The sequence below is a fragment of the Okeania sp. SIO2F5 genome (assembly GCF_010692685.1).
GTDB lineage: Bacteria > Cyanobacteriota > Cyanobacteriia > Cyanobacteriales > Microcoleaceae > Okeania > Okeania hirsuta.
Genome location: NZ_JAAHGU010000056.1, coordinates 1 through 41603 on the forward strand (window position 1 = coordinate 1; position 41603 = coordinate 41603).

Annotated in this window: 35 protein-coding genes and 1 pseudogene; 14 read left to right on the forward strand and 22 right to left on the reverse strand. The window is 36.6% G+C overall.

The features are described from left to right. Positions 1-1131 precede the first annotated feature (1131 nt). The 3 genes from F6K27_RS17845 to F6K27_RS17855 form a co-directional block, all read right to left on the reverse strand. Positions 1132-2880, reverse strand: coding sequence for a hypothetical protein (locus tag F6K27_RS17845; protein WP_287275431.1), 1749 nt, complete (start codon positions 2878-2880; stop codon positions 1132-1134). A gap of 346 nt (positions 2881-3226) precedes the next feature. Then, positions 3227-4426, reverse strand: a complete 1200-nt coding sequence (locus F6K27_RS17850; RefSeq protein WP_287275429.1) for an RNA-guided endonuclease TnpB family protein — start codon at positions 4424-4426, stop codon at positions 3227-3229. Between the two features lie 495 nt (positions 4427-4921). Beyond that, positions 4922-5107 (reverse strand): hypothetical protein, encoded by a 186-nt coding sequence (locus tag F6K27_RS17855; protein WP_287275427.1) that lies wholly within the window; start codon positions 5105-5107, stop codon positions 4922-4924. A 427-nt stretch (positions 5108-5534) separates the two neighbouring features. On the opposite strand from F6K27_RS17855, the gene F6K27_RS17860 reads away from it, so the two are divergent. The 6 genes from F6K27_RS17860 (at position 5535) to F6K27_RS17885 (ending at position 11834) form a co-directional block, all read left to right on the forward strand. Next, the gene (locus F6K27_RS17860; protein WP_287275426.1) at positions 5535-7241 is read left to right on the forward strand and encodes a hypothetical protein; all 1707 of its coding nucleotides are present in this window, start codon (positions 5535-5537) and stop codon (positions 7239-7241) included. 9 nt (positions 7242-7250) lie between these two features. Continuing rightward, positions 7251-8978: an ABC transporter ATP-binding protein/permease gene (locus F6K27_RS17865; RefSeq protein ID WP_287275424.1), complete on the forward strand. Its 1728-nt coding sequence runs from the start codon at positions 7251-7253 to the stop codon at positions 8976-8978. Positions 8979-9163: 185 nt separating this feature from the next. Then, positions 9164-9298, forward strand: a complete 135-nt coding sequence (locus F6K27_RS17870) for a hypothetical protein (RefSeq protein ID WP_287275422.1) — start codon at positions 9164-9166, stop codon at positions 9296-9298. A 354-nt stretch (positions 9299-9652) separates the two neighbouring features. Continuing rightward, entirely contained in the window at positions 9653-10468 is an 816-nt protein-coding gene (locus F6K27_RS17875) for an alpha/beta fold hydrolase (protein WP_287275420.1), read from the forward strand. 31 nt (positions 10469-10499) lie between these two features. Further along, entirely contained in the window at positions 10500-10955 is a 456-nt protein-coding gene (locus tag F6K27_RS17880) for a DUF29 domain-containing protein (protein WP_124147008.1), read from the forward strand. Between the two features lie 66 nt (positions 10956-11021). Further along, a complete protein-coding gene (locus F6K27_RS17885) occupies positions 11022-11834 on the forward strand; it encodes an alpha/beta fold hydrolase (RefSeq protein WP_287275419.1) in 813 nt (270 codons plus the stop codon). Between the two features lie 28 nt (positions 11835-11862). Here the strand turns inward: F6K27_RS17885 and F6K27_RS17890 are convergent, their stop codons facing one another. Beyond that, positions 11863-12420 (reverse strand): DUF4437 domain-containing protein, encoded by a 558-nt coding sequence (locus tag F6K27_RS17890; protein WP_353736009.1) that lies wholly within the window; start codon positions 12418-12420, stop codon positions 11863-11865. Beyond that, positions 12380-12760 carry a DUF4437 domain-containing protein gene (locus F6K27_RS17895; RefSeq protein ID WP_287275418.1) on the reverse strand — a complete coding sequence of 127 codons (381 nt, stop codon included), beginning with the start codon at positions 12758-12760 and terminating at the stop codon, positions 12380-12382. Before F6K27_RS17895 ends, F6K27_RS17890 begins: the two co-directional genes overlap by 41 nt. A 256-nt stretch (positions 12761-13016) precedes the next feature. Between F6K27_RS17895 and F6K27_RS17900 the strand changes: the two genes are divergently transcribed. Beyond that, positions 13017-13799, forward strand: a complete 783-nt coding sequence (locus tag F6K27_RS17900; protein ID WP_287275416.1) for an SDR family NAD(P)-dependent oxidoreductase — start codon at positions 13017-13019, stop codon at positions 13797-13799. A gap of 331 nt (positions 13800-14130) precedes the next feature. Here the strand turns inward: F6K27_RS17900 and F6K27_RS17905 are convergent, their stop codons facing one another. The 3 genes from F6K27_RS17905 to F6K27_RS17915 all read right to left on the reverse strand — a co-directional run bounded on the left by F6K27_RS17905 (position 14131) and on the right by F6K27_RS17915 (position 16446). Further along, entirely contained in the window at positions 14131-14586 is a 456-nt protein-coding gene (locus F6K27_RS17905; protein WP_205127517.1) for a DUF29 domain-containing protein, read from the reverse strand. A 280-nt stretch (positions 14587-14866) separates the two neighbouring features. Next, the gene (locus tag F6K27_RS17910; protein WP_287275414.1) at positions 14867-15841 is read right to left on the reverse strand and encodes an NADPH:quinone oxidoreductase family protein; all 975 of its coding nucleotides are present in this window, start codon (positions 15839-15841) and stop codon (positions 14867-14869) included. 155 nt (positions 15842-15996) lie between these two features. Next, complete coding sequence (locus tag F6K27_RS17915; RefSeq protein ID WP_124147012.1) at positions 15997-16446, reverse strand: DUF3598 family protein; 450 nt, start codon at positions 16444-16446, stop codon at positions 15997-15999. A gap of 430 nt (positions 16447-16876) precedes the next feature. On the opposite strand from F6K27_RS17915, the gene F6K27_RS17920 reads away from it, so the two are divergent. From F6K27_RS17920 to F6K27_RS17945, 5 genes and pseudogenes are all read left to right on the forward strand, one after another. Next, positions 16877-17053: a hypothetical protein gene (locus F6K27_RS17920; RefSeq protein ID WP_287275412.1), complete on the forward strand. Its 177-nt coding sequence runs from the start codon at positions 16877-16879 to the stop codon at positions 17051-17053. Between the two features lie 7 nt (positions 17054-17060). Continuing rightward, positions 17061-17696, forward strand: a pseudogene (locus tag F6K27_RS17925) (hypothetical protein). Between the two features lie 555 nt (positions 17697-18251). Further along, the gene (locus tag F6K27_RS17935; RefSeq protein WP_287275406.1) at positions 18252-18509 is read left to right on the forward strand and encodes a hypothetical protein; all 258 of its coding nucleotides are present in this window, start codon (positions 18252-18254) and stop codon (positions 18507-18509) included. 35 nt (positions 18510-18544) lie between these two features. Continuing rightward, positions 18545-18778 carry a hypothetical protein gene (locus tag F6K27_RS17940; RefSeq protein ID WP_124146579.1) on the forward strand — a complete coding sequence of 78 codons (234 nt, stop codon included), beginning with the start codon at positions 18545-18547 and terminating at the stop codon, positions 18776-18778. Further along, a complete protein-coding gene (locus F6K27_RS17945; protein ID WP_124146580.1) occupies positions 18775-19191 on the forward strand; it encodes a putative toxin-antitoxin system toxin component, PIN family in 417 nt (138 codons plus the stop codon). Before F6K27_RS17940 ends, F6K27_RS17945 begins: the two co-directional genes overlap by 4 nt. 485 nt (positions 19192-19676) lie before the next feature. On the opposite strand, the gene F6K27_RS17950 is transcribed toward F6K27_RS17945, so the two are convergent. The 7 genes from F6K27_RS17950 to F6K27_RS17980 form a co-directional block, all read right to left on the reverse strand. After that, positions 19677-21194, reverse strand: a complete 1518-nt coding sequence (locus tag F6K27_RS17950; protein WP_287275404.1) for a GMC oxidoreductase — start codon at positions 21192-21194, stop codon at positions 19677-19679. Positions 21195-21755: 561 nt separating this feature from the next. After that, positions 21756-22370 carry a heme-copper oxidase subunit III gene (locus F6K27_RS17955; protein WP_287275403.1) on the reverse strand — a complete coding sequence of 205 codons (615 nt, stop codon included), beginning with the start codon at positions 22368-22370 and terminating at the stop codon, positions 21756-21758. Positions 22371-22618: 248 nt separating this feature from the next. Next, a complete protein-coding gene (gene ctaD, locus F6K27_RS17960) occupies positions 22619-24313 on the reverse strand; it encodes a cytochrome c oxidase subunit I (protein WP_287275401.1) in 1695 nt (564 codons plus the stop codon). A 36-nt stretch (positions 24314-24349) separates the two neighbouring features. Next, positions 24350-26026 carry an AMP-binding protein gene (locus F6K27_RS17965; protein WP_287275399.1) on the reverse strand — a complete coding sequence of 559 codons (1677 nt, stop codon included), beginning with the start codon at positions 26024-26026 and terminating at the stop codon, positions 24350-24352. A 35-nt stretch (positions 26027-26061) separates the two neighbouring features. After that, positions 26062-26967, reverse strand: coding sequence for a cytochrome c oxidase subunit II (locus F6K27_RS17970; RefSeq protein ID WP_287275398.1), 906 nt, complete (start codon positions 26965-26967; stop codon positions 26062-26064). A gap of 374 nt (positions 26968-27341) precedes the next feature. Beyond that, positions 27342-28007 (reverse strand): DUF2231 domain-containing protein, encoded by a 666-nt coding sequence (locus tag F6K27_RS17975; RefSeq protein ID WP_287275396.1) that lies wholly within the window; start codon positions 28005-28007, stop codon positions 27342-27344. Further along, positions 27944-28444, reverse strand: coding sequence for a DUF2231 domain-containing protein (locus F6K27_RS17980; RefSeq protein ID WP_287275394.1), 501 nt, complete (start codon positions 28442-28444; stop codon positions 27944-27946). Before F6K27_RS17980 ends, F6K27_RS17975 begins: the two co-directional genes overlap by 64 nt. Positions 28445-29206: 762 nt before the next feature. Here F6K27_RS17980 and F6K27_RS17985 point away from each other — a divergent pair. Then, positions 29207-29836: a DUF4347 domain-containing protein gene (locus tag F6K27_RS17985; RefSeq protein WP_287275392.1), complete on the forward strand. Its 630-nt coding sequence runs from the start codon at positions 29207-29209 to the stop codon at positions 29834-29836. 374 nt (positions 29837-30210) lie between these two features. After that, positions 30211-30441, forward strand: a complete 231-nt coding sequence (locus F6K27_RS17990; RefSeq protein WP_287284190.1) for a hypothetical protein — start codon at positions 30211-30213, stop codon at positions 30439-30441. Between the two features lie 291 nt (positions 30442-30732). On the opposite strand, the gene F6K27_RS17995 is transcribed toward F6K27_RS17990, so the two are convergent. From F6K27_RS17995 to F6K27_RS18025, 7 genes are all read right to left on the reverse strand, one after another. Next, positions 30733-31806 (reverse strand): YheT family hydrolase, encoded by a 1074-nt coding sequence (locus F6K27_RS17995; protein ID WP_287275388.1) that lies wholly within the window; start codon positions 31804-31806, stop codon positions 30733-30735. 732 nt (positions 31807-32538) lie between these two features. Next, the gene (gene opgC / locus F6K27_RS18000) at positions 32539-33174 is read right to left on the reverse strand and encodes an OpgC domain-containing protein (RefSeq protein ID WP_287284187.1); all 636 of its coding nucleotides are present in this window, start codon (positions 33172-33174) and stop codon (positions 32539-32541) included. 86 nt (positions 33175-33260) lie between these two features. Beyond that, positions 33261-33584 carry a hypothetical protein gene (locus tag F6K27_RS18005; RefSeq protein ID WP_287242208.1) on the reverse strand — a complete coding sequence of 108 codons (324 nt, stop codon included), beginning with the start codon at positions 33582-33584 and terminating at the stop codon, positions 33261-33263. 511 nt (positions 33585-34095) lie between these two features. Continuing rightward, complete coding sequence (locus tag F6K27_RS18010; RefSeq protein WP_353736008.1) at positions 34096-34353, reverse strand: hypothetical protein; 258 nt, start codon at positions 34351-34353, stop codon at positions 34096-34098. Positions 34354-34650: 297 nt separating this feature from the next. Then, entirely contained in the window at positions 34651-35352 is a 702-nt protein-coding gene (locus F6K27_RS18015; protein ID WP_124143022.1) for a hypothetical protein, read from the reverse strand. Positions 35353-36299: 947 nt separating this feature from the next. Beyond that, on the reverse strand, positions 36300-39188 hold the full coding sequence (locus tag F6K27_RS18020; protein ID WP_287275386.1) for an AAA-like domain-containing protein: 2889 nt from the start codon (positions 39186-39188) through the stop codon (positions 36300-36302). A 1315-nt stretch (positions 39189-40503) separates the two neighbouring features. Then, positions 40504-41325, reverse strand: a complete 822-nt coding sequence (locus tag F6K27_RS18025) for a tetratricopeptide repeat protein (RefSeq protein WP_287275385.1) — start codon at positions 41323-41325, stop codon at positions 40504-40506. Between the last annotated feature and the right edge of the window lie 278 nt (positions 41326-41603).

Sequence of the window (41603 nt, forward strand, 5' to 3'; positions counted from 1 at the left end):
GTAAACAATTTCAAGCTATAAACTGTAAATTATCAATACCATTACAGACATCCTTAAAACTTTAAGGTTTAGCGATCGCCTAATTTATGAAAAATACAGCTCATACAGTTACTTTTATATTACATTGCAAATATCTATGTAACATGTAAAGATGCCAGCGCTCATTGCTATAGTGGTACTTATATGAAATATAAAAAAGAATGCTACGAATAATTTCCCTGGTTAAAAGACTTTACTTAGGAATATCGATTTGACTAAAAACAGAGTTTTACTCTACTATAACGGCCGTTTGCTGGCGCACAACTATCGTTAACGTCCGTACAGGAGTCAGCAGAGTAGGTAGAAAGAAGTTTTTCGGTGATTAAATAGGAAGAAATGGGTATAATTTGCACTATTTTTTTGCTGAAAATTTACCCAAAAAATTTGAATTTCATACCTCAAATCAGCAACGCCAAGGATTTATACCTTTTTGAGGCAAAACTCTATGCTTGTATATATTTGAAGCTATTTTATGATTCTATTTTGTGTAAGTCTTATTAGTGGATCTTTGAAGTTGGGAGTGGTTTCGGCATCATCCCTAATGCGGACTTTACAGGGTGGGAAGAGTCTGAGTACGTTGTCGAATGAGACATAATTTTTTTTGTCAAGTTATAGCGCTGCCCACAGGCAACAGGCAACAGCGGTGCGACCCCGCGACGACGACAGTCGCAAGCGGTCGGACCCCGCGACGACGCCAGTCGCAAGGGAATGCCGACCAAGAGAGGGAATGCGCACCAAGAGAGGCAATAGGCAATAGGGGGAATAAATTGCTGATCATATAGAACCCATTTGAGATCTATATAATTATGGTAGTCAAGTCTTTTCGCGCATTAATTTTGAGGAAAATTCAGTTGAAGGAGTGTTGAATTTTTTGTATTATCTCTCCCCAAATCTTCCCTCTTAACCTTTTCTCTCTTACCTTCTGTCTCCTGTCTCCAGTATAGCTGTCTCCTAGTCAAAAAAACTTGATATTTATATGAAGATACGGTTAGGGGTTCTATAAGACTTTTAGCTATTGGACACCTCCTGCAATTTGTAAATATGCCAGCGCACATTGCTATAGAAAGAATTTCATTTTGATCGTACTAAATTTTACCGACAATTATATAGTTCATAACTATAATTAACTTTGGGTAAAATATCGGGATTCTCCCAACAGTTGAATTTCTCTAAATCATTTTCATTTACTTCTAAATTCACTGCCCATAAATCTAGAGGTATGGTTTTTTCTTTCAAGATTTGAGCAATTGTTGAATCTGGTAATAATGGTGATTTTTCTGTTTTTTTTGCCAGAATAAATTCTAAGGTTGGTGTTGGTAAATTAGTCTTTTTTTCGAGATGTTGAAAAGATAAACCAATAGCCATTAAAGCACGAATTTCTGAGTGAGTTTTATAACTCATGGCAATCAAGATTGGGGCTTGAGATTTTGTTTGAATGACTTGGGCTAATAAATCGGCTTGTCGTGATTTTTGATAGGCATAATTTGTAACTACGCTTAATGCTCCACATAATCCCATTATTAATATTATGACAACTACTTTTTTTCCTGTTGCTCTGAAAAAAGTCGGAATAATTTTAAACAGTTTGCTTCTTTGTTTTTTCTCTGCAATATTATTTTGCCAACAACTCGCCATAATTGACCCCAACAACAATAAAACTACAGGAAAATAAACAAAGCTATAACGAGCGACCAAAGATATATCTTTTCCTAAACCATAAATTACAAATAAAAATAGGAAGATGGCAAAGCCTAAAAACCATCCTAATATCTGAAGAGAAAGACCTGCTAATGGAGAGGCAATCTCTACTTTCCACCCTTGCCATAAACTAGGAAAAACCCAGACTAATACTAACAACATTGTCACGCCAGAAACAATGCTAATAAAAGTATTTGTTCCCTCCACTGGCAACATAAATATCATTGTTATTCCCCATACAAATAAACGCAGGATAGGTTGCCAGATTTCATCTAGGTCATAACTGGTATCGATCCAACTCGTCAAGTCATTGCCCGAAATACCTGTCACTGCTGGCAACCAGACTAAACAACCGAGCAAACTTCCCAACCCAACTGCATATATGCGCCACCAATAACGTTGAGAAAATTGTTTGATATCCCTTAGGAAAAACCCACCCATAACTAAGCCTTCCGCAGCTAGGGTTAATGCAAAAAAGTAGTGGGTGGCGATGCCTAAACTATTAATTATTACCCACAAACATCCTAACCATAAAGGTAATATTTTTTGCTGCTGAATACAGCGTATTGCTTCGATGAGACAAGCTAGAGAAATGATTATCCAGAGGATAGTTAGGGTGTAATGACGCGCTTCTTGGGCAATGTAGATGCCGAAAGGAGACACCGCCATCAGTGCAGCAGCTATTTGCCCCACTATCTGAGAGCGAAAGGCAAAGCAACCAAGGGCAAATATTGCCGGAATAGCTAATACACCAAACAAAGCACTGAGCGATCGCCCTACTGCTAATGATACTATTTCTCCATCTGAGGTAAATATTTTTAGCCAAAAATGAGTCAGCAGAAAATATAGAGGGGGATGAGTGCTTTCGGTCATTAGGTTGTGAATGACGTCGCTGTAGGGAGTTGTTGTGTCTAAGCATAAAGGTGAGAGGAGTTGTTGCCAAGTGATGACTTTATCTAGGGGAATCTCAAGAAAGTTATGACCGAGACTGTAACCTAAAGTGGATATTTCTATAGAGTCAGCGGGTTTGTCTGCCGAAAAATTGTAGCGGAGAATAGTACCTATTAGAATTGAGATGCTTAGTAGGAAATAGTTGAAGTTATTTGTTTTTAGACTTTTTCTGGTGTTAATTACGATTGCCAATTTAGTAGTGACCTCTTAATCTATTTGATACAGAAGATTCCACCAGGTGTGAGGTACACCCATAGCGTGCAAGATGCTATAGCGGGCAAAAGACCCGCACTGGGAACATTTAATTGTTAATATCTGTACTTTAGGCGTTGGTAATTAGTAAGATGATTTTCTAGCAGGGGTGATACTCATTACTTGCTCTGGTTAAAAATTTAGAGTGAGTCAGAAGGGGATTAGTCTGAAAGTTTCATCTCTTGATTTACCAACGCCGTACTTTATATACTTGGAATCTGCTGTATCTTTTTCATTTAACTTTTTGAATTTGACATCCTCCCCGGCCTAAAAGGCGCGGGGATTCCTACCGAGCCGTAGCCCCTCGGCGGGTTGACATTTCATAGGCTGCTGCCTCCTTGACGGTGGTCTTACGCTTGCCTCCACGTCCATTTAAAGTCTCGGATTGCCCACCCGCGAATATATTGATGGCTGCATTTTCATCTCGGTCATGTTTAGCACCACAGTTGAGGCATTCCCACTCCCTAATTGAAAGGTCTAGTTTCCCACCCTTAAATCCACAGCAAGAGCAGATTTGAGATGTTGCCAGCCATCTATCAATTACTCTAAATCCACGACCATATTTTAGAGCTTTTCCTTCTAGGAATGTTCGGAATTGTCGCCATCCCAAATCTGAAATCGCTCTAGATAATTTCCGGTTTTTAACCATTCCGGAAACGTTTAAATCCTCTAAAATAACTGTTTGGTTATCACGAATTATTTCAGTGGATAATTTATGTAGAAAATCAGTCCTTGTATCTTTCAGTTTGGCATGAAATTTTGCTATTCTCAACCGTGCCTTATCATACCTTTTAGACCCTATAGTTTTTTTAGATAATGATTTACTTAACTTCCTGTATTTATTGATTCGTTTCTTTAATGGTTTTGGAGCATCAATTTTCTCACCATTGCTCAAAGTTGCAAAAGTTTTAATTCCTAAATCTATACCTACTGAATTATCAGTTTGAGGCAAGATTTCCGGTTGTATTTCTACTACAAAACTTAGAAAATATCTATTGGCAGAATCTTTAATTACTGTTACTGACGACGGGGCAGCAGGTAGCTCTCTAGACCAAACTATCTTTAACTTACCAATTTTAGCTAAATAGACTTTATCTTGATGTAGTTTAAATCCCCTCAAGGTGAATCTCGCAGTTTGCTTAGACTTTCTAGTTTTTAACTTAGGGGGCCTTACAGGTTTACCCTTTCTTTTGCCTTTGGTTGAAGTAAAAAAGTTTTGATAAGCCTGGTTTAAATCGTTTAATGACTGCTGCAATGGTACAACTGAAACATCCGATAACCATTCTCTCTCTTCAGTTTTTTTTGCAGATGTAATAAACTGTTTTTGTCGTTCAGAATTAGTCGGTTTCTTCTCTCCTAATCTATACTTTTGTTGAGAGAAAGCCAGACTATCATTCCAGACAACACGAACACAGCCAAATAGTTTTGCTAATTTGTGTTTTTGTCCCGGTGTTGGATAGATACGATACTTATACCTAGCTTTCATAATTGCATTTTTAAACTAACAATATTCTAGCAGATTTCTCAACAAAAAACAACTAAAAAGTCGCCCTAAAAGGGCGAGGCTTCAAACCCAATTTTTCGGTGAAAATTTTAATTATCGCCATATCATATAATTATTTTTGATTTTATATTATATCATGTCTGGATAATTAGTTATAAAAAAACTTTCTCCTTCTCGTCTTCTTTCTTCTCTTTCTCGTCCTCTTTCTTCTTCTTTCTTCCCTCCTGACTCCTATACTTCGACAATCCGACACCTACCCTACCTAACTCATTGATCGTTTATTTATAACTGTTCAACGGGACATGATATTACTCATCAGGTGTTTATAGACAATAACAATAGTTTAATTATAGAATGTATTCTGTGTTATCTTAGTTTTTGTTGTCGCAACCAAGTATCTGCCAAAATCACATCATCTTCTAATAGACATCTGGTAAAAATCCAAAATAAAATCAATTATTATCCATAAATTATCAATTATTCCCCTCCCAGGAGGGGTTCGGGGTGGGTTCCCTGTTGCCTTCCGGAGCTGTTGCCTGTTGCCTCTTTTCTGGAGATGTCTAATAATTCTGGTACTTGAATTGCTTGCTGACCTTTGTTTAAGGTTTCGCAATTATAAAGAGTATCGCCAGCAAATAAGTTGAATCTTTGGTTTTCTGGCAATTTATAATTAGCTCTAGCAATCTCAATTGCTAAGTAAAATGAGTTTATTAGAACAACAAGAAGGGAAAGAAAATGCGGAATGTTAAAAGATTTCCCTTTGTTGAGCGTTGCTGAAATGTAATGGTAAGTAGCTGAAGGTAAAATTGAAAAACTTATGTTTTGCGTTGATACTTAATTTAAAAATCATTACCATTCAGAAACGCCTCATGTCCGTTGAATAGCGCGATCAAACTCCGTTCCTCTTTTCTACACAATGCTACGCAAACGCGATCAAAAACTTTCTTCTCCTCTCCCTTCTTCTTTCCTCCTGACTCCTGACTTCTCCAAAGTTATTTATAACTATTCAACCGGACATGATATAAATATTGTATTTCTGCTCAAGAAAGGTTTAAACTTAATTCAATGCCTTACCTTATAAATAGACAGAATGAAAAACATCAAACTTTTTTCCATGCTTCCCAAAGTTTTTGAGCAATTAGGTAAACTATTTAACAAAAGTTATATCAAACTAGGGGCGATATTAGCCCTGATTACTCTGATTGGTCTTTCGACTGTAAATCATCATGGGATATCGGTTGACGAGCATCTATATCTTAAAATTGTTCAATGGAATTGGGAATTCATTCAGGAAGGAAAAACAATACCATCAGATTTGAAATTTTATGGAATTGTTTTTGATAAGGTGGCTGAAATCATTTTTCAAGTTAAGCATTGGCTCGAAACTCATTTATTTTCTCGTCCTCCCTTAGAACCATACCTATCAGCAGTTGATTCAGAAATTCTGGTTCTCGATCGCTTTTTAACTAAGCACGTTTTTACCTTTTGTGTTTCTCTAATTAGCTACCTATCTGTCGCTGGAGGTATTACACTCCTTTATGGAAAAAAATGGGCTTGGTTAGCTCCTCTAATGCTCGCCCTTTTTCCTCGATTTTGGGGACATAGTTTTTTTAATCCTAGAGATATTCCTTTTGCTGCTTTATTTAGCCTTTGTATTTATCTAGGAGCATATATTGTTGAAGAAATCAAACAAAACTCAAATTCACCATTTTTTTTGGGAATTCAGCGCACTAGCATTAGAGCGATAGGCTATGGTATTTTAGTAGGGTTGCTCAGTGGTATTCGGACTGGTGGGTTTATGATGTTGGGATTTGTAGGGTTGGTATCTTTAATATTAATTCCCCGAAACAATATAGGAAAATTTCTCAAATTTTACCTAGTTAATTATGTTTTAATGACGGTCAGTTGGGCGATCGCTCTTTTCTGTGTTACCCCCTCTTCTTGGTCAAACCCTTTTCGTTGGTTTTGGGATGCCATCAGCTATTTTTCCCAACATGAATGGCCTGGATCGGTTTTATTTAAAGGAGAATTTATTAAAGGTTCGGAACTACCCTGGGATTATCTTCCTACCTGGTTTCTGATTACGACTCCTTCAATATTTCTATTTTACTTTTTGTTAGGTTTAATCGGTCTAACTAGAAAATATCATCAATTTAGCGATCGCCAAAAAGCCTATATTCTTCTGGTGATTTTGCAAATCTTTCTGTTGCCGATGATTGCCATTATCAAAAGTTCTACTATTTATGATGGGTTAAGACACTTTTTGTTTGTAATTCCGGGAATGGCGATCGTCACAACGATTGGCTTCATTTGGAGCTACCAACAGATTTCTCAACCCAGGTTTAAGCGTTGGTTAGTAGGGGTCACTTTACTAGGAGTTCTGATTATTCTGTTTGATATGGTAACAATACATCCTTATGAGTATATTTATTTTAATCGAGTTTTTGGAGGATTACAAGCTGCCCATCGGCAATATGAAACTGATTATTGGGCATTAAGCATGAGAAATGGTATAGAATGGATTAATCAGAATGGTAAAAAAGGAGCGATCATAGCTGTTCCAAGATGGTGGAGTTTATACTCCGCAAAACCATTTGCGACATCTGATTTTACTGTCATCGATCAAAACGAGTTAAAAAAAATGAAATTAGAACAACCTGATTATTATTTATATTTTTATCGTTTCAAGTATGAAGAAAATTTTCCCAGTTGCGATCCTGTTTATTCTGTCACTCGTAAAGGTGTTCCTTTAACAACAGTCAAAGACTGTACAGCTAACACAGATGAATCATATTAAATACACAGAATGAAAAATATAAAACTTAATTTCAGCATTTTCCAGAGGTTTTGGGCAATTGGTAAACTATATTGGTGGGAATCTCCAGAGAAATGGCGAGCAATTGGTTTATTTATATTGCTGCTTTGTCTTCTCAGTTTAGATTCAACTATAGGACTTAATCAACTCAAACAACAAGGAGAATTAATCTCTGCTTTAGTTGATGGGGACTCTGAGAGATTCTGGAAATCTGCATTTTTCTATATTGGTGCTTCTATTGTGTTAGCTATTACTGTTGCTACTTGGCAGTATTTAGAAGATAAAATTCGTTTGTATTCCCGAGAGTGGTTAACTAAATTTTATTTAGATAAGTATTTCCAAAATGATTGCTTCTATAAAATCAATACCCTCTATCGAGAAATTGATAACCCCGATCAGCGAATTGCAGAAGATATTGCATCATTTTGTCATCGTTCTGTAACTCTATTTAGGCAGTTTGCCTTAGCAATTTTTAACTTGTTTGCATTTGGAATTCTACTTTGGGAAAAATCAAAATTATTGGTTCTGATTTTAGTCATATATTCTGTAGGAGGTATGCTAATTACAACTATAGGTTTTGGTAAAATTTTGATTCCAATTAAAAAAGAACAACTGAAACGAGAGGCAAATTTTCGATTTGGTTTAGTGAGAATTCGAGAGAATGCTGAATCAATTGCTTTTTATAATGGAGGCGATAGAGAATTTAGCTACATTAAGCAGGTATTTGCTCCGGTTTTAAGTATTTATAATAAAGTAATTACTTGGGAGAGAAACTTAGATATTTTTCAAAACATATACAATTATATTACCTGGATGTTACCTGCTTTAATTATTGGTCCGAGAATTTTGGCAGGGGAACCAGGGTTGGAAGTGGGAGCAATACAAGAAGCTAATGGAGCTTTTGGAAGGGTCTTTAGGTCTTTGAATATCATAGTTAGGATGTTTGAATTTCTCACCAGTTTTATTGCAGGAATTGAACGTTTAGAGAGTTTTGTTAAAGTTCTAGAAGAACCAAAAGCATCACCAGTCGAGGGTAGTACAATAATTGATACTGTTGAAGATTCCCGTTTAAGTTTACAGCATCTTACTTTGCAAACTCCTAACTATCAAAGAACTTTAGTTAAAAATGTATCTATAGAATTACAACCGGGAGAAGGACTTTTAATTGTGGGGGTGAGTGGTAGTGGGAAGAGTTCTATTTTGCGAGCGATCGCTGGTTTGTGGAATTCTGGAACTGGGACAATTTACCGACCGAAACTAGAAGAGATTCTGTTCTTACCACAACATCCTTATATGATTTTAGGTTCTCTACGAGATCAACTGCTATATCCACGCACTGACTTAAATATCTCTGATGAAATAATTTATCGAGTGCTTAACCAAGTTAATTTGCCAAAATTAGCAGAAATATTCGGTGGTTTAGATACCGTTGAAGATTGGGAGAATATGTTGTCAATGGGAGAACAACAGCGGGTTGCTTTTGCTCGTTTGTTGTTGACTCAACCCCGTTATGCAATTTTAGACGAAGCAACGAGCGCTCTGGATGTGCAAAATGAACAAAGTCTTTACCAACATTTGCAAAGTTTATCGACTACTTATGTTAGTGTCGGACACCGACCAACTTTGTTACAATATCACCACCAAGTTTTGGAAGTTATGGGTGATGAAACTTGGCGAGTGACTTCTGCACAAGATTATAAGTTTATGCCAATTCATTAAAATAGGGAGATGGGAGATGGGAGATGGGAGATGGGAGTAGGGAGTGTGGGGAGATGGGAAGTATGGGAAAAAATTAAAAAATGTGGTAGTGGTACATTGTAATGGTATAGGCAGTGGGAGCATCTTGCTCCCATTCTAAGTTTTCCTGATCTCCACCTACCATTACGCGAGCAGGACTACCAAAAATGGCGTTGGTAAAGCGCGTGTATGATATTAATCTTAATTACTTAGGAGTCAACCCACCCCTCGCCCCTCCCCCTCCCAGGAGGGGAACAGGAGTCAGGAGTCAGGAGGTAAGAAATAAGAAGAAAGAGGAATAGAAGGAGAAAGTTTTTCGGGAAGCGTAAAGGTCGCGGAGTTTTATAGCGCTCTTATCCGGAGATAATATCATACCTCAAATTACCAACGCCCCAAAAATATATATCTTCACCATTACTATGCAGGACTACCAGATTTTTTTATACCGAATTAAGCGAATTTGATATAATTGATAATTTATGGATAAGAATTGATTTTATTTTGGATTTTTGGAGGTGTATATTAATATTTACAGCATTTTCCTAAAAATAGGGAGTAGGGAATAGGGTGTCGAAAAACAATTCGACCTCAGTAACTTGAGAAACGCTATATAATTAGAACTTACGCAATCAAACATAATTTAAGGGAAAAAAGATATGAAAAAAACAATTAAAAAAGCCTTTTTAGACACAGAAGACGGACAAATTTTTTACCGAATAGGAGGAGAAGGAGAACCTCTGGTTTTACTTCACATGACTCCTCGAAGTAGCGATGAATTTAAAGAGTTAATGGCAATTTTAGCCCCTAAATATCGTGTTATTGCTATGGACTTAATGGGGTTAGGAAATTCGGATCAACCTCCTAGAGAATATTCTATTGCAGACTATGCTAAAACTGTTATTTTATTGTTAGATGAATTAGGGATTCAAAAATGTAGCATTTTGGGCAGTTTAACAGGGGGTTATATTGCTGGAGAAGTTGCCGTATCTTATAGCGATCGCCTGAATAAATTAATTCTTTGTAATGTTCATGGTTTTGATGCAGAAGAAGCAGAAAAAATTGGCGAAAGGTATAGGCAAGGATTTACCATAAAAGAAGATGGTTCTCACCTCATGGAAAGATGGTTAACGCGGAGTAACTATCTGGAAGCAGAATTAAATCACCGTTGTCTTATTGATGATTTAAAAACTTTTGGTAGACCTATTTATACTGGTTTAGCAGTTAGTAAATATTGTGTTTCTGCCCAAGAAAGGTTTAAACTTATTCAATGTCCGACCTTAGTTTGTACAGGAGCTAAAGCATTAGAACCTATTGAAAAATATGGTTTAGCAAAAGCAGAAAATCAAGGTTGGTTATCTGAAGCAATTCCCCATAGTCAAGCTTTTGAAGTTGAAGGGGGAACCATTTGTATGATTAATCAAAGGGCTGAAGAAATATCTAGAGTTGTTATTGATTTTTTAGATAACTGTTAAAGGAAAAAGTAACCTATTAGGAGTTTAACTTATGAGTTCTATTGACGAGACTACAGAAACCCATGAAATAACAAAAATGACTAATCTCTATGAAACTGACTTTGTGGAGTGGACTATTAAACAAGCTCAAGCATTAAACGATCACGATCTAAAAGCTCTTGATTGGAACAATTTAAAAGAGGAAATAGAAGACTTGGGAAAAGAACAAATTCATGCTGTCAGTAGTTTTATCAAAAGGTTAATTGAACACAAACTTAAACTAGACTATTCCTCTAATATTTATCCTCGAAACCACTGGCAAACTGAAATTAACAACTTTCAAGATGAAATTGAGAGAAGACTAACTAAAACTCTGTTAAACAAAGTAGATATAGATAAAGAGTACGAAAGAGCTAAAAGATTAGTTTTAAGTGAATATAAGTTAGACCTTCCCGATCAATGTCCTTATACTTTTGCAGATTTAATGCAAAGATTACCAGAAAATTGACAAGAATAATCATAAGTTACTGTTAATTTTTTTAGACAAAAATGTAGATGAGGAGAAATTAAAATTATGAAAATAAAGAGAGCATTTTTAGATACAGAAGACGGGCAAATACATTATCGAATTGGAGGAGAAGGTGAAGCACTAATTTTGCTACATCAAAATATAAAAAGTAGCGATGAATATCGAGAATTAATGCCAAGATTAATTCAAGAAAAAAAGTTAGTTATTGCTGTGGATCTTTTAGGTTTTGGTGAATCGGATAAACCTCCCAGAATGTATTATATAGAAGACTACGCCAAAACAGTTACTTTACTTCTAGATAAATTGGGAATCAAAAAAGCAAATGTTCTTGGGCATCATACAGGTGCTTTCGTAGCAGCAGAAGTAGCAGCAGCATACCCAGAAAGAGTTAATAAACTGGTGTTATCTTGTATTGATTATTTTGAGGAAGAGGAAAGAAAAATACTTTATAATAGGTTTTCTAATGCTTTTGAAATTAGAGAAGATGGTTCTCACCTGACAAACAGATGGCCTGTTCGTTTAAGCTATGTAGGTTCAATAGAATTAAATCATCGTTGTTTATTAGATGAGTTTAGATGCCATGGTTATCCTCCCTATGGTCCTTTTTCAATAATGAATTATGCAGAGAAAAGCTTAGAAAGATTTGGATTAATTAATTCTCAAACCCTAATCTTGTCCGGAACTGAAGACATCAAACAACTAGAAAAATTAGGACTTGCAAAATCAGAAAATAGAAAACTAATTACTCAAACAATTCCTAATGCTAAGAAAGTTGATATTGAAGGTGGTACAATTTACATGATGAATCAAATGTCTGAAGAAATTGCTAAAATAGTGGTGGATTTTTTAGATAATTAGAGAATTAATAATTGTATTTTTTGTTCAGTTATAAGCGATATACATAAGATAAAACCCTCCCAGGTTTTGAAATATCCCGATAGACTCGAACAAATGCTAAAAAACCATCATCAGTAATATTTCTAGGAACAGTTGAAAAACTCGGACAATAGTGAAACCAATTCTTAATCAATTGATAATTACCTAGATTCATATACCCGACTAAAGTATATCCTTCTTCGTTATAACTTTGAATTGCTGGATAATGTCCATAATAATGAGGGAGAATAGCGATTAACCACACACCTCCCCCATTATTATCTTTCCTTAAATACTTCTTTTTAGCCACTTCAAATTGGCTAGTTTCTGTTTTTCCCCAAGGTAAAAATTTACTATCCAATGCTGGAATAAACTCATTAATTATAGCATTAGGATCGTCTATTTCTGAAGCTTGATATTTAAAAGGAACTACTCCATTTTCCATCCAAAGAATTTCTAGAGGTTCATCTCCTAAAACCTTCCAATTATCAACTCTAACTCCAGCAGGAATAAAAGAGTAACTATGTTTATCTAATTGCCATTCTCCTATTTGAATAACTCCACTCAGAACAAAAAAAAATTTCTAGATCGGCTGTAAATATTCCTGCGGGAGCTGTAAATTGAGGGGGTAAACTTACCCTTGATGTGGATGCACCACAATTATGCCAAGATAGTAATCTTCTTGTTGCGAAAGGGACAGTTTCTGGCATTCCCTGGATGCGCCAATCTAAAATTTCTGGTACAGTATTAGAGTCGAAAATTTGGTATTGACGAGGGATAAACTGAGGAGAAATTGCTGTACTTCTCCCAGATAAATTCATCCGTCCTCTACCATCTCCTCCCCAGTCTTCTTTAATTGATGGTACTTCAAATTCACTATTGCTATTTTCTTGGTTTTCGCCCATCATACTTTAGTCCCCTGTTGAAATTGGTATTTTTTAAGTAAACTATAATGTAATCTATAGTTCTTTGAAATGGCAAGTTCCACTATGCAAAATTAATTTAATATGTTGGTGGAGGTAGAAAATAAAGAATAGGGAATCAAAAATATATCTGAGTAGTAAATATCTTAATAATTGTGTCTATCTATTTATCCTGAAGGAGATAAAATAGACTAATCTAAATATTAATCTCTGAACCTAAAACTTAACTATTTTAAGAATTATGAAAGTTGCTTTAATTACTGGTGGAACTCGTGGAATAGGGTTAGCTATTTCTCGTAAATTAGCTGAAGATGGTTTTAATCTGATCCTGGGATATCATTCTAACCATGATGCTGCTCTTGCAGTTAAAAAAGAGTTAGAAAAATTGAATATTAAGGTTATTACTGTAGCTGGAGACATCAAAAAATCTGAAACTGTTAATGCTTTATTTCAGGTAGTTGAAGAAAACTTTAATAGTCAACTCACAGCTTTTGTTCATGTCGCTGGTTATGCTATTACTGCAACACTACCAGGAAATTTTACTTTTGAACAGTATGAAGCAGCTCAAGAAATTTATCCTAAAGCATTTATTCGTTGTATTGAAAAAGCCTTAAATTATATGGTTGATGGTCAAGGTAGAGTAGTTGTTATTTCTGCAACAGGTGTTCATAACCCAGGGAAAGTCTATGGAATGGCAGCACCAGCAAAAGCAGCAATGGAAACCTTAGCTAAACATTACGCGATCGCTGTTGCTCCACGGGGAATTACTGTTAATATTATTACCCCTGGTTATATCAAAACTCAAGCTTGGGATGGCTATCTCGATAAAGTACCTTATATTGATAAAATTCCTCCCCAAGTAACTCCCATGGGAAGATGGGGTCAACCCGAAGATATCGCCCCTCTGGTTGGGTTTTTATGTTCTCCAGAAAGTCAATTTATTACTGGTCAACATATCTATGTTGATGGTGGGTTAGAATTATCTTTATTTTGGAATATTCATCGGTTTAGTCAAACTCTATAGCGCTACGCGCTAGGGAATAGGGAATAGCAAACTGTAAAAGGATTTTAGGATTGAAAAATGTCCGGACCAATTCTTGTAGTGCTATAGAACCCCTGATCGTATCTTCATAAATATGCGCGTTTTTTTAGCTAGGAGACAGGAGACAGGAGACAGAAGACAGGAGGTAAGAGGGAAGATGTGGGGAAAAATAATACAAAAAATTCAACACTCCTTGCTGATGATTTTTCCTCAAAATTGATGCGCGAAAAGACTTGATAACCATAATTATATAGATCTCAAATGGGTGCTATAAAAGCAGAATAATCGATGATCGTGATGAAAACCGCGATCATCAATTTTCTGGCAATCTTTTCATCAAATCTTCAAAAGTATAAGGACAAATATCGGGTAAACTAACATCATATACTTTTAAAACTTTACGCTTTGCTCGCTCATATTCAGGTTGAATATTGATTTTATTTAATAGGGTATTAGTAAGTCTTCTCTCAATTTCATCTTGGAAATCATCAATTTCATCAATCCAATGTCCGCGCGATTGGATATCATTAGTGTAGTCTAGCTTTAATCTGTGAATTATAATTTGTTTTAAAAAGCTATGAACTGCATTAATTTGCTCTTTTCCCAAGTTGTCTATCTCCTCTCTTAAATTCTCCCAATCAAGTGCTTTTTCATTATGTTCACTCAAAGCTTTTGCTTGTTCTTCTGTCCATTGAACAAAATCTGTTTCATATAGATTAGTCATTCTAATCTTTATATTGGTTTGTCTAGTCACGTCAATAGAATTCATCAGTAAAACTCCTAATTATATTATATCCGTTTAAATAGTTATAAATAAACGACGGAGAAGTCAGAATTCAGGAGGGAAGAAAGAAGAAAAGAAGGAGAAAGTTTTTTGATCACTATATTAGATTTTTAATTTGCTGGTGATGCATTGTAATTATTTTTGTTACCAGAAACGGTAGTGGGAGCATCTTGCTCCCTTATTAGCGGGCAGGATGCCCGCACTAGGCATTGCTTCTTCCTATTTACCATTACGCTCCGCAGAACTACCCTTAATTTTATAACTCTCAAGGAACTACAATAATTTTTCCCATCAAACGACGCTCCTCCATTTTCGTCAATGCTGCTGACACTCCCTCCAGACTGACTACTTCCTCGATGGTCGGTTGCAACTTTCCCTGCACAAATGCTGGTATAATTAAATTTTTGAGAGTTTGCCAACTTGCCTGATAATCACTGTTATACCAAAGGGCAATACCATAAACAGCAATATTGCACCCCAGTAATTTTCCCATTGGTAAAGCAGCATCTAAACCAGTAGTCGTACCATAGCAAGCAATACGACCATTATTAGCTATAACTTCTAAACAGTCAGCAAATGTCACTTTACCAGCACCATCCACTGCCACCTGTACCCCTATATTATTTGTAATTTTTCTGACTTCAGAAACTACATTTTGGTTGCTATAGTCAATACCATAGTCAGCACCCAGTTTCAACAGGTATTCCACTTTAGCTCTATTACCAGCAGTGGCGATAACTTTTGCTCCCAATAATTTCGCTAGTTGTATTGCTGCTGTCCCCACACCACCACTACCAGGATGGACTAATACCCACTCTCCTACCTGAACTTTTGCCCGATAGATGAGAGCTAAAATAGCAGTCAAATAGTTAATAGGTAAACTCGCAGCTACTTCAAAAGATATATCATCAGGAATAGGTAATAATTCTGTTGCTGGAGCGATCGCCATTTCGGCAAAACCTCCTTTAACGTGTCCTACTACCCGCATTCCTGGCAAAAACCCTTCAACTTTTTCCCCCACTGCATCAACTATACCTGCTGCTTCTTGACCCAAAATTTGAGGTAGTGCATTATTCCCTGGTCTTTTATATTTTCCGTAGGTCATTTGCAGGTCTGAGTTATTAATTCCTGCTGCTCCTACACGCATTCTAATTTCACCAATATTTGGTGGCGACATTTCTGTTTCTTCTACTCGAATACCAGTAATACCTGTATATTCATGTATGCGAACTGCTTTCATTTTTGGTGTATTATTTAAACTATTTGGTTGTCCTGCTCGCGAACGTGTGAAGATATATATTTTTTAATTTCTGACCACACTCCCCATCTCCCCATCTCCCCATCCCCCCCATCTTCCCTCCTGACTCCTGACTCCTGACTCCTGACTCCTGACTCCTAATTTAAGACTCTTTCTTCTTTAATTATTGTTCGTTTAACTATTTGATGATTATTAAACCAATGCCAAGTTCTAGCGCGATGATTATTATCGGGACTAATATTAATCATTTCATAGATATATAAATCTGGCATTCCTTTATATGTAATCCACAAAATAATTGTTGAATCATCTACTTCCCAAGCATAACCATCCAACCTTTCTGTATCAAACCAAATTTTTTTATCTCGATATATTCCAGGAAATTTATATTCTTCTTTTTTACCATCTTCCCACTCATAACGATTAGTTTGAAAATAGGGATATTCTCCATTATCTGGAAATTGACAAGTTAAATGAGAACTATGGCGATCGATAATATTACCCTGATTATCTACTATTGTATATGTTCCTTTCCAATCTCCTTCATGACGGACTAATACGGACATTTCTTCTCTAATTTTGGACATAATCTAACTCCTGATGGGACAAAGATAATTATGTTATAGCAGAAGGAAGAAGGAAAAAGGAAGAAGGAAGAAGGAAGTAAGTTTGTAGGTTGGGTTGATGCCAGGTTAGCGGAGCTTATCCTCCGGATAAACCCAACAAAAACAGGTAGATGTTGGGTTGCACTACCGCTTTTAATGTTCCACAGACGATCAACGGTGCGTTACGCTTTGCTAACACACCCTACTAGACCGACACAGCTAAAACTGTGCAATAGGGAGTAGGGAAGAAAGATATTTGTTGGGTTTCGTCCCTCAACCCAACCTACACTTATTGCACCATTTAAAGTGTGTCAGTCTACTACTACAATTCTTTTAAAATCAGGAATTGACAGAAATTAAATTGTAGATATCCAAATATATTGGGCAAAAATTAAAGGAATAAAAATTAACTATGGCAAGTAAACTCTGGCGGAATATTTGGCAATTTCTCAACACAGAAATAGAATTGAATTTATCGGAAACTGTTAAAGGTGGGGTTGAGTCAGCTAAGGCGGTTTTGGAAATAGCAAAAGCTCTACAAGAAAATCAGGATGCTAAAGAGTTAAAACCTTTTATTGAGAAATATTGATTCACTTTTGGATGTACTAAATTCTCCCCTGGGAAAAGTTGCAGGAGCGGGTTTACCTTTTTTGCCTATTGCAACTGGAATTATTACTTTTATTATTGAAAAAACTCGTCAGGAGCCAACTTTAGAAGATGAAGTACAATTGGTGGCTCAGGTAGCTTATTTAGAAAGTTTACGAAGATTTTTAATAGACCATTCTGAAATATCGGAAAAACTGACAGAAACTGAGGCATCGGAAGCGGTACAAAAACAGATTAAAAAATTGGATGAAGAAATAGATTTTAATGACAAAGGACCTGGGAAAATTTTGGTTAGTTTCTATGATTCACCTTTGATGGAAAAGTTTGATGAAATTTTGATTGAACGTTTTAAAGAATCTGGTTTAGCTGAAAATAAAGCCAAAATTGTTGCCGAAAGAATTTCTCGCAGTACCCACCGTTATATGAAATAAGCAGTGGTAGAGGTGAAAGACAATGCTAAGAAATTAGCCGGAATTTATGGATATGGGTGGCAACGAGATTTGGAAATTTATGGCAGTATCGATAAGTATTTAGAGAAGAATATTGCTACTAAACCAGACGAAGAAGTATTTGATGAAAAATTCACTTTTAGGCAAATTTATGTGCCACTGTTGGACAATAGTTAGCCTTGCTAATTCAATCTAAAAGTATTGAAAGATAAAGGTTTGACCATTGATTTTTGAAGTAGCATTCTCACATCTGTACCGCGATAGCGATCGCTGATTTTCAGACTTTATTGATGTTTGATTTATCTGTTGGACAATAGTTAGCCTTGCTAATTCAATTTAAAAGTGTTGAAAGATAAAGGTTTGACCATTGATTTTTGAAGTAGCATTCTCACATCTGTACCGCGATAGCGATCGCTGATTTTCAGACTTTATTGATGTTTGATTTATCTGTTGGACAATAGTTAGCCTTGCTAATTCAATTTAAAAGTGTTGAAAGATAAAGGTTTGACCATTGATTTTTGAAGTAGCATTCTCACATCTGTACCGCGATAGCGATCGCTGATTTTCAGACTTTATTGATGTTTGATTCATCTGTTGGACAATAGTTAGCCTTGCTAATTCAGTCTAAAAGTGTTGAAAGATAAAGGTTTGACCATTGATTTTTGAAAAAATTACCGTAGAAAAATACATATTATAATATTTATATCAAAGCAATTTGAAGGAATAAAAATCATGTCAGAACTACAGGAATTAAGAAAAAAATCTCTGAATTTATCAGTAAGCGATCGCCTGTTATTACTTAAGGCAATTACAGATTCTTTGAATGAGGAACTTCGCCCTCGGCCAGAGTTACCTCCTGATTTCTTAGACAAGTTCCGAGGCATAGGAAAAACAGATAGTCCACCTCCAAATGATGAGGAAGTTGAAGCTATGCTAGAAGAACGTTTAGTGGAGAAATATTTAAAATCCCGAGAAAAATACATACTATAATATTTAGATAAAAGCAATTTGAAGGAACAAAAATTATGTCAGAACTACAGGAATTAAGAAAAAAAGCTCTGAATTTATCAGTAAGCGATCGCCTCTCTTTACTCAAGGACATTACAGATTCTTTGAACGAGGAATTTCGCCCCCGTCGCGACCTCAAAGCTGCTATAGAAGGTTTGCGAGGTATAGCAAAAACTGATGACCCGCCTCCGACTGATGCTGAGGTTGAGGCGATGCTAGAGGAACGCCTAGTGGAGAAATACTTAAAATGAAAGTTTTAATAGACACTAATATTGCCCTTGATTTTCTCCTACAGAGAGAGCCATTTTTCGGCGATGCTGATGCTTTATTTGAAGTTATTAAAAATCAGCAAATTGAAGGTTTTGTGACAGCAACAACCTTAACTAATATTTTTTATATTGTCAGAAAACAAACCAAAAGTATTGAAAGAGCAAGAGAAGCAGTTGCTATGACATTAGCATTAGAAATTTGTGACGTTAATCGTAATATTTTAGAAACTGCTTTTGCTTCTAATTTGAGAGACTTTGAAGATGCAGTGCAATTAGCTTGTGCTTATGCTAAGAATCTTGATGCTATTATTACTCGTAATGCTGATGATTTTGCTGGTGCAAGTCTGCCTATTTTGTCAGTTCAACAGTTATTTGAACAGATAAATAATTCTTGAGTAATATTATATTCGGACAATAAAGTCTTTGTTTGTAGTTGCACTTCAGCGCTGCTAGATATATTTGAGGCGCTAAAGGGCAACTATGAGCTGTTATTATAAGTGTTGGTAGTCCTCAATAGTAATAGTATGCAGGAACTAAGGAATATCTTATATCATGTTCCCCCTCCAGGGGAGCTACGAATTGCGGATAATCAGTTATAATAAAATTTAAGGACTCCGGGTATCGACAGTACCAAACAAATACTTAAATTATCAATACTATTCTCGAATATTTGTTCTTTTTCTCCTTTCTTTCCTCCTGACTAGGTCCTTCCCCTCCTGGGAGGGGTTAGGGGTGGGTTGACTCCTGACTCCTCACAACAGTCATTTATAAGTATTCAACCGTTAGCGTAGTTCCCCCTCCGGGGGAACATGATATTACACGGGAGCAAGATGCTCCCACTGTTATGCTTCGTCAAAAAAATAATGACAATGCACGACTATTACTGTAATCTTTCCTTCAAATGTTCCCCTACCCGCAAAGCATTAGCAATAATTGTCAATGCAGGAGTCACTGCCGAACTTGATGGGAAAAAACTGCTATCCACAACATATAAATTATCCACATCGTGGGTACGACAGTTAATATCCAAAACTGATGTTTTCGGGTCTTCCCCAAACCGACAAGTACCACATTGGTTTGCTACAACCTCAATGGGAACTTCCCCACGGGGATAAATGCTGCCGCGCTTCAAGACAGAATTTCCTACCTCTTTGTCTACCAACTTCAATACATCCATCCAACGATGTACTAGGCGATCGTGTGCTTCCCAGTTATTGGGAGTGTAATGGAAAAACAGTTTATCCCCTTTGACTTCAACTCGGTTATTGGGGTCTGGTACTATTTCCGAATGCAACCACCAACCAATGGAACGTAATGCTAACTGCTTCAACCCAAACCCTGGCATCGCTTTTGCTAACACAGATAAAATGGGTGGAGACTCAGCAAAAGTAATATCTTGCAGCAGACCACCTGTATTTTCTATGTGACCCATGGGATAGGCAAAATTCTCATCCCCCCAATAAAAATCATTCACACTCACACTTCTGAGAAAGTTCCCAGAGTTTGGTTTAGGACTAGGTTGCACTACGGCAGTCATCAGATGTTTCATCAGGTTGCGTCCCACTTGTCCGGAACTGTTTGCTAAACCATCTGGATGTTTTTCATTAGCAGAACGTAATAGTAATGCTGCTGAATTTACTGCTCCACAAGCAAGTACGACAATATCGGCAAAAAATAGAAATGATTGTTTGCCAATTTCTACTTCTACTGCTTTAACTGTGTTACCCGATGAGTTGGTGAGTAAACAGACTACTTTTGCATTAGCTTTAATAGTAATGTTAGGAGAGTCTAGCAGTGGTGCAATACCGAAGACTTCCGAGTCTCCAGTGGGGTCTTCCTCTTCGCGGGTAAGAGTTAATGGTAAAGTTTCTGGATGTAAACCTTGCCCGGCGATCGCATCGACAACTTTTTTAATTTCTGGATCGTGGTCAACTGCGGGATAAGGATATTCTGCACTGTGGGTAGGTTCGGTTGGGTCTTTGCTAACTTGACCGTGAACTTTATAAAGTTTTTCTGCTTCAGTGTAATATGGTTCAAAGTCTTTGTATTTGAGACACCATTCTGGAGAAATTCCTTCTTGATGTTTTACTGTTTCAAAGTCTTTTTCTCGCATCCTAATGAGAGCAGCACCATAGATTTTCGTATTGCCACCTACGGCATAATTTGTCTGAGGAGAAAAGGGTTCGCCTGCGTTGTCATACCAATTTTCGGGGGCACGATAAAGTTCTTTTTTGAAGATATCAACGTTAGCTCTATTTTGAATTTCTAGGGGCATGAAATCACCCCTTTCTAAGATGAGTATTTTTTCCCCAGTACTAGCAAGTTTAGAGGCTAATGTTCCTCCTCCTGCACCTGTACCGACAATAATTACATCATAATGTTGGTCATCAATAATCATTTTATTCTTCCTTTAATATTTTTTTTGAGGTGTATTGAAGAAGTCAAAAGTCAAAAGTAAAAAATAAGATTGTATAGTGCTACTTAGTAGTGGATAAGGGAGAGTCTCTTGTTGTCAAGATTCTGTTTTCTTGAAAGTTATTTGAATATTTGAAATAGACATTTCCAAAAATAAAAAATAAAATCAAGTTTTATCCATAAATTATCAATTATTCCTCTTCTGGGAGGGGGAGGGGCGAGGGGTGGGTTCCCTGTTCCCTATTCCCTCTTTTGGAGGAGATGTCTAATTCTTTGGATAGAGCGCTACACAAAAAATTTATTCTGACTCCTAACTCCTAATTAAAGTTATGTGAGTGAATGAGATGCTCACACTCTGAATATTTGAAATTCTTTGGATAGAGCGCTACACAAAAAACTTATTCTGACTCCTGACTCCTGACTCCTGACTGCTACAGCAAGGAACGAGTTGGTGTTTAACTTACATTGACGATGAACCTGAGACAGAAAAAAGCTTTTACCACTGTTCCCTGTTCCCTGTTCCCTGTTCCCTGCTATAATTATTTCACTGCCAAATATAAATGAGGATAAACAAAATAATCCAAATTACGTCAACAAAATGCCAAAATAAAGAAGTAGCATTAATGCCAAAGTGACCGTTATCATAGTTACCAGGAATGAAAGAACGACCCAACATAATACCCTGCAACAAAATACCAGTCATAACGTGCAGACCGTGAAAACCAGTCAACAGATAGAAAGTTCCACCGAATACTCCCGTTGTGAAACCAAATTCTAGACTATTCCATTCAATTCCTTGACCTACTACAAAGTAAGTTCCCATTGCCATTGTGGCAAACAGAAATATGCGAAACCAAGTCAAGTTATCCTTTTCTAAAGCTTTTTCGGCAAAATAGATAACGAAACTACTCGAAACCAAAATTACTGTATTAATCGCAGGTTCTCTAACTTCCAAACCAGACACACCTTCTGGCAACCAGTTGGTGGAACTTGTTTTGTAGATAATGTATCCCACAAAGAAACTCAAGAAAATTATGCTTTCCGAAAGTAGGAAAACGATAAACCCGAACATACTATTACCTTCTTCATCGTGGGTATGTTCGGCAACTGCTGAATGCAAAGGTTCCTGTAGTTGTTCTGATGCGATCGAACTATCCATGTTTTAATTCTCCTTTAATTTACTGGTTTTATCCTCGCTATAGTTGCCGTAGGTTGGGTTGAGGGGTCCCTCAACCCAACAGATGCATATTACAGACAGATATTTTTGTTGGGTTGCGCTTTCGCTTAACCCAACCTACTGGACTAAATTTGAGAGGAGCGAGAATCTCCTAGACGACTGCTATATTACAGACAAATATTTTTGTTGGGTTGCGCTTTCGCTTAACCCAACCTACTACTACCACCTAATTAATTAACAGGTTCGGGAACTTCTGCATGATGTCCATTGGGGTCATTAGAAGTCAAAGGTTCCGACTTACCATAACCGTAGGGTTCAGCAATAATTATCGGAATTTCTTCAAAATTCTCCACATCTGGTGGAGAAGAAATCATCCACTCTAAACCGATCGCTCGCCAAGGGTTAGCAGGTGCTTCCTTACCTTGTATCCATGAACTCACCATATTTAAAATAAACGGCAAAGTAGACATTCCTAATAAAAACCCCCCCAGACTGGCGATGATATTCCAAAATTCATACTCAGGTGCATAAGAAGAAACTCGGCGCAACATTCCCTGTAAACCTAATGGGTGCATGGGTAAAAAGTTGAGGTTAGTACCGATGAATGACAGCCAAAAGTGCAACTGTCCCAAACCTTCATAATACATTTTCCCAGTCATTTTAGGGAACCAATGGTAAATAGCAGCATACATTCCCATTGTTACCGTACCATAGAGAACGTAGTGGAAGTGACCCACCACAAAATAAGTATTGTTAACGTGAATATCTACCGGAACAGAAGAAAGCATGATGCCAGTAATACCAGCAAACACAAACATAATTAACCCACCCAAAGCAAATAACATGGGAGTATTTAGCCTAATCTTTCCACCCCAAATAGTTGCCACCCAGGCAAATACCTTAATTCCCGTCGGTACAGAAACACACATAGTTGAAAGCATAAAAATCATCCGCATCCAGGGAGGAGTACCACTCGCATACATATGGTGTACCCAAACTAAACCACTTACCCCAGCGATCAGCATTGATGAAATTACCACCACTTTGTACCCGAATAGTGGTTTGCGACTGTAGACTGGGAATATTTCAGAAAAAATACCAAAAATAGGCAGAATAATCACATAAACTGCGGGGTGGGAGTAAAACCAGAAAAAGTGCTGAAATAGAACCGGGTTTCCTCCATTGGCAGGATTAAAAAATCCAGTTCCCATTGTGATGTCAAATAGTAACATCACTGCACCTGCTGTTAGTGCTGGCAGTCCGAACAATTGAATAATCTGAGCAGCAAATACTGTCCAAACAAAAGCTGGCATCCGGAAAAATGTCATACCAGGCGCTCGCATTCTCACAATAGTTGTGACAAAATTAACTGCCCCCATAATGGAGGAAACACCAGAAATGGCAACGGCAAGAATCCATAGTACCTGACCGTTGATTAAATTACCCGTGGGATTTTGTATACTTACTGGAGGATAGGCCCACCAACCTGATTGTGCGGGCCCGCCAGGAACAAAGAAACTGGCTATCATCAGAACGCCAACTACTGGCACCATCCAAAATGCAGCAGCATTTAGACGAGGAAATGCCATGTCTCGCGCCCCAATCATTATGGGTACGAGATAGTTTGCCAGACCAACTAAAGATGGGAATGTCCATAGAAACAGCATGATCGTGCCATGCATGGTGAACATTCCGTTATAAATGGTGCGGTCTACGAGGTCTGATTCTGGTGTCATTAGTTCGCCGCGAATTACCATGGCAAATATTCCACCTACTAGGAAAAATAGGAAAGAGGTGACTAGATATTGGATACCGATAACTTTGTGGTCGGTGCTAAAGCTGAAATATCGTCGCCAGTTAGGCGGTTGTTCGTGTTCTGGTTTTTCCGTGACATCACTGATGCCGTCAATTGTTATTTCTTTCATAAAATATTTTTTTCCTTGATATCTGCAAATAAAAATCTACTGCCATTTCTGAAGTGTAACTTCAGTCAATATCCCATTAAATTTACCCGCCTCAAATCTTTTTCTTAATTCCTGGCGCTGAATTTTACCGATCGCTGTTTTGGGAATTGTTTCTTTAGAAACCGGAATCAAGTAATTTGGACTCACGCCAATCTTTTCCACAATCTTATCCCGAATTTTCTGCATCAGGACTTGTAAGGAATTATCCTCAGTGTCAGTCGCACTGAAAAAGATTGCCAACTTATCAGTATTGTCCTCTGATTCTCTAACTGCACAAGCAGCAGTATAAGAGACTTCAATACCTGCAATTTCTTCTACGACTGCTTCAAGATCATGGCAATAATAGTTAGTACCACAAATAATAATCAAATCTTTCTGCCGTCCCGTAATAGTTAAACGCCCATCCTGGAGAAACCCCAAATCTCCAGTATTGAACCATCCATCCTGAGTGAAGGCGTTTTGGTTTGCTTCGGGATTTTGATAATACCCAGACATTACAGTTAACCCTTTAACTTGTAATCCGCCAATTTCCCCCTCTGAAACAACCTGATTTTGATCCTCGACAATTCGCAAATCAACTCCAGGAATTGGCGACCCAACTTCCACAAACAAATCATAATCTGTGGTGGAATCCAGGGAAAAATTATGGGAGAAAGTCGCACCAGAAGAAACTTCTGCCATCCCCCAAGAAGGACACATCACCGTAGGAGCTAATCCGTAGGGTGCTAACAACTGCAAAAAACGCCGTGCTGTTTTTGTCACAATAGGTTCCGCTGCGTTTAAGAAAAATTTGATCGACGATAAATTCCATTGTCGTTTTGAGATAGTTTCAGCACAGTCATTGATTAAACTGTATGCAAAATTTGGGCCGAAGGCAATATTCACTTTAAACCGATCGATTAAATCTAGCCAAATTAGCGGTTCTTGCAAAAATAATTCAAAAGGAAAATGAATCTGTTTGCTGCCTAAATAAACATCTCGAATGTGGAAATATACCAGTCCTCCTACATGATCGATTGGAACCCAACTCAAGCTAATATCTTTCCTGGTAAAACCATTCATTTGGACTGAACCCATTGTTTGACTCAGCAGGTTTCTGTGACTCAGTACCACTCCTTTTGGTATACCTGTACTCCCAGAAGTAAACATCATGACTGCCACATCATCCGGTTGACTAGAATGCCAGTTAGTATCAGGTTCATTTCCGCACAATTCCTCAACTGTCAGCACTGGAAACTTTCCCACCTGCGATAGTTCTGGAATCTGAGGAATTTGTTCAGCAAATACGACATCTGTCAACAACAATGGCTGCTCTAGCATCTGTAAGGTATGGGCAAGTCTGCTAGTAGTTTTGTTGATTTGTTCAGGTGTATAGTTAATACTCCTAACTGGAACTGGAACAAAACCACCAAGGACGCACCCCCAGAAACTACTGATAAAGTCTTGATAAGATTCAATTTGAAAAACCACCTTTTCTTGTGGTTTTAATCCAAATTTTCTCAAGCCTGACAGAATCTTTTGAGCTTCTAAAAGTAAGTCTTTATAGGTTTGGGTTTTTTCTGATTTATCCGGTTGGATATAAACAATTTTTTGGTCTGTTTTGGCTGCTGTTTGTAAAATTTCAGCAAGAATAGTTGGGCTGTTTCCCGATATTACGGGGTAAATTTTTTTCATAGAGCTATATTTTTATCTCTTCCCTTACCTCCCTCTCAACTATGATAATTAACAACAGGAGGTGCAGCGGGTTTAACAGTAGGCCAACCTGCTTCCACTGGTGCTGTTGATTTTTCCATATATTCAGTGGTTGCCTGATTTGCTGCGGGAGACAGTTCGGTATTTGCTGCTGTGGCCAGCCAGCTTTGATAATCTTGAGGAGATTCAACTACTACATCTGCTTGCATTGTGGCAAAATAAGTACCGCTATATTGGGAGTCAGTGAGACTATATTTGCCAACACGAATGGGAGTAAATTCAAAATTTATTGAATGGTTGGGAATAATGTCTTGCTTCAGTCGGAATGCTGGAATATAAAATCCATGCAGCACATCCTCTGAATTTAATGCTACCCGTACTCGCTTATTTGCTGGTAAGTGTAGTTCGGTGCTAGTAACGCCATTTTCTGGATATCTAAACACCCAAGACCACTGTTTGGCAAAGACTTCTATTTCCTCTACAGGTTCAGTTACGGGTTTTAGTGGGTCTGCAATTGCTGATTCCATTTCTAATGGTGTATGCAGATGTACTAATTCCATCGGTCCCTGAATTCCCATTTGTTGGTAAATATTGTAGCTATAAGCAGCAATCCAAAATACGAGAAAAATAGGAATTGCTGTCCAGACAACTTCTAGGGTGACGTTGCCTTCAATGTGGGGTCCGTCGCTGTAGTCATATTTAGCAGCACGTTGGAATAGAACTGAATACATTAGAGTTCCAGTTACCCCCAGAAAGATGAATGTACCAAGGGTGACGAGAAAACTAAATAGGTCATCAATTAATATAGATTCTGCTGCTGCTTGAGGTGGTAACCATGAATAGGATAGTCGTCCAACCCAAATACTAACAGCAGTTAAAACGAGAGCGATCGCTCCCAATGTCAAAATAGTCCTGATTTTCATATCAAAATACCCTACTAAATTACTTAGGGAAATCTAAAAGCATTAACATATAAAGACAAGTGCCTTTTTGGGGTCGAAAAAAGTGCCTGGTTTTCAGCTCTTGATGCTCATGCATGGCTTGTATTTTAGGCGCATAGTTGGGCAGAAAAATCATTCTTACAATTCTTACCGAAAAATTGTGATTTAAAGCCTCCCCTGAAAAGGGGATAAAAAGAAAAATTTCCTTAAGCGTCAATCCTATTACAGGAGAGGTAATTGTTAATTATTAATTATTAATTATTAATTGTTGAATCCTACCTCGTATAAATTTCCCGTTCCTCCTGTCTCCTGTCTCCTGTCTCCTACCCCTACTAAAAGACTTTTGAGCGCAAACCCTACTTAAGCACTTGGTTGGGATTTTCGCCTATTTTTAGCAACGCATCAGCAGTATTATGTACTCCAAACTCAGCCGCTAACTGTGCTCCCAGAGTTCCGTGAACATACATCAGAAACATGATGAATAAACCCACTGCTAAATAGCTCCACTGCACTTGTTGGAGTTTATCCTTAGACCAGATATAGCGTTGAAATCCTCTCCAGATTGTCATGCCCACAATGAAGGCCAACAGGAACACACCACCAACACCGTGCCAGATCATAGTATCCATAGCTCCGAATCCCCAGGCACTTTTTAGCTCTGCGGATGGTCTCGCTAGCATAATTTCATAAAAACCTGCTGCTACCGTGAAAAATGTAATTATTGATGAGGCGAGCATATTGTACCAACCTACATCAAAAAAATTAGAACGAGTAGTGGATATTGCTAAAAGTTTAAAGACTGGTTTTTGTAGAGGGAAAAGTATACCCACGATATCAAAAGCGATTCCCATAATAAACAAACCTAAAGTCAGATGAACTAAATTAGGATGAATTGGGATGCTGTATGGGAGACCATTTGCCCCTAATTGAGAACTCAAACTATCTATTAATTCTGGGTTCATTGTAAAATTCCCTCCTCGATCGCTTCGACTACTGGCACTGTATGTAACCCATATACCCACACCAGTTTATCTCCAAGATATACCTGGAAGAAAACTATACCTACTAGCACCAACCCCAATCCTAGATATGGCATCGGCAGTTTTTCTGTATTGTTTGAACGAATAACATACCGCCAACCAGTAAGTGCAGCGATTATTCCTGACAGAGACCAACCAATCAAGGTATGTAAATTTAAGACTGGTTGGACTACTTCGTAGGGTTGTGCCAGACCAGCTTCAAACTGACCGAATATTATAGCGATAAAAATAGAAATTGTGGCGAAAAACATATTCCACCAGCTTACTTCATATAAACGGTAATTATGAGTAAAATAACCAATAAGATCGCATACGAAAGCAAATAATACCATCGCTATTACGAAGTGGACAACGATGGGATGTATTGTATCTGGGTAAGGCAAGTAATGATCATTTAATTGTGGTAGATACTCCCACATAGTCTTCTCCTTCAGTAAATCAGTAGATATGCGTGAAAAAAATGTAAATTTTACGAGTTACTACAGGCAAATATTTTCATCAACTTTTTCTCACAACATTCTAACTGAATTTATAAAATATGTCTGTTTTTTACGGTATCAATTCTCACAGTTTTTCTCAAAATATACTCATTTTTTTTCTTTAATCAAAGTGAAAAAGTAATGTAGTCAAGACAACATTATTTTTTTTTCAGATTTTACGGTTTGTCATAACTAACTAAACTATTTTTATTCTGAAAAGGTAAAAAAAAACATAATCCGTAGGTCTGACAATCCTTAGAATTAAATATCTTTTCTGTAATGTTTATATAGCTTAATTTCAAGAGATTATAGGTATTTAATTAGAGGGTATATTAAGCCGTATTTTGTATTAGCAATAATCGACCTCAACTCTACAAAAGCTAGATATTTAATTAAAATTTAATATTATGATATTTTCAATCTGACTCAAATCCTGTAACTAAATTTACAGAACAATTTAATGTTTTTCATGCTAAATCAGTCTTGCTTTCCAGATTTTTTTATGCTATAATTAGTGTTTAGTATTAATAATTTCCCTAAAAAGTTATCTCTAATCAAGTTGGGAAGTGAGCGAAATTTGAGAATATATTTAACGAAGACAAACTTTCTCCACAATCGGAATGCTATAATTTATCTAAAATTAAGAATCTAAAATTGAATTACCTTGCCCAGTAAATAACTACATTTTTGGGAGGATTAGTAATGATTTTTAAGAGAGTTAACGATACAAACTCCACAACAATAGTTCGGGAAATAACTCCACCAAAAAAAACCAAACAGACGTTAGTAATTATTGACCCCCGTGTGGATAATTATCATCAGTTGGTTTCGGGGACTTATCCTGACACAAAAGTGGTGGTGTTGGATTTGAGAAAAGATGGTATTGAGCAAATAACAGAAGCGTTATCAGATGAGCTAGCTACCAGTCTTCATATAGTTTGTCACGGTGCTGATGGTATTTTGTACTTGGGTAAAACTCCTGTGAGTCAGGAGAATATTTATCAATATCAAGGGTTATTGCAAGAATGGGCAGTTGAGGAGATTTTGCTTTATGGCTGTAATGTCGGTGGCGATCGCCAATTTCTCAATTCTCTCCACCAGTTAACAGGGGCAAATATTGCAGCATCTGCGCATCGGGTGGGAAATATTGCTAAAGGTGGCAGTTGGCAGTTAGAAATTCGCATAGGTCAAGTGAATTCTGGGTTGGCGCTTTTGCCAGAAGTTATTCAGGGGTATGGGGGAGTGTTTGCGGTTTCCTTTAGCGAGCCTACTGCTTTTGCGGTACAGGTGGAGCTAGCATTGATATCATGTCCGGTAGCATCGGTATTGTAAGCGTGAAGGTAAGGAAGAAGGAAGAAGGAAGAAGGAAGAAGCTTTAAGAGAAGGAAAAACCTTATATTGCGCTAGATATTTCCCCAACTTTATACACAAACGATACCAACGGACATAATATGACCGCTTTATCTTCAACACTAACCAAGAATTTGAAACCTCCGCAATAGGTATAGATATAATCACAGATTTTGATGTACAACGAGACTTGATTTTGTTAAACAAAAAAACATTCACTGCTTTATATCATGTCCGTTGGTATCGTTTGTGTAAAATCAAGGGTGAATATCTACAGGAAATTTACGTTTTTTCAAGCTTTTAAGCCTTCTTCCTTCTTCCTTACCTTCACGCTTACAATACCGATGCTACCGGACATGATATTAGATAGTAATACTGGTGAAGGTTTCAGTGTGGAAACAGATTTTGCCATAGTTGAAAGTGATGATGCTGTTGCCATTAATGGTGCTTTTATTGTTTATAATTCTGTCAGTGGCGCATTATATTATAATGCTAATGGTAGTGAATCTGGTTTCGGAGATGGCGCTCAATTTGCCGTTTTGAATAATGATGTTTCTCTGGAGGCGAATAATTTTAAAATTAGGTAGTAAAATTAATTGGCTAAATATTTGCTACAAAATGAGCAATTAATTAATATCAGGGTAAGCATTCAGCGGTCAGTGGTCAGCTATTCCTACGGAATGCTGCGCAAACAGCTTTATTACCTTTAGTGGACAATTAGAGCTGCGTTGTTTTTGTGCTTCAATTCTTTGTTCAAAAGTCTAGTAGAAGTTAAGCAAATACTTGATTCATTCATTACAAAGCTGAGAGCTGACTGCTAATAGCTGAATGCTTACATATCAGGAATTAGGATTATAACCCAATTCCAAATGATTAATTTAAGCAGTAACTGAAGTAGTTAATGTTGACATTTCATTTTGTTTAATCCACTCAAAAACTCGATTCAATGCCCACCAAACATCAGGATCTTGAGCATGAACTTGACAAGATTTACTACTAACATGAGCTACATGACCACCATAACGAGTTAACATTAAATCAATGGCAGAATTACTCTCACAAGCAGTTTTTAAATCTGCTCCAATTGTTGGGTCAAACATTGGATCATCTTCAGCATAAATAATCAATGTTCGTTTTTTTAAATGAGGTAAAAAATATAGAGGACTTGTTGCTTGATAGTAAGCTTCTACTGATGAAAATCCTAACTTTTCAATAATAAATTCTTCATGAAATTTCCACATACAATCTGCTCGTTCTATTGCCTCTGGATCGATAAAATCTGGATGATGTTCATGAATTAACCGAACTAATTTTTTGAGGTTTTTAGTAATTCCTTTATCTAAGTATCTTCCTAAAGGAGAACTATCTAAATAAGACAGAGAACGTTGAGCTTCTAGACTGGGGCAAATAACTGCACAGCCACCAATATCTGTTTCTGCTAACCCTAATTCTGGAGCCAAACTTTCTGCTAATTTTGCACCCCAAAGTGCTAGTTGCCCTCCGAAAGAATATGCAGTAAACCAAAAATTAGGCGGACAACCCATTGCTTTTGCTTGAGCAGCAATATGAACAAAATCCTGCCCTTCATAAATGCCATCTGAAGTTAGAGCTTGTGATAATAATGCTGTCTTGCCATGGGCACGCCAATCAAATAAAATAATGGCATAACCTTGAGCATAAGCTTTGCGTCCTAATAGTTTTAAGAACCATTGATTATCTAACTCTCCTGTAATTCCATAAGTCCCAATAATTGTACCTTTTGGGTTTTCTGGAATAGCCATCCAGCCAAAAATTGGCACATTATTTGCTCCCATAAAAATTTTCTCTTGGTAAGAAAGCTTCGGAAATGTAGTAGTTTCTTCCCAAAAACGGGGTATCCAAAAGGCTGCATAAAGAGTCATTGCTAAACCATTTTTCAGGAACCACGGAGGAGTATAAGAAGGATAACCCATAGATAAATTTTAATCTGATAAAACTTAAATTTGTTGATTAGATAGTATATCAGTTGGCGATGAAATTTTATAATTCAGAATTTTTCGGTCAATAACTGAGTAAGCATTCAGCCGTCAGCACTTCAGCCATCAGCTATTGCTTTCAGTTTTAGATAAAAGCTTTACTAATTGAGTCAGAATTTATACTTACTATAAAAGCTGGCTGAAACAGTTGATATTCATTAAAACCCCCTCATGAGAGCTGAGAACTGACAGCGAGCTAGCTGTTTGCGCAGCATTCCGCAGGAAATGTTTACTTGACCCATACTTTTAATTCTTTGAAATCTCTCAATTGCTTTTTCCTCCTTTAAAGGTAATAAAGCTGATAGCTGATAGCTGACTGCTGAATGCTTACATAACTGGTCTTTATAAGTAATTCAACCACCACTTACCGAAAAATTCAGGTATAAAGCCTCTCCATTCATAGAGAAAAAAGCGGTCGATCTTCGGAGCTTCCCGGAGGGTGGGATGGCGAGGAAACCTGCGCTATATCTATCAGACCAAGAGAAGAAAAAAATCCTTTTATCCAATTCTCTTATTTATAAGAAGAGGTAATTCTAAATTCTTAATTCGCCCATTCTAAATTATTGAACTCGATGCTTTTTCTTATACTTAGCGAACCAGTCATTTCAGTTTTCAGTTATCAGTTATCAGTATCTTCTACTGAATTAGAAAGCTACGAAAATCCGATATTTATAGGTAATTTAACCACCACTTGCCTCGATGCTTTTTCTTATACTTAGCAAACCAGTCACAGATAATGTATAAAAGGAAGGTTATTAACAACCAAATTAGATAAACAATTTGTAAATCATACCCAAATTCTTTTGGTTTCCAACTGATGCCTACTTGGGAGAAAGTAAAAGGTTCTATCCCAGATCTATAAAGGGCAAATAAAATAGCAGTTAGATGAATTAAGTAGATGTGGATAACATAGAAAAATAATGGTTGTTGCCCTAATATAATTAATGGTTTAAAATAACGTATTTTTGTTTTTTCCAAACAATAAAGTAATAATATTGCTAGACCGAGTGTAATTAGTAAATAGAGTAGAGAAGGCGGATATTTATGACAATCGATAAAAGATAGTAAGGTATTAGGAAAGTTAGACTGGATTGACCAAGGATTAGGGTCACCATAAATATTAATTGCTCGGATAATGATAAAAGCAGCAATCGTACTTAAACCGATGTTTATTAATAGCTGAAGTCGCCGTTCTTTTTCCATTTCAAACAGTGTTCCGAAAGCATAACCTAATGCCATTACTCCGATCCAAGGAATCAGAGGATAGAGGATAAACAAGCGAAACCCAGAAATTGGTTCAATCATTTTTTGCTCGTGAAGTATTGTCCAAATCCAACCAATATTTCCTAATTGTTCTGCTTGTACGTTATCAAAAAGATTATGTCCGACTATCAGGAAAATTGCGATCGCGCTAGCGGAGCGGAACGGAGTTCTATCGCAGCAATTGTCCGAGTAGGAAGATAGATCGCTGCTGCTAAGAAAATCATCGACCATCCGATCGCCCACAATACTCCGGCAGCAGAAAAAGTGAAATTCAAGTCAAACCTCCAGCTCAAACGTACTACTGTTAAATCTAGAAATACTAACCACAGTCCTCGGAGCAACAAAAACCGAGAAAGTTGTTGTTTAGTTTTGCCACGTTTGAGAGAGAGATAAGCACTAATTCCTGCTAAAAAAATGAATAGAGTTGTCGCTAAATAAAGGGAAAAAATCACTCTAACCTAGACAGAGCAATAATTCCCAGCATTTTTGCTATCCAATAGCTACAATCCTTACAGAACAAGGTTTTTGGGGAATTTTTAAGTTATAAAGCGACAAGTCTAATGTAGGCGCGCAAAGATGAGTCACCCATCGTGTCAAAAACAGAGGAATATTTGACTGAGTAAGGTCTAAAGGATTAAAGTCGGCATTGGAAAAAAATCCTCGTACATGGTCTAATGTCATTAGCACCATTACGAGACGAGTCCACGCAAAAGGTCTATTGATATTATTCGTGGAATGCGGTCTGGAGTTTGATTATTTGCGATTAAGACTAGCTGGTTTATATTAGATTTTTCCATCGGTGAGCGTGATAAATTAGTTGCTATTCAAACAACCAACATTTTTACAATATTTTCCTTTCCACAAGATAACACCATTGGCAACAATTTCAATATTTGAAGTGTATTTTACATCTGAAGAGCGATCGCGGATTATATCATGTCTGGTTGCATCATTAGTGTATAATCAAGTTGAAGAAAAAAAGAGCGATACGGCGCTCCACCACGCTCCACGAACGCCACTATGCCAAAACGCTTTATAGAACCCATTGGATATGTCAGCATCTAGCACATATTTAGACTTTTTGTTGATGCTGGCATAGATGGCTGTTATGGCATCATGCGTTGGCCACTGGAAAAGACCATAGCTATTAGGTTCAAAACGTCCCTCCCATTCTGCTTCCATACCTAATTTCACCAGGACTTGTAATGCATGATCGTACATTTTTGAAATTCCCAGCTGTCGCTTTTCATCCTTTCCTGGTTTTGGTATCTAGACTCTCAAGATAGACTTTTAGGTAAAAAAGGTATAAATCCAGTATTGATAAAGGTTTTAGCCAATTTTATGGCTTTGACATCTTTCCCCTGCCTAGACATTTTTTTGGCTAGTTTATAGCCTAAAAAATGTCTACAGCAGTTTTCATTTGAATCGACCACAGTAGGGACGTTCCATGGAACGTCCCTACAAGTATTATTGTTTTGAATGTGTGGTTCACCAATCTGAAAAGCGCTGTAAGTACCATTATCTAGGAATAACTGAAGTTATTAGCCAATATAGCTTATGCCTGAAAAAATTTTTCTCTACATTTTTCTCTACAATTGTAGGTTTTGTAGGTTGTTTCATTACCTGTAATAATGAATTTAAAGCATAATCTTCAGATGAGTTGACTTGCCGATCAAAAAGAGCAATATTCATCGCTAAAGGAAGAGCGATCGCTGCTACATCTGGCTCTAATTCTTCAACTAATAAATCAATAGACTGAGGTACTCTAATCGCAGAGCGAATTCCGTCTAACATATTTTCATCTAATCCCAATTGTTGTAAATTAGGACATATTTCTTCCCATTTAATTTTCTGATTTGGTTCCCCTGCTTGAATAAGATAAGCTATCAACCTTTGCAGTTTTCCTTGTTGCTTGGCTGTCATTATTTGGATCGGTTCGGTTGCAGTTATTTCTTGGGAACTATTTTGAGGTTTTTCTATATTAATACCATCGACAATTTTTTGCCAATCTTGGTTATCGCAAGATTCTGGTTTTTCTACAGTTAAGGAAATAGTTATTTTTTTGTCTAGATTAGCATTAAGTTCGATTACTTCTGCTTTTACTCCCAAAAAACCTAGCCATTTAGCAATTGTATGAATTAATGTTAGACGGGTTGAGTGACAGTTTGCTAATAACCGAACCTGGGTCCGAACCATGGGGCGAACTATTTGTGTCAGCATTATGATTAACGTACTGTCTTCGTTATAAGTTTACTTTTCTATAAGATAACTAATTTTTTTTGTCTGAATAGCAATTTTAGCTACAGATTTTTTTTTGCCTTGCAGTATTCTGAATTAAATCTCAAAATTCCTACCAAATTTGATATAATACTAAACTGATAAATGTTTGCTAGATTTTCTTGAGCGGGGGAGTAGGGGAGAGGTCATTTCAGTTATCAGTTATCAGTACCTCTCTACCTGTTTGCGCAGCATTCCGCAGGAAAGTCAGAGGCTTAAAATATTGAACTTGATTTTCTCTTGGTAGATTGGATATGGCGCAGGTTTCTTCCCCATCCCTCTAGCGCTTTTTCATCCCCTTTAAAGGAGGCTTTAGACCTTATTTTTCGGTAAAAATAAGAATAATTAATAATAACTGGCTAATAATTATCAAAAAAAATATTTAGTCTGTGTTAATTACTTAATAATTGAAGTATTACTTAAATATAGCATTCTTTTTTCAAATTGGTATAATACTAAATTGATAAATGTTTGCTACAAATAGCTAGTGTCGCTACGCGGAAGTTAAAAGTTAATCATTTTTAATTTGTAATTGTTTTATGATTTTGTAACTGGTTAGTTATTTCCACCATCTTGCACTAGGGTATTTCTTATAATTTCCTACGGAATGCTCCGCAAACAGAATTCAGGAGTCACACGGGAATAGATTTAATAGCATTTTTGATGTTGTAAATTATCTTTTTCATCAAATATATTTTTTAGGCTTTGCTCTCTATAATTCTATGTTTTATTAAATCTTAATTCCTTATTTGATACAGCAGATTCCACTTTAGTACACCAGTCGCGGGCAAGATACCCGCACTACAAACATTGAATCTTAATTCCTTATTTAATAATTTAGTATTTTCGTCTAACCCCTAAAACCTAAGCCCTAAAACCTCAAACTTTCTTCATAGCATTCTGGCAAAATGTTCTAACAATAATCGATGAATAAAAATATAGCCACCTCCTACTTTTTGTAAAAATATTAACTGGGTTGCATAGTCAAGAAAACGAGTATAATTCCAAGGAATATAACCATTAAAATATAAAATAACTCGTAAAATAAAATGTTTAACACAAGCTTCTCCCCCTCCCACAGCTAATCCGAAAATCAACCCATATTGACCCCATACTATGAAGGATAAGTCTAATAATTTAGCAGATAAACTCATTAATATAGCTGCAATTAAACCAAAGATTAAAGAATTTTTAGTTGACAGTAAAATTCCTTGATTGGGAATTGTAACTTCTTCTATTCCCGGACCTGTCATACCACGAACTATTCCTAGAATTATTCCTAAGCTTAATCCAAATATTGCTCCTCTAACCGTAGTAATATAGAAATTATGCTTGAAGATAGCTCCTGATAATATCATAAATAATAGACCAGAAATTATTCCTCCAGTTATGCCAATAATTACTCGGTTGATAGTATATTTTCCTAACCATTTTAAATTAGTGACTGTTTGAATAGTTTTAAATCCAAAAAAACGCCAAAAGTATACACAATGAAATGTTACAACCCACCCTATTTCAGACAAATCTAAAAATTCATGAAATACATTCCAAAACAAGAAGAAAATTATTGTCAAAAGAATAATAATATAACCAATAATATAAATTTTATTGCGTAGCCAATAGGGCTGCATTCGTTCAATTAAAAATACGGTTTCTGATTCTCTAACCATTTGCTTTGCTAACCAACTTAGCCATCTTTTGACTTTCTCTTGAGAATAGAGAATATTAACTGAACGACGCTTAAACATTCGCTCAATATAAGCATTAAATAAATGTTTTCTCAATTCAGTATTACTACGACCAGGTAATTCTTCAATTGATATTCCTTGATAAGCTAAACTGATAATACTTAAAATCAAAGGAGACCGGGAAAATTCTTGCAATTTAACATCAGATTCTAATGCTTTTCTTACTGCTGCTAATTCTGAACCTGCATTTTTTAAATATTCTTGAATTTGCTCTAAACTTAAGGGCTGTAAATAAATAGCTGCTTGAAATTTTAACTGACTTGAAAGGGCTTCATAATCACGAATCCGGCTACAAACTACTATTTCTGTCTGCCCGTATTCTTGACATAATTTATTCAAAGCATCTACACAATCTTCTCGTTTTTCTCTACTAACTTCATCTAAACCATCAAGTAGTAAAAGTAACCTTTGTTCTTTTATCCAAGTTTTACCAATTTGTTGATAAACTTGATATTTAGTATGTAATTCTATAACTAACCAATCAGCGATAGCTTGTTTTTTACCTTCCCAAGAAGACAAGTTAAAAACAACAGGTATTGGTTGAGTTAAATCAGCTTCAGTTCTATTAATTAAATCTCGTGCTAATTCTAATAAAGTTGTCGTTTTGCCAGAACCAGGTTCACCCAAAATTAATAAAGTTCGCCCCGCGCCTAATTCATCAAATTTATCAATAATTCGAGTACCAGGCGGTAATTTTTGCTGGGGATTTTCTAAGTCTGACCATAGTAAACCCCAAGGACGATTTACTGCATTTTTTCGTTCTTCTAATCCTAGTTCAATTAATACTTTGCCGTGCAAGGAAGTTTCTAAAACACCTTTAACCCAATAATTTTTTACCTTGTTCAACAATATCTGACTATTTCGATATTCCTGCCGATTTATTAATAAGTTAGTATCCGAATTTCGCAGATATTTACTATCTTTTACTATTCCCGCTTCTGGCAAAACATTATTTATCCAATTTAGATTAAAAATTGCTTCATAAATGCGATTATAAACCTTTAACTTACCTCGGTTATGAATAACTAACCCAGTTAATCTTAATTCTAATTGTTCAGGACTTTGATTAACTTTTACTCCTTTTGTCTGCAAAATTTTTTGATATAACAATAATAACTTCTGACGTTGATTACTTAATAAGAGGCGATCGCGAATAGTCCGTAAATGTTGTGGTTCATCCTGACTTTCCCAATTATCTATTATCATGCTTCGGACAAAATTTTCTACCCATTCTTTCTCCCTACCAAGGGGAATAAAAGACTCAGATTTTAGGATGAGTTGGCATAGCTTCTGAGTCAGAAAAGGTTGCCCCCCAGTCCAATTTAATATTGCTTGTAATATTTGTTGATGATTATTATATTTTGTAGCTAATCCTGTTACTAAAGGTTGAGCTTCTTTGAAACTAAAACCAGTTAATTCTATTCCACGACCAATGTTAAAAGGACTCCCAATTTTATCTCTAATTAGATCGGCAGGAGTAGCTACACCAAAAAAAGAAAAAGTTAAACGTTTATATTCCTGATTTTGCCCTCTTTTGTCGTAACAAGAGCGAATCACCCTAAAAAAATCATCTACTTGAAATTTTAAACTGAGGGTACTATCAATTTCATCAATAAAAATTATAATATTTTGGGGAATTAATTTCAGAATAATAGATTCAATAAATTTACTAAAACGCTGCCCATAAGATAAATTATTATGCTTAAACCACCAACTTGTTAAATCGAAGCGATCGTATAAATCCAAACTACTAATAATACTGTCAATTACACTTGCATACCACTGTTCGGGAGTAATGTCTAAATTACCAATTGCACTTAAATCGATACCAGCACAAATAATTCCTTCCGTTTGTAAAATTTCCATAGTTTGTATTCGCAAACTAGACTTACCCATCTGTCGAGAATTAAGAACATAACAAAATTCTCCTGCTTTTAATCCACGATATAATTCTAAATCTGCTTGACGTTTAATATAGGTAGGAGAATCAATTGGCAAACATCCACCAACTTGATATTGATAATTTGTCATAGCTTATTTTGACAGAAGGAAAAAAAATAAAATTTTTATATTTTCGAGGTTTTAGCAATTATACCAACTTTAATTGATCTGAAAAAATATTATTTATCACTAAAGTGGTTTGAGCAACCTACATTTTTCCAATTTGTCACAAATTATCGAGAGTTTGAAAGAGGTGAAAATATTTTTTTATAGATCGAGTTAGCGATCGCCGGATAGCATGATTGAAACTAACTTTTCATACTTTTACCAGAGGTCTAATTCCTGACTATCCCCCCATCAATTTATAGAACCCATTTGAGAGCTATTTAAAAAGAGATGGTGAGATGGGAGCATTTTTCTACCTTTCTCCCCTTTCAAAATAGATGGGTAGATGGGGAGGTTGGGAGACAGGGAGCTGGGGAGTATTTTTCTACCTTTTTCCCATATTCATTCCCTCCACCTCCTGACTCGGTTCTCCTGACTCCTGAGTCCTCGCAAAAAGCTGAATCGCCCACAAAGATACCAAATGGCTTCTATAATGGGACTTAAAAATTTTTAGGTTGAAAAATGGCGCTCGTGTCAGTCTAGATAAGGAAATTACATCAATGCCCTAAAAATGCCTAGAACCCTTGGTAATTAAGGATTTATGCATTTTTGACGTAAAAGCCTCTGCCCATCTATATTTGAGCCTATTTTCTGGCTTTATTGTGTGTAAGTCCCACTAATAGGTATTTCTTAAGTTTTGTAGTAGAAACTTTACCTGAACATTAGAAATATCCGCGCTTTCAGGCCGGAGAGGATGTCAAGTTTGAACATTGGTTTTGTATTCTTAATTATTATCAGAAGCTGACAGACCAAGATAAACCAGCAATGTTAATTTTTGAGAAAAATAAAGAATTGATGGATGCTGAAGCTACTTTTATTTGAAGTGTAGAAAAATTGCTAGCAATATCTCCATCTTAAGTGAAAAAAATAATCGCGAATACTTATAGCGATTTTCACAAAGGTAGACTATAGACAAAATATAAGTATGTTTTAAGTTTAATAAGTTACAGACCTGACAGCTGTATTCTATGTTAATGAAAACCACTATAATATTGAAAAATCTTGAAAAGAACAACACTCCTCAAATACGAAGCAGGGATGTTCCATCGAACATTCCGATAATTATCGTTTTCATTGACTATTTTAAGGCAGCCTATTGTGGGGTATCTTCCCATTGTAGCGACTGCCGCGCAGGATAGCTTGTGCAAAAAATACTCTCGACATCTAGCTATTTTACGATTAGCTACTTGATAATGGCGTGAGGTTTCTGCAACAGTTAAATATTGAAGATGACCCTATATCATGGAGATACCTGAGATGGAGACGAGGGAGGTAAGTCTTCTATTTGAGCTAAGGTTTCCTGAATACGCGGAGTTGCGAAAAACCTTTTTGCATCCTCCAGCAAGCGTTTTCCCCACAAGTTTTGGTCAAGATAATCAATATCTGCATATTTGCTATCTAGTCGTAGAGCTTCTTCTCCCATAGCAAGACCTTGTTCTTTATCACCTTTAGTGTAGAGAGCTACTGATAGCGCTAGAAGTGGTTCTGCTGCTTTACTATCTAGAGAAATAGCTTCACGCCATTTTCTGATCGCATCATCCACATTTCCCATCTCGTACTCAACTAAGCCAATATTATTAATTGCAGGCCATAGATTTTTTTCGAGGGAATAAGCTTCTTCATATTGATCGATCGCTCTTTTAAACTTACCACGTTTGTAATAAGCATTACCTAGATCGAATAAAGCACCAGGACTATCTGGTTTGAACTTCAAACCTGCTCTTAACTGCTTGATAGCTTCTCCATACTCAGCCTTTTGAAAGTAAGCTCTACCAAGAACAAATCGAATATCAGCATTACTTGGATCAATTTCTTGAGCTTGTTCTAGAGCTGTAATACCTTCTTCTAACTCTTCAGCTTGAATGTAAAGACTGCCTAATAGTGCCCAGGTCTGTTGACTATTTGGGGCTAACTCAGTGGCCAATTCAGCTCTTGATAAAGCTAACTCAAATTGTTGAAATCTTGCTAACTGTACAGCTTCCTCAGCTAAACTTAAACCCGTTTGTTCCAATTGAGCTGAGTTTAGCTGTAGTATGTGAGGAACTAATGCTTGTCCCAGCATCGGTTTCACTGTAGTGCCCCATAGGCCAAGGGTAATGAATAAAGAAACTAAGAAATTTCGATTTGGCACGGTAAAGAGTATTTATGGTTAAGAAGTTCAGTTGAAAGTATAAAGTATATAATATGATAGGATACCATTCGACTAAACTTACCCAAACTTATCCAAAACGGTATTTTGAGCTTTGGAGCTACCTTCCTGCGCGTGCTGACGCAATGCTGCGCAAACACTGAAGACCACTGACCCCAGTCTGTAACTTATTTTCTCCACAGGTTTAAAAT

What these genes read in the sequence shown, in the direction of transcription:
- F6K27_RS17850 (WP_287275429.1), bottom strand. Translation starts at nt 4,426, where the DNA reads ATGAAAGCTAGGTATAAGTATCGTATCTATCCAACACCGGGACAAAAA.
- F6K27_RS17860 (WP_287275426.1), top strand. Translation starts at nt 5,535, where the DNA reads ATGAAAAACATCAAACTTTTTTCCATGCTTCCCAAAGTTTTTGAGCAA.
- F6K27_RS17865 (WP_287275424.1), top strand. Translation starts at nt 7,251, where the DNA reads ATGAAAAATATAAAACTTAATTTCAGCATTTTCCAGAGGTTTTGGGCA.
- F6K27_RS17870 (WP_287275422.1), top strand. Translation starts at nt 9,164, where the DNA reads ATGGCGTTGGTAAAGCGCGTGTATGATATTAATCTTAATTACTTAGGA.
- F6K27_RS17875 (WP_287275420.1), top strand. Translation starts at nt 9,653, where the DNA reads ATGAAAAAAACAATTAAAAAAGCCTTTTTAGACACAGAAGACGGACAA.
- F6K27_RS17880 (WP_124147008.1), top strand. Translation starts at nt 10,500, where the DNA reads ATGAGTTCTATTGACGAGACTACAGAAACCCATGAAATAACAAAAATG.
- F6K27_RS17885 (WP_287275419.1), top strand. Translation starts at nt 11,022, where the DNA reads ATGAAAATAAAGAGAGCATTTTTAGATACAGAAGACGGGCAAATACAT.
- F6K27_RS17895 (WP_287275418.1), bottom strand. Translation starts at nt 12,760, where the DNA reads ATGATGGGCGAAAACCAAGAAAATAGCAATAGTGAATTTGAAGTACCA.
- F6K27_RS17900 (WP_287275416.1), top strand. Translation starts at nt 13,017, where the DNA reads ATGAAAGTTGCTTTAATTACTGGTGGAACTCGTGGAATAGGGTTAGCT.
- F6K27_RS17905 (WP_205127517.1), bottom strand. Translation starts at nt 14,586, where the DNA reads ATGAATTCTATTGACGTGACTAGACAAACCAATATAAAGATTAGAATG.
- F6K27_RS17910 (WP_287275414.1), bottom strand. Translation starts at nt 15,841, where the DNA reads ATGAAAGCAGTTCGCATACATGAATATACAGGTATTACTGGTATTCGA.
- F6K27_RS17915 (WP_124147012.1), bottom strand. Translation starts at nt 16,446, where the DNA reads ATGTCCAAAATTAGAGAAGAAATGTCCGTATTAGTCCGTCATGAAGGA.
- F6K27_RS17920 (WP_287275412.1), top strand. Translation starts at nt 16,877, where the DNA reads ATGGCAAGTAAACTCTGGCGGAATATTTGGCAATTTCTCAACACAGAA.
- F6K27_RS17935 (WP_287275406.1), top strand. Translation starts at nt 18,252, where the DNA reads ATGTCAGAACTACAGGAATTAAGAAAAAAATCTCTGAATTTATCAGTA.
- F6K27_RS17940 (WP_124146579.1), top strand. Translation starts at nt 18,545, where the DNA reads ATGTCAGAACTACAGGAATTAAGAAAAAAAGCTCTGAATTTATCAGTA.
- F6K27_RS17945 (WP_124146580.1), top strand. Translation starts at nt 18,775, where the DNA reads ATGAAAGTTTTAATAGACACTAATATTGCCCTTGATTTTCTCCTACAG.
- F6K27_RS17950 (WP_287275404.1), bottom strand. Translation starts at nt 21,194, where the DNA reads ATGATTATTGATGACCAACATTATGATGTAATTATTGTCGGTACAGGT.
- F6K27_RS17955 (WP_287275403.1), bottom strand. Translation starts at nt 22,370, where the DNA reads ATGGATAGTTCGATCGCATCAGAACAACTACAGGAACCTTTGCATTCA.
- ctaD (WP_287275401.1), bottom strand. Translation starts at nt 24,313, where the DNA reads ATGAAAGAAATAACAATTGACGGCATCAGTGATGTCACGGAAAAACCA.
- F6K27_RS17965 (WP_287275399.1), bottom strand. Translation starts at nt 26,026, where the DNA reads ATGAAAAAAATTTACCCCGTAATATCGGGAAACAGCCCAACTATTCTT.
- F6K27_RS17970 (WP_287275398.1), bottom strand. Translation starts at nt 26,967, where the DNA reads ATGAAAATCAGGACTATTTTGACATTGGGAGCGATCGCTCTCGTTTTA.
- F6K27_RS17980 (WP_287275394.1), bottom strand. Translation starts at nt 28,444, where the DNA reads ATGTGGGAGTATCTACCACAATTAAATGATCATTACTTGCCTTACCCA.
- F6K27_RS17985 (WP_287275392.1), top strand. Translation starts at nt 29,207, where the DNA reads ATGATTTTTAAGAGAGTTAACGATACAAACTCCACAACAATAGTTCGG.
- F6K27_RS17990 (WP_287284190.1), top strand. Translation starts at nt 30,211, where the DNA reads ATGATATTAGATAGTAATACTGGTGAAGGTTTCAGTGTGGAAACAGAT.
- F6K27_RS17995 (WP_287275388.1), bottom strand. Translation starts at nt 31,806, where the DNA reads ATGGGTTATCCTTCTTATACTCCTCCGTGGTTCCTGAAAAATGGTTTA.
- opgC (WP_287284187.1), bottom strand. Translation starts at nt 33,174, where the DNA reads ATGATTGAACCAATTTCTGGGTTTCGCTTGTTTATCCTCTATCCTCTG.
- F6K27_RS18010 (WP_353736008.1), bottom strand. Translation starts at nt 34,353, where the DNA reads ATGTACGATCATGCATTACAAGTCCTGGTGAAATTAGGTATGGAAGCA.
- F6K27_RS18015 (WP_124143022.1), bottom strand. Translation starts at nt 35,352, where the DNA reads ATGCTGACACAAATAGTTCGCCCCATGGTTCGGACCCAGGTTCGGTTA.
- F6K27_RS18020 (WP_287275386.1), bottom strand. Translation starts at nt 39,188, where the DNA reads ATGACAAATTATCAATATCAAGTTGGTGGATGTTTGCCAATTGATTCT.
- F6K27_RS18025 (WP_287275385.1), bottom strand. Translation starts at nt 41,325, where the DNA reads ATGCTGGGACAAGCATTAGTTCCTCACATACTACAGCTAAACTCAGCT.